Source organism: Nitrosomonas sp. Nm34 (assembly GCF_900113925.1).
GTDB lineage: Bacteria > Pseudomonadota > Gammaproteobacteria > Burkholderiales > Nitrosomonadaceae > Nitrosomonas.
The window spans coordinates 1-57,059 of record NZ_FORD01000021.1 but is presented as its reverse complement, the minus strand read 5'-3'; the positions used below and the strand labels follow the sequence as shown (position 1 = coordinate 57,059).

Here is a 57,059-nt window from a genome sequence, read left to right as displayed (position 1 = left end):
GCTTGTTATAAATCGATTCTTGAAGCAGAATCTTCTCCAGCTTCGACCAGTACTCATCATTGAGCATTATTCGGGGCATCGCAAACTCGTTTTGTGGGTGGTATGGGAACCCCAATATTACGAGTTTGTTTCTACCTATGAAATACTTATCTTAAAACGTCAACAGACCCTAACAATATATTAAATGATCATTCAGGGATGAAAATTTAAGCTGCTCATCGAACAAAAAGCGGTTACTGAGCTTCCTTGTCAAAATAAGCAGCCGCATCAAGAAGCGGTTGAGCATTACCGCCTTGTTGAGCAACAATAGCTGCCGATTCTCTAAGCCGCTCTGCCAGTGATTTCGCCTGCTGAGGGTAAAAAGAATTTTCCTCTCCCTGTTCCCGCCCCTCTCTTATCCCCTTCCCTTTTTTTAATTTATGCTCTTCCTCTTTCCGTATTTTATTTATTTGCTCTTCAGATTCATCTTTATTATGTCCCGGTGCCGCCTCAGATTTCCCCGGGTTATCAGGTTTTTGTCCTTCGGCTGCATGGACCGATATCGGTAACCCTGTACCTATCATCATAGCTATAGTAACAATCAGCAAAGCAAGGACAGTTCTCAATGAGTGGATATAGTGTTTCATTTGATTATCCTCTTAATGGTTAACCTTTTCTATAAAATCACCTAAATAACAATTGCTTACTGCGTCAGCGCACGATCTACTATGAACACTGCTGGTGTCGTGGTTACATCAACTGCCTGGATAAATTGACCACCATATAAATCCCCACCGGCAATCCCCGTAACCTCTAGATTCACCGCTTTGTCTGCCGATAAAGTGACTTGATTCGTAGCTCGATCCCACTTTGCTTGAATAACTGCAGTCTTAGCGTCAAGCTTATTTTTTGTCTTATCGCCAATTTGCCAGTATGGCAAATTCAAGACCGGTAAATTAGATAATTGCTCGTAGGCTGTGAAGACAGCGTTTAACCAGTCAAATATCAGCGTATTGCCGTATGCATAATTGGCTGCATTTGTTTGATGGAAAAAATGAGGCCATTTATTAAAGCTCAGCATATGGCGTACCGCGTTGTCAGCTTCAGCAGCGAGAATTTCTATATAATTCCGAGGAGTGCAGATCGCCCCGGGTATGGTGCAGGGATCCTGGCCGGCATTGACAAACCGATCGTGAAAAATATAATTATATTCATCAACCAATTGATCCGGGTTGATGACATTCACGAACACATTGGTTGGCCAGCGCGGCAGCATAATGCGATCCGTCGGCTTGCCATCATCGTATTGAGTAATGTACTGCTCAACGTTCTGTGCTCGCTGCGATGAGTCGGATGCCAGATATTGCACTTCTACATTAGCAGCAGCTTGTAGCAACAGTGGATTGGCGCCACCCCGATCAAACGCCACATCGTCATCCTGAACATTGGCCAATTCAGGATGCAGCAAAGGATCATCCGTGCACTTGCGATCTTTTAAGCCAGCGTGGTTGCCAGTTAGCAGAATCCGGTCGTTTTCAGCTTGCTCAGGAAGAGCTAAAAGTCCCCACACCGTCCGGTTCTTGGTAATTTCTGCCTCGATAGGTGCCACAGTAGTAAAAGTTTCATAATCACATGGGGCATTCGCCGGTACGGGCGGAGTATCCATGTCTGCATGCGTAAAAGTGTGGTTGATGTAACGGAACGCGTCTTTGTTGGCGACCACTGCCGCCACCAAATCTTCTGATAAGTTTGCAACCAGTGTCGCTGCTGTCGGATCAACCACGGCCTCGGATCCATTGAATGGGAAATCCAGCTTGAAAGCGCCAGCCGTTGGATGGTCAACCCGAAAATCAGCCTGCTTGCTCACAAGGTTACTAATATCGCCGCTATTCAAGCGATAGGTGTTCAACGGATTAGACGCCTTGAGGCTGGAATCCCACAGCTCATCCCCAAGGAATAAATCATCCAAATGGGCGGCCATATAAACGCGGCGTGCTCCTACGAACACCCCTTGCGTTGCCCAGTTGATAAACTCGTAAGCCAGTACTTTTGAATGAATGAGAAATGAGGCATTGGCGATGGTCGAGATCATCACCTCGCGCACCGGTGCTGTCTGGTTGGGCATCAGGTACTGAACGATCGATACCAGCGCTTCTCCATTGGTAGTTTGCAGCAGTGGCATAACACTCGGGATAGTGCCGTCACGTGGACCCACAGTATCATTTCGCGGGGCGGCGGCGAAGGCAAAATCAGTAATCGGCAATAAATTTGCCTGATTTACTGATTCAAATATTTCTTTTTGGTAGGTGGCAGGCATTGCCCACTGCGCAATATAGCTCGCTCCACTAGATGAAAACACCAGACCGTAATCCAGGTAAATGCCGAACGGCGCATTGGGGTCAGAGTAGGTAGCCGGCCAACCCGATAAGACGGCTTCACGGACCTTAAAGTCTTTTTCGTAATTGTGCAGAATGTCCCACTCTGCCGGCGTAAAGTTGGGAGTCAAGTCGGAGATCGTCAGGATAATGCCGTTGTAGCTACCCACACAACCCTCATCCAGGGAGCTGCAAGCTACGCCATTCAAAGAAGCAAGCATATCGGCAGTTAAATCCTGTGTGCTAGCATTCAATACGTCATAAGGCACACCTATTTCATCAAGAACAGGCTTGATGTAGCTGAACCCCAGATCCTGGGTTTCGTCTCCTGTTGAAATGACCAATACCTTCAAATTGACAGCATTATCGGCAAAGGCAGGCGGTACCATGAATAATGCTAACCACATTACTACTGAGACAAGCAGATTAATTCCTTTTTCATAGTTCTTTTTCATCAGCATTCTCCTCGCACTCTCAACTTTGCTCACATAAAAAATCTAACTTATGAAATTTTACAAGCCATATAGTTTCTGTAATTATTATTACCTTCCAAGATCATAAAAATAAACTATATTAAGTAGCGAGCATGATTCATGCCATATTATAGAATCAATCAATAATCATGAGGTTACAAACAAAGGGAAATATTGAAAAACATAGCGCCGGTTCGAAGTGTAAAATTCTTCGACAAAATTCTGTAAGTAGACTTCTCTCACTTACAATTCAGTTCACATAAACATTTTATGAAGTTTTTATAATCTATCTAGTTTTTATTATTTTTTATCCTCTCCAAAAATCACAAAGGCATAAACATCACTTAATATAACGCAGAATTCATGCCAAGTTATAATGTTAATGAATAATCATAATGTTATAAATGAATACAAACATAATACCGGGTTGGAATGTAAAATTATTCGACATATATTTATCATGCTTAAGAAAGAAAATTATATTATCGATCTGGTACAAAAAGATGCTCGCTGGACACCAAGTTAGTTTGAAGTAACAAGGTAAAAAGAAAGCACAAAAAATCAAAATTTAATGCATCGGTATAAGCAGCAGATGCGTCTTATGCTTTGTGTAAATGATATTGTAATAGGGGCATGCTCATAATGCGAGCAACCAAGTTGAGCAGGATGAACTGACCGGTCGAGCAGCGAATAAGAATACCCACACTCACTAAAGCCAAATTGAAAATAAATGCAGAAATGATGCTATAAAATTAAAAATATTGATTTGTTAAATATACCGACTAATCAAAATGTAAAATTCTTCGACAGAATCTTATTCAAAACTCAAATCAGCCTTAAGAAGTTACACTTCGAATTTAAATCCACGTATTATTAACTCGAAAGAAAACCACCTTTCGATATCACAAGAACAGTTATTAAGAGTTTGGCTATGATAGATAAAACTCGCGCTTGGCATCAACTAGTTGAGCAGATTGAATATAATTTTATGTATCAGTGATTTACCAGTATGTGTTGGACTGGACATAGACGAATCGGTTTACGAGCAAACGATCTTTACCCAGAATTTTAGTCATATGTTGAGTAACAAAATGGCCGGACATTTTGTTGCTGGAGCATGGAACCGCTATCATGTTAGAAACTTAGCAATGATCAACATTTCAGCATGGATTGCACACCACTGGCTGTAAGAGCATCGCATAAAAGTTTTGTGGGTACAAAAAATGGAAACAACCATCACTGGATGACAATATTCATAAAGAGTATATACTCAAAATATCTGCCGTAAATGTGCAGGTAAAGTTTAAAAAGTGAGAAATCTCAATTACTTGAATAAAAACTGCCCCAAAATGAGCGGTTTCAGCTTTTTTTGAAAAAATAGCTAAAGAGTAAACTAATATATACAATCATTAAAAAGATTCCAGACTGTAAACATCAATTTTTCAAAATCCTGTTAGAGCAATATCAATCCCTGATGTTCTCGCTAAGTATTGGTCTCTTGCATCCAATCAATACTACTCCACCGAATGGCATTAATTAGAATAAAAAATATTTTGTATTTGCCATTGATCCAACTTACAGAAATATTTGTAACATCTTGTATTTAAGTTTTTATTTAAAGATAATTCTTCCCGCTGTCTAATTTCATTTCCCAATCAAAAATGGTGCGAAGACGAGCCGCAGACAGAAGAAGAATACGGCAAGGTGAAGCCAACAAAATCAGTTTTGATTAAAAATGGAATAACACATCGAAAAGACCTTTTAATGGCAAACAAGCGAGGCATTCTCCAGCTTGGTTATAGGGAAAACAAATTTCCAGCTCCGGTTCTGTTGCTGTCCATCAAGCTTTCCATCTCTCCAATTAATATAGCATTTACGTTTTAAAGACGCTATGACTAACTCTAGCGGCATATGAGCATGTACATGTAAATTAGCGCCTTCCGCAGTCTTTTGCCACTTTCCGATCTCTCCGTTGCTATGTAAAAGATAGGTGGAAGAAGGAAGCTCAGAAGTTGTATTCAATAGAGCTTGCCCATGATTAGGTAAAAGATGCACATACCGTCCCTGCTTAATGTCCCGAACGCCTATTATTCCTTCAGAATTTTCCAAATCTGGCCATCCTAGCGATACCGGCAGACGTAAAGTACGTAATTTATTGAGTCCTCTGATATCCCACGTACCATCGATTCTGCGGGACAGAGTAATACTCCGAAATTCATTTACCTTCTGAGCATACTCACTCACCCAAATAGCTCTTGGTTCCTGTTTAATGCTCCAGTCATAAACGGATTGAAGCGCATTGATAGATGCTATCTTACTTCCCGAATAAAAGTGATAATGGATATGCAATGGTTTCAGGCGCAGCGGGCTATCAGTAAGCTGCATAGTTTCAATGACTCGATTAAATCCATAAAAAGGGCCTTGCCAGCTATTCGTAAAAACATGCTCACTTGCAATGGGAGCATATACCTGAAATTGATCGCCAATTGCATAGCCCAGAGGGGGCACACGTGTCATGGTTTTTTCATCTTTGCTTATAGTCGCACCACCGCCATTCATATTTTCCAATCCAAGCGAATGCGTCAGAGTTAAAGCTTCTTTATCTGCCAGCCCATCACCAGTCCAGAAAAAAACACGAACTTGCTTTTTCTCAGACGCCAGCTTTTTATTAATATAATTTACCGATCCAGCGATTTCCCGTTCCAAGCTAAACTTATAATCAGGAATGGAAAAGTTAAAATCATCACCTCTCGCATCAATATTGTTCTTTGGGAACCATGTTGAAGGATGACTATAAGAATGGCTAGCGATCTCAACATTATTTAGATCAAAAATGTTTCGCGCCACTTTCTCGACTTCAGTAAGCCTATCTGTAGAGTTACCGTTAGATGCTTCTCCTTCAATTATGGAAACCGTCGATGGCAATTTATATTTTTTTAAGAAATAATCCTGAATCACTTTTATTGTTAAGGGGGTTCCCGGTATCTCTGCTTTATTGCTGGATCCGTCACCATCAATTTGTACCAGTAATAAGCGTCTGCCATTCTCAGTGGTGACATCAGGAACAGGTATTTCTGGTAGGTCGAGAGCCTTGGTTAAAAATTTAAATGGGTCGATAATCCACCGCTGACGCCCCTCATAGCCAGTCTCAATTACATAAGGATGGAAGGCAACTCCGCCCCACTGTCCAGTAAATACAGCGACCCAAGATTGTTTATTTTGATCTATCAAACTTAGATGTGTATCAATATTTCCTGAAGCTTGCCAGATGGTAAACCCGCGTGTTTTTGGCTGAGGTTTCACTTCATAACCAATAATTTGATCGCTTCGTTCAATTTTGAGCGGCTCTTTTATTGCTGACTGACTTAATTTGACCTGAAAATGCTGCAAAAAAGTATGATTAGCTTTAAAACCTAGATTACCCAGAATAGCAATCTTTATGCCAGAATCTATTTGGCTTAATAGCCAATCTCTATAATTTATTGGCCCTCTTAAATTATCGTTGTTGAACCAGGTGACGATCCCAGCATATTGTCCTATCAGTGATTGAGTGGGTAATCCACTGTTTACATCTAAATAATCAATTGTATAACCCATATATTCTAGTGGCATGGCAAGTAATTTATGCACATCAGTTTGCTGCAATCCTTCTGGATACTCTTGCCCATCATAAAGCGCTAAAATTCGTCTGGAAAATATTTCCGACAATCCGACACCAAGAATATCAAGTCTTGGAGTGGCCACCCAAGGGGTAAAACCCAAGTCAGATATTCGTTTAGCAGTCTTGCGCGCCAATTCTCTCTGCTTTGGATCAACATAATCGATAACAATTATCTGTAATCCATATTGATCTCGTGTCTGCCTTAGCTTATCCAACAACCAATGACGATCTGCTTCTTTAACCTCGGTATAATCTTGTTTAGCTGGATCCCAACCTTCAAATAGTGATTCTGCAGCCAACGCGACAGCATATCGACCCACTTCCGGTAAAACCTCAAATCCACGGTTAAAAATAAGTTTAACCCCTGGGAAATGTTGATGAATACGGCTAATGAGGCTTGCCAATGCTTTTTCCTGAAGCACTCGACCATCAGCATCATGGACAGCACTTTGATAGCTATCCATTGTATCGAGAAAAAAGCCGCGATATCCTTCTTTCCACAGCTTACTTAAATATTTATTAATCAGATAGTCATGCCATCCTTGTTGGGTTAAGTCAATAATACGACTCCCCCATTTTTCATTACTTCCCAGAATCCAGGATTGCGGAATTTCTGAATACCAAGAGCGTGTCGGATGGATTTCTCCTATACTTATATAGGCAAATACGTTTGTTCCTTTAGCATGGAGATCATCCAGATTATCCATATTATCTGGCTCCACCACCACTTGCTTATAATGTGAAAGTAAATTTACCGGAACAGGCCGACCATAGAAAAATGCGATACTCTGGTTTGCATGCAGGGGCAAGCAGATACTTAATAAAATTATGCTATGAATAAGGAGTACAACTGCTCGATAGTTCAAGAAGATTAATTTCATATTTTCCTCTTTTCCATGAGATAAGCACGAAGCCAACTACCTTCAGCAAAACCGAGAAACTTGCCTCTTAGATGGGTTAAATTAATTTTTAATTTCCGATTTTATGATGGTGCGGGGAAAAATTTCCGATAATCCGACACCAAGAATATCGAGTCTTGGAGTGGCCACCCAAGGTGTAAAACCCAAGTAAGATATTCGTTTAGCAGTCTTGCGCGCCAATTCTCTCTGCTTTGGGTCAACATAATCGATAACAATTATCTGTAATCCATATTGATCTCGTATCTGCCTGAGCTTCTCCAGCAACCAGTGACGATCTGCTTCTTTAACTTCGGTATATTCTTGTTTAGCTGGGTCCCAGCCTTCGAATAGTGATTCTGCAGCCAGCGCGACAGCATATCGACCCACTTCCGGTAAAACCTCAAATCCACGGTTAAAAATAAGTTTAACCCCTGGGAAATGTTGATGAATACGGCTAATGAGGCTTGCCAATGCTTTTTCCTGAAGCACTCGACCATCAGCATCATGGACAGCACTTTGATAGCTATCCATTGTATCGAGAAAAAAGCCGCGATATCCTTCTTTCCACAGCTTACTTAAATATTTATTAATCAGATAGTCATGCCATCCTTGTTGGGTTAAGTCAATAATACGACTCCCCCATTTTTCATTACTTCCCAGAATCCAGGATTGCGGAATTTCTGAATACCAAGAGCGTGTCGGATGGATTTCTCCTATACTTATATAGGCAAATACGTTTGTTCCTTTAGCATGGAGATCATCCAGATTATCCATATTATCTGGCTCCACCACCACTTGCTTATAATGTGAAAGTAAATTCACCGGAACAGGCCGACCATAGAAAAATGCGATACTCTGGTTTACCTGTAGGGGCAAGCAGATGCTCAATAAAACCATGCTTGATTAAGTAATACAACTGCTCGATAGTTCAAGAAGATTAATTTCATTTTTTCTCTTTCCCACGAAATAAGCATTAAGCTGATGACCTTCAGCAAAATCGAAAAACTTACCTTTTAATGGTATTTATAATTAATTTTTTAATCTCCAGATTTATAATGTAGCATAAATGTCTCATACACTAACAGGTTAAGTCTTTTTGAGACGATGACCATTCCAACTACTGTTGTTAACGCAACGGATAAGGCAAATCCATAACCATAAAATACAGGGCCCAGATATTGGCTCAGAAACGTCAATATAATATTTGAGGCTAGAAATAAAAAACAGAGATAGAGTGCATCTTTACGATAATCAAAATAAAACAATAAATTGAGAACGGCCAGCAGTAATACTTGTATTCCGACCGCAATCAAATCAATATTTAACAATACTTTATAAAAAGGTGATATCCCTACCCATATTAGTAATTTATCTCCTAAAGCCAACAGGATAACGATAGTCATTCCCTGCACTTTAATGATTTCGAAAAATCCTCTTCGAATGGTTGCAACCATTTCTTCATAGATTTCTAAAATAAGCCTTAAGGAAGCACCGCCATTAATAGCACCATAAAACTTTGTATATTTTTCTACAAAATCTGTTTCTATTCGCAATAAAAATACGGCCATCCCGGGTATGATTGATAAATAAGCAAGAAATATTGGAAGATCATAAAGCTCCGATCCTCTTAAAGGAAAAATGATCGAAGTACTTGTTTGAGGATTGAACCAGAAAATAAACTTATCAGCCCAAATAGCTACGTTATAAAGTAAGCCAGTAATTGCCAAGCTTGGAAATATCTGGTTTCGTCGCAAAAAATCAAAAGCAATCAGTTTATTACTAGAATAGGAGTTAAAAACTACAACCATAAGCATAAATAATAAGATGCCTTGTCCTACAACAAACCCAGAAAGCAAGCCTTCCAGTCCAAACTTACCCAATTCTTTAGAAGCCCATACCGTTATCCCATAACCTAACAGAAATGCTAACAAAATTTCACGATATGCCTTGAGTCCCGATAAAATGATCACTACTATCCAGATAGTAGAAAGAATTATCAAACCACTTAACATTAATAAGCGATACAATACAGAACCAGCAAAGAAGTAAATTAAACACAAGCTTGCAAGTGTTCCGATTACAGTGATTACAAGACATATGGCACCAATCAGGTTTGGCAGAACTAGTTCCTCATGCTTTTCATATACCCTGTCAGCAATAAAACGCGTGATGATTAACTGTAATGGACCAGTCAGAATTAAAGATATCGCCATCAGATAAGTTACAGATATCTGGAACTGTCCTACAAAATAAGGGACAGAGGAGCTATCTGTGCTGATGAAACCAATTAATAGTATTCCAACGATCGATAATACCCATGGGCCAGAACCAATAATTCCGGCAAAACTATACGCTAACAGTACTCCAGATAGAGTATCTGCCCTCATCAGTTCACGTAATCTGAACCCAATGCCTGCCATTATTGTATCAATGCCTGATCATAAATTGTTTTATAGCCGTCTAACATTCTAGACTGCGTATAATAGCTCTCAACTCGTTGAATGCCAGCTCTTTGTGCTGAATACCACCGATTTTCATCGGTCAGCAGTGTAATAATTGCTTCTGCAATGGCTTCTGGATTAGCGATGGGAACTACTATTCCAGCGCATCCCAAAGCACGGTCTTCGTCGCTACTGCCTTCGATGATTTCCCGACAGCAACCCACATCAGTTGTCACAACTGGTAAACCGCTTGCATAGGCCTCAAGTAATACTAGTGGAAAAGCTTCACTGATTGATGACAATACCAACAATCCTAGACGAGGAAGCACATCGCTTATTTTTTGGAATCCTAAAAAATGTACGTTTTTTTCCAATTCCAGCTCCAGCACTAAATCCCTACATTCTTGTGCGTACTCTTTATCTTCATCATCTGGACCAATCAGCCAACCTTCAGCTTCAGGTAATTGAGTAACCACCGTACGCATGGCCCGAATAAAAGTTTTAATATCTTTTATAGGGACTATCCTTCCCAGCAACCCAATCACGAGAGGAATTTTTTCTGGTCGTTGCGCGCGTAGAGTAAGAAAACGCTCGATTTCCATTCCGTTTGGTATAACCTTTGTACGGTCGCGATCTGCACCATCAGTAATCTGCCGTTCTCTATTTTTCTCATAAAGACTAATAATAGGGTTCGATGCTTTATAAATAAGCCGTCCCAATGATTCAAAATATCTTAGCCATAATAGTTCCTGATATTGCATACCCATATGATAAGCATCACTTAATAAATCACGATGCTCCTTGATAAAAAGAGACTGCAAATCTATTTTTCTTTCTTTTGTGTAAATACCATGTTCCGTTAGTATTAACGGTCGGTGGGTTAAATAATGCAATAATACTCCTAACAAACCTGCAAAACCTGTAGACACAGTATGAAAAGTTCCTGTACTAAGCGCAAATTGGTGAGCAATGTTGGCAATCTTAAATAACGGAGCATGCATGGATTTAATGGCCCATATGTAATCTATGAATGAATTGTCTGCATTATTTTCATTATATTGCTTACAGATCTGCTCCCATGCCGCTACGCTATAAAAAAACTCCTCCACAGTAAAGCCAGACGGTTGTCCTAAAGAAACCAAAATTTTACTAACTAGTGCTTCATCGAAGCTTGAACAAGGATTGCGAAACCAATCGTGGAGCTTGCTTGAGCTCTGAATATACTCATCATTACCGTTACAGGCTTTTGGCTTAGAGAATGAAAAAGGGTCCCACAAGTAATGGCATTCCAGATGAACTACATTACTAGGTACGGCATATTTCGGATCGGTATAATCTTTTTCCTTCGATCCCAGAAAAACCAATGCAAATGTGTACTGCGGAAGTCCTTCTATTAATTGGTGTACCCAGCCTGAAACTCCTCCCCTAATAAAAGGATAAGTGCCCTCTAGCAAGAGAGTAATATCTGCATGCTTTTGTTTTTTTTGTATTAGTTTCTTTTCTGCCAAAATTGTACTACCGATGTTAATTGAGGATAAGCTGCTGGATAATCTATCTCTGCCATTAATTGCTTTACTTTGTGGTATTGATGTCTATGAAAAGCAATCTCTGCATAGTAAATCAGTAACTTTTTATGCTCCATTCCCAGACTCTCAGCTTTTTTAAATTGTTCATATGCACGCTCAAAATTTCCCAGCTTCAGCAAGATTTGTGCATACTGGAAGCATAATCCCACATCTTGGGGGTAATATTTAAGACCCAGTTCAATATATTTGCAGGCCATATTGAGCACATAATTTCGTGCTTCTCCTTGAGTTAGACCAAGATTTGCTAATTCCCAATAGTCATTTGCAATCTGACGATACAAGCGTTTATTTCTTGAGTTTTCTATTTTTTCAAGTTTTTGCTTCGAATGCTTAATTCGTTCGCTGATCCCATGCTCTTTTCTGTCCAATAAAGCGTAAGCAAGCAACCTGATATCATCAACTGGATCACTCAGTGCCATACGCAAAAGTGGAATGGCATCCTGATCCTTTATTTTTAATGAAGCATATATCGCCTTAAGTCTTTTATCAGGATTTCTGGACCGATACAAACTATGTAAGCTTGCAAAATTATCATCTATAGCCTGCGCCGGTATATCAGGAAGATTCCTGATTTTACTTAAGCTCACAACAAAATTGGTTTTTTGGGATTTAGGAGAATGACGAATGATGAATGGTATTGCCAAGGTTAATCCTACTAATCCTAACAGCGGCAAATAAAAAACAACCACAAAAAAGAAAATATTGATCTTCAACTGAGGTTGTTTTCGATTAGATGCCATTATTGTTGGAAAAATACAGGCAGCTATGATACTCGCAATAAAATGAAGAAAGAGAGATGTTATTAAAATTTGTTCAGATAAAGATTCATTTAGAATTAACTTAAAGCCGTATATTTCTAATCCTAATGCTAGAACAAGTAGAATTGAATTACACAGAATTAGAAATAATCGCATTCTTATTTCTTATCTTTGAATATCAAAATAAGCCGTTCTTTTCTTATAAAATTGATAAATTTCTGATACTAATTTTTTTAGTGAAGTTTTATTATTTAAGCTCCATATATTGAGACTAACTTCACTGTCATGATAGCCAGTGTCTTTAGTATTGGACTCATTGCAAACTTTTTTAGCTAATAATTCTGATAATCCAATACGGTTTAAGAACTCATTAGCACCATTTTCATCCGTATAAGGCAGTAGGATCAGATAAGTTTTATAATTTTGTTCTTCATTGAAAATCCAAATTTTATCGACCCCTCGCAAATTAGCTTGAAATCTAGTCAGATATTTATTTTGCACTTCTTCAGAGTCGATAATTGCGCCAATCAACATAGCAGATGTCTTTAAAAGTTTAATTTCATTTAAAACACGTCGCAATTTAAGTTCAACATCTTTTCCTTTATCATCTATATAACTATAGGCCTCTGCACGCCGCTTTACCAGATCACCGATACTTCCCCCTAGTACAGCAAATAAATCCATGGTACTTTCCTGCAATGCAAATAGCGGCATCTCATTCACAACAACCAATCCCCAGATTTTCTGATAAACGTCAATTAAAGGAATAGCGACAAGTGTTTCAGGAGTATCCATCGCATTTTCATTTTCTAATTTAATACTCGCAACAAGCCCTGTTTTTAGGGCTTCTTTTACTAAGGGATCTGAAATTAATAAAGGTGGTGCATGCCCTAAATAAGCCACAGGCTCAGGATTAATTTCTTTTCGCTCATCATCTGTTATCGCGTATATTGCAGCTATTTGCACACTCGCAAAGTCACTAAAAAGTTTAAGAATACTTGCACCGATACCCTTTAGAGGTTCACCTTCATTTTTCTCTAAAGATAAAATATGTCGCTCTAAATCATGCAAGAAAGAACGTAAACTTTTTGCCTGACTTGCCACATGTAACTCTAGCTGACGATGTGATCCTTTGAGAAGGTGATATTCGCGAGTAAACTTATCCATTCTCGCGTTAATATGATTATATTTGCTCTCTAAGTATTTTATTTTACGAATCCAACTTTCATGAAATTCAGCTGAAATTATTGTGACCAGCAATAAACCAACTATCATTTCTTTTGGAAAAAAAGGAACCTCTTGCCAATCAAATAAAAAGCCCATCGTAACTATCCCTACAAGCACTGTAGTAGCTACTATCCCATAAGCAAGCCCATGTCGAAGAGCGATTAATAAAGGAGCTAGAATCAACCAGGGAAAATGATAATTTACAAAAAAAGGATCTAAAGAATTAATGGCATAGCCGATTACAGGAAGTAATATCGTAATAATAAGGGACTCTATCCATTTAGTTATTTCTCCTTTTACTGGTAGTATCGACTTATTCAATTGTTGAATATAAAAATTATTAATTAAATTTAAAAATTAGATTTGATATAAAACCCTTTTGCTTACTGCTATCAGATCTCCAAAAAACCTGTCATACTTTAAAAGCATGACACCAGCAGATGATACATTTGACAATCTCAGCATATCTCTTCAAGAATTTAGCTCATCATATCGTCAATCGAGCTGATTCGACTTTTCAATTTCTACCACATTAGAAAATCTTCCAAATCTTCAAATAAAATTTCGGAATCCTGAATCCTAAGAATTAAGTAATTATTCTAATAGATAAACCGCCATGAGCTCTATCTCGGTATAAAATTGGTCAGCTTGACGATTCTAACTAGTAAAGCGCCGATGTATCTTGCCACAAAGACCACAGAACTGCCAACAGCAGAATTTTCTAAACAATAGCTGCACTGACTCCTCAATGACCCTAAAGATAAGCACATTAACTCGGCCAGCTATGACAAAATTTTGTCAATGGCAATAATCAGTCAGAAAAATTCATAAATCGTTAAAGATGTAGCCATGGATCAGCCTGCGGGAGTTTAATCATGGTCTCGCATTGACAAACTACCTAAAATCAGCTTTATGCAAAAGTTCGAACAATACCTCTAACTCATCAACATATAATGCTATACAGAACTGCAACGATAATGTCATCGCCATACTCTAATATGTAGAGCGAAGGAGATGACTTCACAAACATAAGAATCGAGTCTTCCAGCACAATCTATACGACTCACACAAGCATAAAGCCTTCAATTACACCACATCAATAGTATGATATTGGTATAGCTAGTTTAAAATAGTAATTATCAAATTCCTGAGGAAAGGGAAGGCCCTCAAAAAAATGTGATTACACACAAGGTTCTTTACTCAAGTAATGCTAAGGTCGGAGATCAAATGCTTGATTAATTTTTGTGCAGTGCCGCTTAGTGATTCCGTACTCCACCCAGATCGCGCGCCACTTGCAGACCAAATAACTTTGCCAGAAGAAAGCTCTATAATTCTGATGGTCAGACCAACCACTGGTTCACTGCCAACACCAAGCTTATATTGCCATTCATCAACGCTACCTGTAACGGCATAAGAAACATTCTCTTTGGTCGCAAGTGACACGGCCTTTTCCTGGCGTTTGCGGTCATTAAATTCGGCCCAGTCATTCTTATCATCATCATTTAGTTGATACATTTCTATATTTGGGATACCTCGAATTCTAAGCAAAGTAGACAGTATTTCTTCAACTTGTTCACCTGCGCGTGGTGTCTGCGAATAATTTTGAAAAGGTAAAATTAACCAACGTTCAGAAGAAGAAAGTGGAACACTTTTTTGTATATCGATTACCGAACATGCTATTAACAAATTAAGCGATATAATCAAAAAGAAAAATCTAAATTTTAGATGAGCAAATCGTAGAATTTTTTTGCTGCCAATCAACATAAACTTCTCCTTTTTCGGTTGTTAGTTTAATAATTCCTTTACTACTGTCCGGCTAATCGTAAATTCTTGGGAAATAAGATTTGGAAGGCTTGAAAATCATGTAAAAATATTTTGATCGAAATAAATTTTTAAACTCAAGATTTTAAGTCTGCATATATTAGCATCGTATAGCGCCAGTTGCTCAAACACATCGCTTGCTAATATATTTATTACATAGTAATAAATACTATCATTATTAATCAATCTAGAAATTAAGAGAAAGTACTAGACAAAAATTAATAAAAGAATTGTAAATAAGCAATTTAAACAAAATATGTTTAATGGTACTTCAATAAGCGTTTTATTGGAGTATTATTTATGTTGTATCCCTTGCTTCGCAAGTAACATTGATTATTTTAAGCACAAATTTTCAGGAAAATTTATTCTAAAAAACCAGATAAAAACTATGAATGAGATTTGAGGCACAGTTTTGCATCACTTACCTAGTTCTTATCATTAACAAGGTGAATTCCACTTTTTAAAAAGCAAGGCTCAAGTGGAGTTTTATAGCTGTAAACTACTAGCTGGGGAGCTAAGAATGTATTTACACTTGCACACTCTTTACCGTAACCTCAATGGCCATAAACCATCCCATAGCGTTTCTATTATTTCCTCTATTTGCCATTTGTACGGTCAGGTCACCATAGAATTAGTATACGGATTCCTTAAATATTGCATAATCTATGATCATTCTCAATTGCTGATTAAGTTCCCATTGCACAAACTAGGTTATAGCCCTGAAAGGAACAAATACGGCTTGGAATCCTGAGCACTACATACGTTAATCGTGTAGCTACATTCAATGTTATTGCAAGATTCTTAATTCTTAAAACAACTCTTTCAGTACAGCCAATGCTATAAAACTTTTAGCTTTTCAACAGATATGTGTGAAACTTTTTTTACGATAATGGATCAATAAAATGCAAAATGCATAATTTATTGTTTAATATTAATTTCTAAAATTTTCGGTAACCAGTTATGGCTGGCTAATTATATTAATTAATGAAAATAAATTGCGTAAGGTTTGTGAATATTACTGGTTTTAGTTATTGAGGCACATAATTTTAAAAAAATCTAAAAATTGTAATAGAGTCCTTGCTTAAGAAGTCAAACTTATGACATATAGAGACATTTTCGAAATCTTTTCGTTAATCCCAATTATGATTCCGTTATATGACATATCGTTTGTCAACCTCAGCATGGATGCATTATTACTTATCGTTATTGGAGCCATTTCCACAGCATCAATATACCCGGTTTTATCTCCGATTCTCTATTCGCTATATCTTGTTCAATTGCGGTTCTTAAGACTATGAATCAAAAATTGCCAGATAATTCTAAAAGAGCGATAGTTATATTTACCATCACATTAGCTATTATTTTCTCGCTTTTCTTTTATGTTTATAAAGAGGAGCGATTAAAAGAATTTCTGCAATTAGTCAAACCCGACAGTATTTCAGTACAATATTTAAAGCTTCTTTTGAATATCAATCCTGATAACGCTGGTCTACGTCTTGAACTTGCCCGCCACTATATTAATTTAGGAGAAGACGATAAGGCTCACTTAGAGTTAGAATCATTAAAAGGAGAAAATAGTCCTATAGCGTTAGAAGCCAAACTTTTAATGCTAGAAATTGATTTAAGGAAATATTTCTCATTAGTGGCAGAAGACCCAAATCGGAAAACAGAGCTAACTAAACTACAAAACATTATCACTGATATTAGTAAAAATCCGATCCCAGTAACTTTAATTTCTAAAGTTATTAAGCTTAGCCTGGAGCTTAATCAGCCAGTTATTGCTGCAAATTTGTATGACCAATGGTCCACCATGATTCTCAATCCTACCGAAAGAATTGAGAAATTAAATGAGTCAGCGAGATGGTATCTCGCATCTGGCTTACATTATAAAGTAGCAGAAGCATATCATAAATGCTATGAATTATCGGAAGATATAGTCGAAGCCAAAAAATTTGCGCTTCTAGCGCTTCAAGCATTACGAGCAGTTGGTGATAGCAACCTGGCTGCGGAATATTTTCGCACCTATCAGCAGAAGTTCCCAAAAGACCCAGCACTTCTTGATGAAATAATCACTCTTTATATGGCTAACAAGAATCCCCAAAATGCCTATGAATTGGGGATCTTGCGTTTGGCATTAGACCCTGACGATCCAGAGCAGATTAAAAAACAAATGGATCGTGCTCTTGCCGTTGGAGAAATTCAGCCAGCTCTGGACTTAGCTCAGCGGTTAACAGAAATTGATCCAGATGATGATGAAGCTTATGAAAGTCTAGCTCGTATTGCAGAATGGGCGGATAAACCGGGGTTAGCATTAAAAGCCTGGTTATGGTTAGCTAGAAATAGACAAGATGATGCAGCAATGATCAATTCAATTGATCTTTCAAAAGCGCTCTATTTTTTCAATATCACCATAGAAATGCTAGAGCAACGAGCAAGTATGCGCGAACTAACCGATGAAGAAATAGAAAATTTATTGTTTGCTTTTAATGAGGCAGGCAATATATCTGACCAAATTAATTTCTTGAAGTCCTATTTAAAGCGTTATCCGGAAAATATCCAGGTATGGGAAGCATTGGCTAAAGCACAAGAAAATGCGGGACAAATAGGCGAGGCCATAGCAACGTGGCAAACTATTGGATCACTATTCAATCGTCTATCAGATGCTGTGGCCCATCAAGCTAAATTATTGTGGAAGAATGGCCAATCTGAGAAGGCATTTTCGCTATTGTTATCAAATCAAGATAATGCATCAGATAAAGATTCTTATTACTGGCAGATTTTTGGCGAGCTTTCCTGGGCGTTAGAACGACCTGAGGATTCATTTTCAGCTTATAACATTCTTTGGAAAACGAAAAAAGCTAATACACTTGTTGCAGAACGATTAATTCAAAGATTACGAGATACAGGTAAAGCAGAAGAAGCTATTGCACTTGGTGAAGAAGCCTATGATCGTTTCAATGAACCTCGCTGGCTACTGCTTTCTATGGATATTGCTAATGAGGCCGGTTTGTCAGCTCAACTGAAGCAACTCTTACAAATAGCAATAAGTAATGAATCGAAATTCCAGGATTCAGAAATGTATTGGCTATTGCGTGCTCAGTTAGATATTCATGAGAACAATCCCAAAATAGCTATAAAGCACTATCAACAAGCATTGACAATTAATCCCGCTTCTGTTGTTGCCAAAGAAGGCATTTTATGGAGTCTTATTGAGCAAAATGACAGAAAATCACTTAGATCTTACCTTAAAAGGTGGCAATCAGAAGCGTTGGAAAATCCATTGTTATGGGGCAGTTATGGAGTAGCTTTAGCTAAAATTGGTCAGCACAAAAAAGCTTTGTCTTGGCTTGAGCGCAAGTCACAAATCAGCCCTGATGATTATCTGTGGCAGCTTACCTATGCAGATGTCTTGAGCCAGGCTGGGTATGCAGACAAAGCCTGGCACCTGCGGAAACATGTTTTGTTTAACTTAAGATCTCGTTTTAACAAAATTGACAATGAACCAGGCACAAGGATTAAGGATATTTTACGTACTGAATATTTAGCTTTAGTGCAGAAAATGGAAGGCGCAAATGCTGAAGTGTCTATTTTGAAAAAATTTCTTGAAAAAGGATACGATGATTCCCTTGTTCAAGAGCTTCTTGTTGCTGCATATTTGTCTCAGAAGAATTATTCTGCTGCTCGGCATTGGCTGCTACAAGAACATATTGCCAGGCAAGAAACACCAAGTTGGCAACGTCTTATCTTAGCTTTGGCGGAAAACAATCTTGCTGCTGCTGAGCATATTCTTGAAAAAGAAAGCGATAAGCTTACGAAAATCAGCAAAATGGAAGTGCTTAAACGTTTAGATAGAAATAAAGAGGCCTTAGCATTAACTTATGACCTTCTCGAGGAAAATAAAGACCAATCACCTGTGTTGCAATCATATCTTTTTCATACCAGAGATGAATTGGCGGTGAAATCAAGCAGGCAGATAATAGGCAATGTTGATTTTAGAAGTCTTGGTGCTATAGATTTTATCGAAGGTCGAGCGCGTTTTAATACTCCCCTATTAGAAGGGGTACTTGGCATGGAACTGAAGAATACGTATTTGAATTCTACAGATCCCAACATCAGGTTACCTGCTGATACTGAAGTTGATCTTAGTACAGAATATAAACATCCTTTTAAAGAAGGAATGCTCCAGTTCAATCTGGGTGGCAATCTCAGAGAAGATGCCTCTCTAGTTTATGGCGCAGCTAGAGTCAACAAAGATATAACCAATAAAGTGAAAACAAGCTTGCGTGTTGGAGTGAATGAAATACCGTTTGAAACAGGGCCATTACGAGCGCTTGGAGCAAAAGATATCCTTTTATTCAATGTTACAACGCAATTACCATCAAACTCATTTATGAGTTTGGATATTGATGGTCATCGTTATCTGACGAGAGAAAGAGGTACTCTCGGTACAGGCTATAAGTTGCAAGGAATTCTGGGAAAATCTCTACTTACGGGCATTCAAGATTGGCAAGTTAGATTACAAGGTACATGGGAAAGCAATGACTTAGTAGGAATACTCCCTTCTGAATTGAATGGGTTATTAGGAGCATCTGTAGCGAATGTGGAAACACTCATCACACAAAAATTCGGTACGATGGGTGCAGGAACGGCTTTTCGCTATGGAGGATCCGATCAAGGTGTATTGAGACGACCTTTTATTCTTGCAGATGCTTGGGCAGGATGGGTATGGCCCAATGATGTTTTTGGGTATAACGGCCGGCTAGCTATGGGGACTTCATTATTTGGCCGAGATACACTTAGTGTTGGAGCATTTTATAGTAATATTCAAGGGGGTAAGACTGATCAAGCTTTTAAGGGAGTTGGCCTTCAATACTCTATTCGCTTCTAAGCCTTGGTGAACTTGACTTAAAAATTGGACCGGCTCTTCATTCAATTCCCAGTTTTTTCTATAAAATTTCTGATCTGCTTAATCCATTTTGTAAGCTTGACAATGTTCTGATAAAGGAATTATTCCAAATAAATAGGATATTTTAAATATTTAAAACAAGACAATTATCTATCAATTCGATAGCATAGCTTTATAACATTATCCTTTATAGCCATTAGGGTTGTCACTTTGCCAGCGCCATGAATCTGCGCAGGCATCTTTAAGAGATTTTTGTGCTTGCCAGCCTAAGAGAGAGTGCGCTAGGCTTGGATCAGCATAACATGCTGCGATATCACCGGGCCGTCGGTCAGTAATTTTATAAGGTATTTTTACGCCACTTGCATGTTCGAATGCATTAACAAGCTCCAGCACGCTTGTGCCTTTGCCTGTACCAACATTGATTGCACGATACTCGTTCGGTGTAGCAGGTATATTTAGAGCTGCTACGTGTGCTTTCGCAAGGTCGGTTACATGAATATAGTCACGTACGCCTGTACCATCAGGGGTAGAATAGTCATTACCAAATACAGAAAGCTCCTTGAGTTTCCCGACTGCAACCTGACTGACATAGGGCATAAGGTTATTAGGTATATCGCTTGGATCTTCACCGATAGTTCCAGACTCGTGCGCACCTATTGGATTAAAATAGCGCAGTGCAGTAATTTGCCAATTATTATTGGTTATTGCAAGATCCATGAGCATAGTCTCAATAATAAGCTTTGTTTGACCATATGGGTTAGTAACTTTAGCGGGGAGTGTGGCAGATTCTTTGATCGGAACGATTACTGGGTCACCATAAACGGTGGCTGATGAGCTGAAAACCAATTGCCTGACCTCATGAGATTCCATAACCTCTAATAATGAGATTGTGGAAATAAGGTTATTATTGTAATACTTGAGTGGCACTCTCACCGACTCGCCCACCGCTTTAAGACCAGCAAAATGAATAACACCGTCAATTTGATGCTTTGAAAATATTTCTTCAAGTGCTTGCTTATTACGGACGTCTTTTTCGTAAAATGCAAGTTTTTTTCCAACAATTTTCTCGATTCGATTTATCGCTACTTTACTACTATTTAATAGATTATCAATGATAATGACATCGTGTTTATTGTTAAGCAGCTCTATGATAGTGTGGCTACCAATATAGCCAGCACCACCTGTTACAAGAATATTCATTTTGTATGCCTCAAAATTATTTTCGGTTGAATCTCATACTTGCCGAGAACGAATTATAGTGCCGGATAATCATGAATAACAAGCTATCTGTGAAACACAGATTTATTGTTTTAAACTAAGAATATTAAACATGATGCTCATGCCACCGTATTCAGTTTAATAACTCAAATTTTTGCTTACAATCGGCTGGCTCAAGTGTTTTAAAAAAGATGAATATGAGTAAAAATTCACTGTGCCTCACAAAAATTATGATATATCAATCCCATAGTCATATCTAAGCAGTAGGAAAGAAGGATTGCGGAAAAGGATTGATCATGTTCGATCTAGAAATGCTACAAGCAAGAGGATGCAGCGCTCATAGATAATTCAAATATTTTTCTGAATGACATATTTTAATTCACATTAAAAATTGAAGAAATGGAGCAATATAGCCATGTATTACCCGGAAAAGAATCATGGCAGGAAAATCAAGTGGAACAGATCAATCGGTATCGGCCCGAAAATTGTTGAAAACAGCTAAAACAGCGGCTGAATTGAGGACAGCCCAAGCAGTATTGTTCCCATCGGAATTGAGCATGTCGCAAGAGCAAACGGCGAAGGTCATTAGCCGTTCAGTCAGATGAACGTGTAGCCAGCGCACTCGTTACCATAGGATCGCTCTCGCTCGTGGCGAAGAGAAGGCGCCCCGAACGAAATGAGCGCTTCATAAGCGTGCTATTGCCACGCTTGAGCAGGAAGCCCAAATTCTAGGTAAGGTTTGGGAGGGGTCGGCGCAAGGCTGCGTGTTAGTTATTCTTTCGCTCAAAGAGAAACTCGAGGAACGGCTAGGTGAGCGCTTAGCCCTATCAACAATTTATCAAATGCTCTGGCACGCCATGGCTGGCGTAACCTTGTGCCAGATACTGATCACCCTCAGGGAAATGCCGCGTTGCGCGAGGATTGGAAAAAAAGAGCGACTAGATGAAATGATCGCTACGTAGGGTTATTATCGACCGCTACGCTCGATGTTTCAGGATGAAGCTCACTTTGATCCGCATTAGACAGGTGCTATTGTTGGTGCCTCCGCCCAGATCGACCGGTGGTAAGTGCTATGGTGACGAAGAGTATACTTATGCTTATGGGGCACAAAGCCATAGTCCATTAATGGGTACCGTGACAGCTTGGTATTGCTCATGTCGCAGCGATTACATGCAGATTTTCATCAATGAAGTTGCCAATCATTAGTCTGAGAATCTCTGCTAGTTATGCCTGCTATCATATTCACCTGAGCTGGTTCCGGAGGAGCATAATTGAGATAAGCTGTAAGAAAAATATGTACAAAACTGCGTGCTCGACAGTATTGATGCACATTATTACTGCGTTAATCAAAGTATAATTGGCTAATATTAGATTATTAATATAGTTTTTATTAAAAATGAACATTAGAGCTAATGGCAGATTCATGCATCATCTTTGTGATATATATATCGCCGTATAGCTTATTTTTAGAAAGGGAAATAAACAAAGAAAGCCATTGCAGATTTACGAGCCGAATACGACATAAAGGGTACTTTGATATATCCATCGTATTTCTTTACTCCCCTTCTTCTTTCAAAGAAGGGGAGTAACAGGTAGCATCATGCGCAAAAGTTGAAAAAAAACTAGGCTCTACTTACTCTACCTATGGTCATTCCAAGATGCCTCTATTTTCTAATGACCCCGATTTCTAAGTTTTTGAATGGCAGTAAGTTGTGCTGCAGCTTCAATTAATTCAGCTTGTGCACGCGCATATTCAATCTCAGATATTTTATTCTTCATAGCTTCTTCAGCTCTTCTCTTTGCTTCTAAAGCTTTAGCCTCGTCAAGATCATTACCACGTATGGCAGTATCAGCTAGTATTGTTACCACGTCTGGTTGGACTTCTAACATACCACCTGATACATAAACTGCTTCTTCGTCTTTTAAAGGGGCCTTAATTCTCACCATACCTGATCGAATGCGGGTAAGCATTGGCGTGTGATTAGGAAAAATGCCCACTTCGCCCATAAGTGCAGGTGCCGCAATAAACTCTGCGGGTCCAGAATATATTGATTCTTCAGCACTTACAATATCCAGATGAAATATTGTTCCCATTTGGTTTATATATTATATTTGCTTTATTTATTGAATCGTCTTGGCTTTCTCAATCGCTTCTTCGATCCCACCAACCATATAAAAGGCCTGCTCTGGCACATCATCATATTCACCATTAACAATTCCTTTAAATCCTTTGATTGTTTCTTTCAATGGTACATATTTGCCGGGTGAGCCAGTAAATACTTCCGCAACAAAGAATGGCTGGGATAAGAATCTCTGAATCTTTCTTGCCCTGCTTACAGTTAATTTATCTTCAGGTGAAAGTTCATCCATGCCAAGAATTGCAATAATATCGCGTAATTCCTTATAACGTTGTAAGGTTTGTTGTACCGCACGGGCAGTATTGTAATGATCCTCTCCAACAATCATTGGATCTAATTGTCGAGAAGTAGAGTCAAGTGGATCAACTGCAGGATAAATTCCCAGCGATGCGATATCACGCGATAATACGACTGTAGCATCAAGATGTCCGAAAGTAGTTGCTGGTGAAGGATCCGTTAAATCATCCGCGGGCACATAAACAGCTTGGATGGATGTAATAGAACCCGTTTTAGAAGACGTAATACGTTCTTGTAAACGTCCCATTTCTTCAGCAAGAGTAGGTTGATAGCCTACAGCAGAAGGCATCCGTCCCAGTAACGCAGATACTTCTGTTCCAGCAAGTGTGTAACGGTAGATGTTATCTACGAAAAACAAGACATCACGACCCTCATCACGGAATGATTCTGCCATGGTCAACCCAGTTAATGCTACACGCAAACGATTACCTGGCGGCTCATTCATCTGACCATAAACCAGAGCAACCTTATCCAATACCTTGGATTCCTTCATCTCATGGTAAAAATCATTACCTTCCCGAGTTCTTTCTCCAACACCCGCGAATACAGAGTAGCCACTATGCTCAATCGCAATATTACGGATCAACTCCATCATATTCACAGTTTTACCTACACCTGCCCCGCCAAACAAGCCAATTTTCCCGCCTTTAGCGAATGGACAGACTAAATCAATAACTTTAATACCCGTTTCTAATAATTCAGTTGAAGCTGTCAGCTCATCAAAAGCAGGCGCAGCACGATGAATGGGCATGCTTTTATCAGCACCTATATCTCCCATTTCATCAATAGGTCTACCCAGCACATCCATAATACGTCCAAGCGTTTTTGTACCAACCGGCACTGTGATCTGCTTTTCCGTATTTTCAACGGTCATTCCACGACGCAATCCTTCAGACGACCCGAGAGCAATTGTCCTTACAATCCCATCTCCTAGCTGTTGCTGTACTTCAAGTGTTAAGTCCGTACCTTTCATTATCAGTGCGTCATAAACATTAGGAACACTTTCCCTCTGAAATTCAACATCAATCACTGCACCGATACATTGAACAATTTTACCCTGGCTCATTATTGTTCCCTAAAAACTAAAATATTGATTAAACAGCGGCTGCACCGCCAACAATTTCAGATAATTCTTTTGTAATAGCCGCTTGACGAGACTTATTGTAAATCAGGGTCAATTCATTAATTAAATTACCTGCATTATCTGAAGCAGCTTTCATAGCAACCATTCTAGCAGATTGCTCCGATGCCATATTTTCCGTAACGGCCTGATAGATTAATGCTTCAACATATCTAACCATAATATCGTCTATTATTGGTTTCGCTTCAGGCTCGTACAAATAATCCCATAATTTCTTCTGCTCGGTATCCTGCTTCCCTGCACGCATGCGCTCGTCGGATAATGGCAATAATTGCTCCATCGTGGGCTCTTGCTTCATCGTATTCACAAAGCGATTGTAAAAAAGATAAACCCTGTCAAAACGATCCGCTGTATATCCATCAAGTACAATTTTTATAGCACCTATCAGTTTCTCGATATTTGCTATATCACCAAGACCTGTTATCTGCGAAATGATATTTGCTCCAATACGACTCATAAAGCCCAGGCCTTTGTTACCAATACAACAGACTTCAATTTGCTCGCCTTCAGTTTCCCACGTACGCATCTGATTAACCGCTTTACGCAGCACATTAGTATTTAGTCCGCCGCACAAACCTTTGTCTGAGGTCACTACAATAATACCAATACGTTTTACCGTATCACGTTGGATCAAAAAAGGATGCCGATATTCCGTACTCGCGCGACTCATATGAGCAGCGACATTGCGGATCTTTTCGCCATATGGTCGTGCTTTTCTCATGCGCTCCTGAGCTTTACGCATTTTTGACGCAGCAACCATTTCCATAGCACGAGTAATCTTCTGCGTATTCTTAACGCTTCGGATTTTATTGCGTATCTCCCTGCTTCCAGCCATCAGTTAATATGTCCCAGTTTTTTTAAATTCTTCGATTGCTGCAGATAACGCCTGCTCAGTCGCATCATCCAGATTTTTGGTTGTTTCAATCTTATCCATAATTTCAGCATGTTGATTACGCATATAGCTCCTCAAAGCTGCTTCAAATGCTAAACCTCGCTTGACTTCAACATCATCAAGGTATCCCTTATTCAACGCAAAAAGCGTCAATGCCATCTCTGACACACTCAAGGTAGCAAATTGCGACTGCTTCATCAGCTCGGTTGCCATTTTCCCGCGCTCAAGTTGCTTACGTGTTGCTTCATCCAGATCCGATGCAAACTGTGCAAAAGCAGCAAGTTCACGATATTGCGCTAATGCTAATCGTATACCGCCACCTAGTTTTTTAATTACTTTTGTTTGTGCCGCCCCGCCGACGCGCGATACAGAAATACCGGCATTGATAGCAGGACGAATTCCAGCATTAAATAGATCTGTTTCTAGAAATATCTGCCCATCAGTAATGGAGATAACATTGGTGGGCACAAATGCAGTCACGTCACCTGCTTGCGTTTCAATGATTGGTAACGCTGTTAACGATCCTGTTTTTCCCTTAACCGCTCCCTTTGTATATTTTTCGACATAATCAGCACTTACCCTTGCTGCACGTTCCAACAAGCGAGAATGTAGATAAAACACGTCTCCTGGATAAGCTTCCCGACCGGGAGGTCGACGGAGCAATAACGATATTTGACGATATGCCCAAGCCTGTTTAGTCAAATCATCATATACGATGAGCGCATCTTGCCCTCTATCTCTAAAATATTCGCCCATCGTGCAACCTGAATAGGGTGCTATAAATTGCATCGCGGCGGATTCAGAAGCTGATGCTACAACGACAATGGTATATTCCATTGCGCCATGCTCCTCAAGTTTACGCACAACGTTTGCAATTGATGAAGCTTTTTGCCCAATTGCCACATAGATACAAATCATATTCTCACCTTTCTGATTAATGATTGCATCTATTGCTACAGCCGTTTTCCCGGTCTGGCGATCCCCAATGATCAATTCGCGCTGGCCTCGGCCAACTGGCACCATGGCATCAACAGCCTTAAGCCCAGTTTGAACTGGTTGATCAACAGATTGTCGCCAAATAACGCCTGGTGCAATTTTCTCTATAGGCTCTGTTCCCTTAGCTGCGATAGGTCCTTTTCCATCTATGGGTTGTCCTAATGCGTTAACTACCCGTCCTAACAAACCTTCACCAACTGGTACTTCTAATATCCGTCCTGTACATTTGACAGTATCGCCTTCAGTGAGGTGTTCATAAGCACCCAGAATAACCGCACCGACTGAATCTCTTTCTAAATTCAATGCCAAACCAAAGGTATTGCCGGGAAACTCAAGCATTTCCCCTTGCATCACATCTGAAAGTCCGTGAATTCGAACAATGCCATCAGTTAATGATACGATGGTGCCTTGAGTACGAACCTCAGTCGATATAGAAAGTCCTTCAATCCTACTTTTAATCAGCTCACTGATTTCTGATGGGTTTAACTGCATTTTAATAACTCCTAGCTTTTGAGGGCAACAGACATGGTCTCGAGTTTACCGCGTACGGAGCTATCAATAACTTCATCGCCAATTACTATCTTTACTCCGCCTATTAACTCTGGATCTATGTTTACTTTTGCTTTAATTTTACATTTAAATTTATTTTCAAGCACCGACACTAATTTCTCTAGTTGGCTATCTGAAATAGCGTACGCAGAAATAATATTTGCCTCCAGTATTTCTTCAAACTGAGCTTTTAATTGTTCATACAGAGCACTCAATTGAGGAAGCACATCTAATCGATTATTTTCAATCAATAAATTAACTAAATTTCTTCCATCACTATCGAGCTTATTTTCACAAACCTCCAAAATTATTTCAGCTAACTTGTTGGCTGGTACGCCTGGATCTGAAATAAGAGTTCGTATCTGCTCTATCGTTGTCACCTCTGTAAGCGCATTGAGCATATCCGACCAAGACGATAATGCATTCTTTTCCTTTGCTAATTTAAATACGGCCTCAGCATAAGGTCTAGCAATTGTTATTTCCTCAGCCATTACTTTAACTCTTCTTGAATTGATGCAAGCAGATCAGCATGGACTTTGGCATTCACCTCACGCCGCAATATTTTCGTTGCCCCTGCTAATGCTAAATTGGCAATTTGCTGGCGTAAAGCTTCTTTTGCTCCAAATATTTCATGCTCAATTTCAGCTTTAGCGGCTGTCAATATCCGCTCTCCTTCGATCCTTGCATTATCCTTGGCTTCTTCAACAATCTCCGCTGCTCGCTTCTCAGCTTGTGTAATAATTTCTGTGGCGCGCTGCTTAGCTTCTTTTAACGCTTCCGAAGATCTTTGACTTGCAAGCTCCAGCTCTTTTTTACCACGCTCGCCGGCAGCTAAACCATCGGCAATTTGCTTTTGACGCTCTTCAATTGCACGCAACAAAGGTGGCCAGACAAATTTGACCGTAAACCATATGAATATCGAAAAGGCTAGTGCTTGAGAGATGAGAGTGAAATTAATATTCATAGCCAGCTTCGTGTAAGTTTTATTAATTACAAATAAATATTATTGAATTACTGCTAATAAGGGATTACCAAAAGCAAATAGCATGGCCAAGCCAACGGCAATAATGAATGATGCGTCAGTCAATCCTAATAATAAGAAAACTTTACCTTGTAAAGTAGGAATCATTTCTGGTTGGCGGGCAGCACCCTCCAGAAAGCGACTACACATAACGCCCACCCCGATACATGCTCCTGCTGCACCCAACCCAATCATCAAGCCAATTCCTATTCCTGTGTAAGCTTGAATCATTGCGAGAAATTGCAAATTTTCCATTGTTTTTTTCCTTCCTTTAAAAAATTTATGTTAAGAAACTTATATTTATATTTAATGTGACTCATGCGCCATTGATAAATAAACCACAGCGAGCATCATAAAAATGAATGCTTGGAGTGTTACTATCAGAATATGAAAAATCAACCATCCCACGCCCAGAATCACGCTAAAAAAGGAGCCAGTAACGCCAGTAGCTGCCCACATCCCCAGAAGGAGGAAAATGATCTCTCCTGCGTAGATATTCCCAAAGAGCCGCAGAGAATGAGACAGTGGCTTTGATACATACTCAATCATGTTGAACAATAAATTCAGCGGCCAAAGTATTGGATTTTTTCCAAATGGCGTACAAAACAGCTCATACGTCCATCCACCTACTCCCTTGACTTGAACGTTAAAGAATATCATTAAGAACCATATGGAAAGCGCCAATGCAAACGTGGTATTCACATCGGTAGTTGGAACAGTGCGCCAATTATGCAGCCCAAATACATGCTCATAAACCCATGCCATAATATCAATCGGTAACAAATCCATTGTATTAAGCAACAATACCCATACGAAAATAGTCAAGGCTGCTGGCGCGACAAATTTATGCCTGTCACCATGAAATGTATTTTTTACTTGTGTATCGATAAATTCCACAAGTAGCTCTACAAAAGCCTGTCGTTTAGTAGGTACACCAGGTGTAGCTCTACGGACGATTAGCCACAAAAAACCCATTCCCAGCATGCCGAGAATGATAGACATCAGCAATGTATCCACATGCAGTGTCCAAAACGGCTCTTCTCCCAGAGATACAGTTAAGTTAGTAAGATGATGGTTTATGTATGAGGTTGGAGTAAGCTCAAGATCTGATGCCATTATTAATTTATCTGCTATTTAATTTTGTTATTTACTATTTTTAGTATTATCAGGCACAAATAAAGCCATACTAAAGATGATGACTGTTATGATAAATACCCCGATAAATGCACTAGCATTAACTTCTTTATACACTGCAAACACTGTCCAAAGCAGAACTATTATAACGATTATTTTTATTGCTTCTGCTCTGAGAGCAGTACGTATTGCCCCGCCAGCTGTATAACCCTTATGATGAGAAATTATGAATGCATAAACTGTAGAAGAAACCACATTGACCATTCCACCAAGAAATCCTGAAATAGCCCCATGTAACCCCAATACTCCCCAAAATACTAGCGCAATAAATACTGTAAATAATACTTGCCAGCGTATCACCACGTGCAGTGGCTTATTCCGTATCCAAGGCATAATTGTTCTCGCTTAGAACCGAAAATTTCCAGCTACACGCATATATAAAAGTACGAGATTTTAACTCGCTTAAGCTTATCAGTCAACGCGGACTGATCCAAAAAATATAAAAAATGCGGGCATCATAGGATGATTACAAATTGATTTGTGAAAGAGATCATGTGTTTTATTTTATAGAGACTGAAGAATTTGCTTTGGAAGCAAAATTCCTCTATACATCTAGATTGGTTACTCGCAATGCATTTTTTTCTATGAATTCTCTACGCGGCTCTACGACATCTCCCATGAGGGTGGTGAAAATTTCATCCGTAAGAATACTATCTTCAATTTGTGCACGTAACAAGCAACGGTTAACAGGATCCATAGTGGTTTCCCATAATTGTTCCGGGTTCATTTCTCCCAATCCTTTATAACGCTGAATATTGACTCCTTTTTTTGCTTCTTCCAATAACCAATCGAGCACTTCCTTAAATTCTTTGACAGACTGCTTTTCCTCACCACGCTTGATGATTGCATTTTCTCCTATTAAACCATCAAGGACTTGTGCTGTTTTTTGAATTTGCAAGAAATCAGAGCCTTGTACAAAATCTTGATCCAGATAACTAATCTGAACATTACCGTGGTATACATGAATGATCTTTAGACGGTAATGTTCAGATACATCATTAAATTCAGCTGTCACTTCAATATTATGAAGTAATGAAGCTAGGCTAGCTGCACTATTCAATGCCGCTATCTCATTACTTAAATCGATATTAGGATGCTTAAGCAAAGCGTATAAAACATCTCTGTCAATAAATCTGCTCATACGCTCGATAACGGCTTCTGCTAACAAATATTCACGAGCAATATTTGCCAGAGTTTCACCGGTAAGAGGTGGTTTATTTTCATGAGCATAAAGTTCAGCTTTGGTCAGAGCTACACCAAGCATATATTGTTTTAGTTCATAATTATCCTTGACATAACGCTCCTCTTTACCATTTTTAATTTTGTAAAGCGGTGGCTGAGCGATGTAAATATGTCCACGCTCGATCAATTCAGGCATTTGCCGATAAAAGAATGTCAACAAAAGCGTGCGAATATGTGAGCCATCGACATCTGCATCAGTCATGATGATGATGCGATGGTAGCGTAGTTTATCAGGATTAAACTCATCTTTACCAATGCCTGTTCCCAGCGCAGTGATGAGTGAAATAATTTCCTGGGAAGAAATCAATTTATCAAAGCGAGATTTTTCCACATTCAGTATTTTTCCCTTGAGCGGCATGATTGCTTGAAATTTTCGATCCCGCCCCTGTTTAGCAGATCCCCCAGCTGAATCACCTTCTACCAGATAAAGTTCACATAATGCTGGATCTTTTTCTTGGCAATCAGCAAGTTTTCCTGGCAGCCCCATACTGTCCAATACGCCTTTGCGACGAGTTAATTCACGTGCCTTTCTAGCTGCTTCACGTGCTTTAGCTGCATCAATGATTTTGTTGCAGACCATTTTTGCATCACTTGGATGCTCTAGTAAAAATTCTGAAAGCTTTTGTGTCACAATTTCTTCCACTACAGGACGAACTTCGGATGACACAAGCTTTTCTTTTGTTTGGGATGAAAATTTAGGCTCAAACAGCTTAACCGATAAAACACAGGTCAATCCCTCACGCATATCATCACCTGTTGTATCCACCTTAGCTTTTTTAGCTAATTCATTTTTTTCGATATAGCTATTAAGCGTGCGCGTCATTGCAGCTCGCAATCCAGTCAAGTGAGTACCCCCATCTTTTTGCGGAATGTTATTGGTAAAACACAAAACTTGTTCTGTGTAACTATCATTCCACTGCATCGAAACTTCTACCGCTATATTATCTTTCATGCCATTAGCGTAAAAGATGGCAGGATGCAATACTGTCTTTGTTCGATTGATATATTCAACAAAATTGCGAATACCGCCTGCGAAAGCAAATACTTCTTCTTTGTCATTACGCTGATCAATCAGCTTAATTTTGATACCATTATTCAGAAAAGAAAGCTCACGTAATCGCTTTGCAAAGATGTCAAAATGAAAAGTTATATCTCCAAAAATTTCCTTACTCGCCAAAAAGTGTACTTCGGTTCCATGCTTTTCAGTTTCCCCAATCACACTCAACGGTGAAAGCGACACACCTTCTTGAAATTCAATATAATGAATTTTTCCATCCCGTCGAATGGTTAAGTGCAACCACTCTGACAGAGCGTTTACTACGGATACACCGACTCCATGCAATCCTCCAGATACTTTGTAAGAATTATCATCAAACTTTCCACCGGCATGTAATTCGGTCATAACAATTTCAGCAGCTGATCGTTTCAGCTCATCGTCTTGCTTTATTCCAGTAGGAATGCCACGGCCATTGTCGTGCACACTAATAGAATTGTCAGGGTGGATAATCACGGAAATTTCGTCACAGTGGCCAGCCAAAGCCTCGTCAATAGCATTATCGACTACTTCAAATACCATATGATGCAGCCCGGTGCCATCACTGGTATCGCCGATATACATACCAGGACGTTTTCGAACAGCATCAAGTCCTTTTAGAATTTTAATGCTATCTGAATTATATTCAGGAGATTTACTGATTTTTTTTTCGTTCAGGTTCATTATGCTTGCATTTTTATTAATACTTGTTAAAAAAATATTTTGCCTACCTAAGTAATTTGGGAATTCTTTTCTTTTTTACAATCGCATCGGCATCACAACATATTTAAAATGATCATTCTTTGGAATAGTTATTAAAGTACTACTATTAGCATTTTCAAAAGCACATTGAACGCTATCACTATTGAGATTATTTAATACATCTAATAAGTAATTAATATTAAAACTGATATCGATAGTATCTTGCTGATAGTCAATTTCGAGATCTTCTTGGGCTTCCTCTTGCTCACTATTTTTACAAACAATACTTAATATGCCATTTGAAATCACTAGCCTTACGCCGCGAAACTTCTCATTCGCATTGGATAGAATGGCCACTCGCTGCAACCCTTGCAAAAAACTTTGGCGGTTTATACTGAATTGCTTGGTATTATTCACGGGAATCGCACGGTTGAAGTCTGGAAATTTTCCTTCGATGACTTTAGAAGTTAATACAATGTCTGAAAAAGCAAAGCGTATCTTTTTTGGAAAGACTTCTATAATAACGGGTTCTTCAGTTTCATTAAGTAATTTTGAAAGTTCCTGCACAGTTTTCCTGGGAATAATAGTTTCTTTTCTTTCCCATTCATCTTCCAGTTCAATTGAAGCATAGCTAAGACGATGACTATCCGTAGCTATAACTTTTAGATATTTACCTTCGATTAAAAGCAATAATCCATTCAGATAATAGCGAATATCCTGCTGTGCCACAGCATACTGTACTAAGTGAAGAAGATTCTTTAAATTTTGTTGCGAGAGCGTAAGCGTGATCTCTGGCATCTCTTCCTTTGGCATTCTCGGAAAGTCATCTGCAGGAAGTATTTGCAAGCTGAAACGACTTTTAATCGCGTTAATCTGTAGTCGATTATCAATTTTTGCCAGAGTAACTTCTGTATCGGAAGAAAAAGTACGTAATATCTCCAGCATTTTTTTTGATGAGACGGTAAGAGCAGAAAATTCCTGTGAGGTTACTGTTTCAGAAATTTGTAAATACGTTTCAATTTCTATTTCAAGATCAGTGGTTACAAAAATGATTTTCCCGTTCTCTTGCTTAATAAGCACGTTGGAAAGTATTGGTAGAGTATGACGCCGCTCAACAATGCCATTAACAATTTGCAAAGGCTTTAGTAAAAAATCCCGGCTAGCTTTTATTAAATTCATATTATTTAAACTTTAATAAGAGTATATAAATATAATTCAATTCCGGTATATCTATAAAAATATAATAAATATCAAATCCTTAAATATAATTTCAGGCTTGTATAAAATAAAAGTTTTAATTGAATAATTTGTGGATAAATTTGAGAAATTAATTTTCTTTCAAATTATCCTCAAACTATTCAGATTTTATATACAAATTATCCACATCAACCCCGTAGAATATGTAATAAAGCATTATAATCCCGGCTTACGATGGGATCAGATGAGCGTAATTCTGCAATTTTTCGGTGAGCATGCAAGACAGTTGTGTGATCTCGCCCCCCAAATGCTTCCCCAATATCAGGTAAACTTAATTGCGTGAGTTCTTTGGCAATAGCCATAGCGACCTGCCTGGGTCTTGCCACGATGCGCGTACGTTTTTTAGAGTACATCTCAGCCACTTTAATTTTGTAGTAATCAGCGACAGTTTTTTGAATATTTTCGATGGAGATTTGCCGGTTCTGGACAGCTAACAAATCCTTCAACGCTTCTTTTGCTAACTCCAAGGAAAGGGGATGGCCTGTAAAACGAGAATAAGCCAGTATCCGCTTCAGCGCGCCTTCCAATTCACGAACATTGGAACGGATATGCTTCGCAACAAAAAAAGCAACATTCTCATCTAGAACGATTTTTTCTATCAATGCCTTTTTTAAGAGAATAGCGACCCGCATTTCTAGCTCTGGCGGCTCAACCGCAACTGTTAATCCCCAACCAAATCTTGATACCAGACGCTCTTCTAAGCCCGATATTTCTTTGGGATAACTATCGCAAGTAATAATGACTTGTTTATGCGCTTCAACAAGGGTATTGAAAGCATAGAAAAATTCTTCTTGAGTACGATTCTTGCCTCCAAAAAACTGAACATCATCAACAAGTAACACATCTAGTGAGTGATAATACAATTTGAATTTATCAAATGACTTGTGTTGATAAGCACTGACTACATCAGAAACATATTTTTCAGCATGAACATAGCGTATTTTAGCTTCATGATTGTTTTCAAAAACATAATTACCAATAGCTTGAATTAGATGCGTTTTGCCTAAACCAACTCCACCATAAATGAATAAAGGGTTGTAAGCGATCCCGGGACGTTCGGCAACTTGAATTGCACCAGCCCGAGCGAGTTGATTGGCTTTTCCAGTAACGAAGCTATCAAAAGTAAAATTGGGATTTAGATGGCTAGCGTTTCTTTTTTTGGGTACAGGTTTAGTAATTAATGATTGAACAGGAGAATTGTTGTTTACATGATGTGAGCTTTCATCATTAGAAATTTTTGTATCAAATGTATTTCCAAGTATCAATTGAAAGTGAATTTTCTTAGAAAAATGTTGTTGAGCCATTACCTCAATATGAGGTATAAAATTGTCTTTAACCCATTGTAAGACGAATCGATTCGGTGCAATTAATATAGGCTGATCATTACAATTTTCAGAGATATCTAATTGTAATGGTTTAATCCAGGTATTAAATTGTTGGGCATTTAGCTCTTTCTTGAAATGCTTAAGACAAGAGTACCAGAAAGTTTCTATTGCCTGCATAAGTGGAAATTCTAGTTAATCTGAAATTTATCTTATACTGCTATTTTTACATAGTGTATTCTACACTGATGTTTGAATATGCGTGGGAATCTCATTTCCAAAAACTCTAAAAGTGCTTGATCATTAGAACAAAATTTGCACTTTTAAAGAGGAGAATTGATACCAAATTTTGAGAGGTCGTCGTTTTGTAGTCGACAATAGTATAATAGATAGCTTTGGATTTAATATTCTTCTTGAAGAAATAAGTTTACTTTTTCTATGTTGGCGCCGTGTTTATCAAACTGAAACTATTTCTCAATCGTTCCTGCCAGTGTTTATAGCGGAAGCACAAAATTCTGAATAAAAAAAACGTATAAGGAATTGTGGATGAATTTGGATATCAGCCAAATACCAGTGTCCCTACAGCCCGCCGTCTATACACATGATCTTGGTAAATGTTATCAGCTTTACGCACAACCTAAAGATCGTCTAAAACAGTTTTTATGGCGTGGTAGACGCCGATATTACCGGGAATTATGGGCCTTACAGAAAATCAATTTAGAAATAATGCCTGGTGAAGTAATAGGAATTATTGGACGCAACGGCTCAGGTAAGTCAACCTTATTACAACTCATTTGTGGCACATTGACGCCTACCTGTGGCAAAGTAGAGGTAAATGGTCACTTGGCAGCCTTACTGGAGTTAGGAGCTGGATTTAATCCAGATTTTACTGGGCGTGAAAATATCTGGTTAAATGCTGCCATTCTGGGTCTAACTCAAGAAGAGATCGCAGATCGAATTGAGTATATTATTGACTTTTCAGAAATTCGGGATTTTATTGATCAACCAGTCAAAACTTATTCTAGTGGAATGTATGTCCGGCTGGCATTTTCGGTAGCAATAAGCATTGATCCTGATATTTTGATTATTGATGAAGCATTATCAGTAGGCGATGGTTCATTTGCACGAAAATCTTTTAATCGCATCATGCAATTAAAGGAAAGGGGCAAGACTATCTTATTTTGCTCTCATTCTCTTTTCCAGATTGAGTCAATGTGTTCCCGAGCGCTTTGGATCAATCAGGGTCAGTTGATGGCAGAAGGGGATGTAAAGCAGGTGGTATCTGCTTATCAGACGTTTTTAGACAGAAGTGTACTAGCTACAGCTGAGCAAGCTACTGCACCTTGTGAGGATGTCATGCCGGTGGATACACCCCCTGCTGGCGGGTATGTAAGTGGACATGCGCGTTTAGATAAAGTAGATGTGGAGATCGAGGGAAAAAGCTCTCGTGACGCTATTGTCAAAAGTGGTCAATCCACGGTTAGAGTGAAAGTATCATTTGTTTCTGATCCCGCGATTCCCTGTCCGACTGTTGCGGTTACACTACATGCCATGGATGGACGTATGCTTACAAGCGCCGCTACCTGGGAAGATCAGGTTATACTGGAGCGTACTCCCAAGGGGACCGGGCAGATTAGTGCTGTTTTTGAGTGTTTGCCCTTACTCAAGGGGGAGTATTTGGTCAGTGTCTTTCTACTTTGCGAGCAGGGCATACACCTCTATGATTCAGCAAGCGGGGTATCTACACTGCGCGTGCAGCAGGAAGGAAGATTGCAAGGTTATTTTGCTGTGCCGCATATCTGGAGAATTGATGATGGAAAATAGGGAGTTCCAGCTTGATCAATTGTCCTGTTTAGATCCAAACAGAGCCCTTCCTTTTTTTAACCATAATAATGATGGCTGTATAAACTCTCATACGGCTTCTCCCTATAAGGATTTAGCTTTTCCACTTAATGTGTATGCGCATGCTTTGTTACTCCAAGAGGGTCGAGTAAATTATTTGCATTACGGGTTGTTTCAGGAAAATCAAACTGATCTTGAAGCAGCACAGCAATATTCAACTGATCTGCTTTTGAATCGCTTACCTGCTGCGCCCTGCCGCATTCTGGAAGTGGGGATAGGTTTGGGAACAACATTTTCTGTACTCATTCAGAAGGGATACCAGGTCTACGGCATTACGCCGGATGCCCAACAAATCGCATTGATACATAAACGCTTGGGCTCCCAAGTTATGGTGGCTTGCCAACGTTTGGAGGACTTTGAAGCGGCACAAGATAGTTTTGATGTTATCCTGTTTCAGGAGTCTGCCCAATATATCGAGCCATTAGTCATTTTTAATAAAGGATTGGATCTAGTAACTGAAGGTGGGAGCTTGCTTATAGTTGACGAATTTGCTTTGCGTCGAGACGAGGTTGGTGTGGAAGGTCTGCATTTGCTGAGTGATATGCTGGCATTAGCCAATCGCTTGGGGTTTGAATTGGTTGAACAGCTGGATTTGTCGACTATGGCTGCACCTACACTGGATTATTTGCTCCAAGTGACGACGCGCCAGCGGCAGCGGTTGATGAATGACCTTTCCATGAATGCTGAGTGTCTTGAGCAACTGGAAGAATCCAACCGGCTATATCAAGAAAAATATGCGTGTGGACGATTTGGTTATGCATTACTGCATTTCAGAAAAAAACAGCCGCCGCGGTGGCGGTTACGTTTGCTCGAAAAAAATCAGGTCCCTGATATGCTAGCCTTATTCAAGCAAACTTTTGGTCATAGTATGACCCCTTCTATGTGGCATTGGAAATATGGTGCAGGGCGAGGCCGTGCAATCGGGGTATGGCATGGGGATCAATTGATTGCTCATTATGGCGGTATGGGACGCAATATTTTGTATTTTGGTCAGCCGCAAGCAGCTGTACAGATTGGTGATGTTATGGTCGATTCAGCAGAACGCGGTATTTTGACAAAAAAAGGACCCTTTTTCCTGATGGCAGCAACGTTTCTGGAACGCTATATAGGCTATGGTAAGCCTTATTTGCTAGGATTTGGCTTTCCCAACGAGCGGGCCATGAAAGTAGCCGAGCGACAAGGATTGTATGCTGAAACGGCGCATATGAGCGAGATCGAGTGGCAGCCACTAGCCAGAGCACCGCAGTGGTTAACGCGATTACATGTTGTGGATAGTTCAAATATCAATCATGTCTGGATTGCTACGGCGATTGCTCAATGTTGGCGAAGTATGGCTGCGGATTTGGAGGAAGCATTAGTCGGCGTGCGCGATTGGACATACTTACGCGATCGCTATCTCAGTCATCCTCACCAGCATTATCAGGTTGTATTAGTAATCAATCGATTTGGCAGGAAAGTACGCGGAGTGTTAGTGTTGCGACATACTGCAGAAGGTTGTGAAATCACCGATCTCGTTTCACCATTAAAGGAAATTCCATTACTAATAACACATGCAAGAAGGATAGCGGGGATGAGCGGTCATCATCGGTTAAGCTGCCAAATTACCGAAAATTTTGCTTCGTATTTTGTTGCGACAGGGGGCATTAAGCAAGCATTACCTATCTGTATTCCAGCCAATGCGTGGAGTGCCGGTCCAGTGGTAGAGACACTACGTAATCGCTGGTGGTTGATGAGCGGGGATATGGATTTCAGGTAAAAGCAGTTTGGCTGTTTTTCATCATTTTGAGTATTTATTCATTGAGCGAGAAGAAGTAATTGGAAAATTTGCTTATTCCCTATCAAGCGACAACCTGCATTTCCTCTAAAAGCGCGTTAGTATTGGCGCCCCATCCTGATGATGAAGTTTTTGGCTGCGGCGGTGCGATTATGCGCCATGTTGCGCACCATGAACCTGTTCATGTCATCATCGTAACGGATGGTGCCCACGGCGTCAGTCAAAATGAAAGATCCGCCTATATCCAGCTCCGGCAAAACGAAAGCATTGCTGCCGCCGCCATCCTAAAGTATGGAAAGCCTGTTTTCTGGCAGTATCCTGACCGCGAACTATTCTATGGCGAAAAACTGATCTCAGATATTTCATCAGCGATTCGCGATACTGAAGCCGATCTTATATATGCTCCCTCGGTCTACGAAGTACACCCTGATCATCGGGCACTTGGCATGGCAGCGCTGGAAGCTGTTCGCCGAAGCGGCCGTCCGATACAACTGGCGCTATATGAAATCGGTCAACCGATACGGCCCAATCTGCTGCTCGATATCAGCGATTTGGCTGCACGCAAAATGGAAGCCATGCACTGTTTTACCTCACAAAATGCCAAACAGCGCTATGACCTGCATATTGCCGCACTCAACTGCTATCGCACTTACACTTTACCTGCCGAAGTTACCGCAGCTGAGGCCTATATTCTGACCAGCACAGAAGAGCTGGCAGGCGATCCCTTAAAGCTTTACCAGTCTGAACATACACGTCAGCAAAAAGCAGGATTGGTCCTGGACACACACGATATACCTCTGGTCAGTGTCATTATCCGCAGCATGGATCGCGACACCTTATCTGATACCTTGGATTCGGTCGCGTTGCAGACTTATCCCAATATCGAGGTTGTTTTAGTCAATGCGAAAGGAGACGGACATCGCGCGTTAGATAAATGGTGCGGGCGTTTTCCACTGCGCTTTTCAAATAATACCGAATCACTTCACCGCAGTCAGGCCGCAAACCTGGGATTGGAAACTGCAAAAGGAAAATATCTGATCTTTCTGGATGATGATGATTTATTTTATCCGGAACATATCGCGGATCTGGTAGCTGCTCTGCAAGCGCACAACACTTTTCGCAGCGTATACGCCGGCGTACGCGTCGAATATTATGTTAACGGACAGTTTGAAACATCGGCCGTATTCAGTGAGCCGTTTGACCAGCGCAGACTCTGGGGCAGAAATTTTATTCCGATACATGCCATGCTGTTTGAGCGCGCATTGGTTGCCGAAGGCTGCAGGTTTGACGAACAGCTCGAATTCTTTGAAGACTGGGATTTCTGGCTGCAGCTGGCGCAACATACGTCGTTATTGCACGTCGATAAAATTGGTGCGGTTTACAGGAATTTCGGTCATTCCGGCTTGGGGCTCGAGCAGGACAAAAATACTATAAGAGCATTGAGAGGAAAATGTTTCGAGAAATGGATGACCCGGTTCAGCGGAGAGCAACTGGATGATTTGATTGAATACCGGGAGGAAGTCATCACGGGCCTGCACAATGATTTAGCCGGAATGCACGGTCAACTCACCGAGATGCAAGACAGACTGGCCTCCAGTGAGCGCCAGAGCGAGCGCCAGATCAATGCGCTGGAGTGTCAGATCAATGCGCTGGAGCGTGAGATTACTGCGCTGTTAAAACAACAAAACGACTTGGAGCAGGAAGCGCTGAAAGGCCATGCACGTGAAGCTGCTTTGCACAAAACGGTTAACGATCTGACCCAGTCGACTTCGTGGAAAATTACCGCACCCCTGCGTTTTCTCTCCCGCATCATCCGCGGACAACATCATGAAGCGCTGGATGGCCTGCGCCGCCGCCTGATGCCCTGCCTAAGAGCGGTTTACTGGCGGCTTCCCGCTTCATGGCGTAATACAGCATTAACCCTGGCATATCGGACCGCAGGTCCTTTCTTTGCGAATACAAACCATTATGAAGCTTGGCGTTTAAATTCAAAATATCCTTTTCATCACCTTTCCACAGCGGCCACGGGTTTTCTGGCAAGCATGGTGAATTTACCCGATTTTGCGCCACTGGCAACTCAACCTGACGGACGCATCGCTATTCATGCGCATATTTTTTATCCCGACCTGGCTGCTGAATTTGCAAAATTTTTCCGCAATATGCCGTTTTCATATGACCTGTTTGTTTCCACGCCCAACGAAACCACCAGCAATATATGCAAACAGCACTTTACCGGTTTACCGCGCATGGAACAGCTGATTATCTCGGTCGTTCCCAATCGGGGGCGCGATATCGCGCCGATGTTCTGCGCATTCGGTGATTCCTTGAAAACTTATGATTTTATTGCGCATATTCACAGCAAGAAATCACTATACAATAATGGTGCCACCAACGGGTGGCGGGAATATCTGTTAACAAATTTATTCGGCAGTGAGCAGCAGATCGGCAGAATCTTCACACTGCTTGACGGCGAACACAAAACCGGACTGGTTTATCCACAAAATTTCGCAGGACTGCCCTATTCTGCATACACCTGGTTATCCAATCAACCCATGGGTCGTGTTTGGTGTAATAAGCTCGGCATCACTACCTTTCCCACGGGTTATTTTGATTTTCCTGCCGGGTCAATGTTCTGGGCTCGAACAGAAGCGCTGCGGCCATTATTCGAAGCAGGTATCACGATTCAAGATTTCCCTGAAGAAGCGGGGCAGACTGATGCAACCCTGGCTCACTGTCTGGAACGATTGCTGGTCCTGGTCACCCGCAAATCAGGATTTAATGCCGCCGTTCTCAGGGACATCCCATCAAACAGCTGGTCTCGCTGGCGTTTTGAACAGTACCTCGCGCGCAATCCGGAAAATCTGCAGGCCATGCTGGCGGATCCTTCTGTGCAGGTGGTCGTTTTTGATATTTTTGACACACTGCTGACCCGGCCGCTGCTCTACCCTGAAAAAATTAAATCCATTATTGCACACCGTGCCGGTGGAGAAGCGGGAAAACGCTATCTTGAATTACGCGCAGAAGCAGAGTCCCGGGCACGCCAGAAAGCCGGAAAAGACATCGGTCTGGACGCGATTTTCGACGAATTATCGGTTTTGTCCGGTTTACCGGCCAACACTATCACCAGGCTGCGCCAGCTGGAGGAATCGATTGAAACGGAGACTGTGGCGCCCAGACCGGAAGTGGTCGCGTTACTGCATCTGGCTATTACTCTGAACAAACGCGTAGTACTAGCCAGCGACATGTATCTACCTAAAGCAACTATCGAGGCTATTCTCAGGAAAAACGGCATAACCGGCTGGCATCGGCTGTATGTGTCTTCCGATCTCGGTCTACGAAAAGATACGGGGGAATTGTACCGCCATTTGCTGTCTGAAGAACAGGTCACTCCGGATGCAGTCATGATCGTTGGGGATAATGAACATTCTGATATACAAATTCCCGGCAACATGAAAATGAAATTACTTCATGTGCTGCGACCTGTCGAATTGGCACGAGCAACCCCCCGCCTCGGTCCTCTGGTTGAAAAATCTATTTACCAGGATGATCTGAACGTACAGCTCACAATGGGATCCCTGGTTCAGGAAAACTTTCAATCCCTGTCTTTTCCGTATTTCGATCCATCGGATCTTGTTCCTGCATCACCCTGGTCCATAGGATATTCCGTGGCTGGACCGCTGATTCTGTCCTTTGTCCAGTGGCTCAAAGAAAAAGCAGCAGCAGATGGCATTCAGCATTTATTTTTTCTGTCACGCGAAGGCCAGATTTTAAAAACGGTTTACGACCGGTGGGTATCTCATGATGCCTATGCCACACCATCCGATTATCTGGTGCTATCCCGCCGCACAGTCGCGGTCCCGATGATTTCGAATCTTGACGATATTTTCGAAATAGCACGCGTTCAGTTTTCGCCCAATCTGCTTTCCATCTTTATACAAGAGCGCTTTGGCATCACTTTATCACCAGAGGTGTACGATGAATTTGCATATCGCAAGTTATGGCCGAAAAACAAATTGGTATCTGTGGAGGATCGGAATATTGATCATCTGATCCCGCTTCTTCAGGCACTTGAAGAAAGAATTCTTGCCCAGGCGCAGGAAGAACGTCCTGGACTGCTAGCCTATCTGGATAAACTGGGATTCAATACGATCGATTCACCGGCAATCATTGATATCGGTTATGCTGCCACAATTCAGGGTCGCCTGAATCGCCTCATGAATAAAACGATTCACGGTTACTATATGATCACCGAAGAACGCGCACAGAAAGTAGCCGCACAACACGACGGCATTACGCAGGGCTGTTTTGGCCATTTTGTCAATGCCTTTAATGACCCACCGCTGATCTTCAAAAACAGCTTTTCCATGGAAAAATTACTCAGCTCGGATGATGCACAAATTGTTCGCTATCGCCTCGAAAACACGGGTAACGCTCTTCCCGAATTTCGAGAATTGACTGAAGCGGAACGCCGAACCAGGGCAACACGCGCTGAAATTCAACGCGGCATTCTGGATTTTGTAGATTGCAGCATAGCAGTCCGGGATAAGTTAATCAGTGATTTTATTGTGCCGCCTGGTACTGCAAAAAGCTTGTTCGAAGCATTTGTCGAATACCCTTCCGAATCTGAGCGGAAAATTCTGGGAAAACTGACACTGGACGACTATTATTGTGGCCGGGGTCTGGTCAGTTAGTTTATGATCAATAAATAATCTATTCCATAAAATACACAGATGGTCAAACCTCTCATATCCATTATCGTCGTCAACTATAATTCCGGTGATATGCTCTCTAAAGTCATGAACGCCTTATCAGAGCAGACCTACCAGAATTTTGAAGCCATTGTGATCGATAACCATAGCACAGATAGCTCCTGGCTGGCGGCTAAGGATACCACTTTCCCATGCCATCTTATCCGCCTTGACAAGAATATTGGTTTTGCAGCTGCTAATAATCTGGCCGCAACAAGTTATATTCAAGGCAATTGGTTATTTCTGCTGAATCCTGATGCCTATCCTGAACCGGATTGCCTGGAAATAATCACAAAAAATATTGTTGCGACACCTGAGATTGACTGCTTTGCATGCACCCTGATCAAGGCAGAACAGCCGTCACTGCTTGACGGCATAGGTGATACCTATCATATATCTGGGTTGCACTGGCGCAGCGGGCATAATGCACCTTGTACAATCACACCCATAAAACCAGTGGAGGTTTTTTCAGCATGCGCTGCCGCCGCCGTTTATCGCACCAAAACTTTCCTTCAACTTGGAGGTTTTGATGAATCATATTTTGCTTACTCAGAAGATGTTGATCTTGGTTTTCGATTACGTCTTTCGGGCGGGACATGCATTTTATTGCCTGATGCCAAAGTAAATCATGTGGGTTCGGGAATAACCGGTCGATCAAGCGCTTTTTCAATCTATTATGGACACCGTAATCTTACCTGGACTTTTATTAAAAACATGCCCATAGCTTTGATGGTTCTATTTTTACCGGTTCATCTGATCATGACGCTCTATGTTGGTTTTGTATTCGCGCTATCCGGCCGCTTCCATCCCTATGTACGCGCCAAATGGGATGCATTCAGCCAACTAGCTCCTCACTTGATTAAACGGAGAAAAATTCAGCATCAGCGTGTCTGTTCGTCACTCGAACTATTACGCCTGATGTGCTGGCTATCCCGCGATCGTTATTAATACATGATTACGCTGCAAAAAGACTCTTCCAATCAATGCGATGATGCGAGGCTGCCAGTTTCGGTCATTATTGTGAATTATAATGCGGGTTCATTTCTCACAGCCTGCGTTTCAGCCATTGCAGGAGAAGTTGAAGAAATAGTGATTGTTGATAATGCATCAACCGATGCCAGCATTACAACATTAGCGGAAAGATTTCCAGCACAGTCACGTATTAAGCTGATACAAAATAATGCTAATCTGGGCTTTGCTGCTGCCTGCAATATTGGCTTTAAGGCCTCAACAGCACCTTACATCCTGTTTCTCAATCCGGATTGCGAACCTCAAAAACAGTCGCTGCAACGCATGCTTTCCGTACTTGAATCAGACCCTGGCTTTGGTATGGTTGGAGGCCAGCTTATCAATCCAGATGGTACGGAACAAGGTGGCGCACGCCGCGACATCCCCACCCCCTGGCGTGCTTTTGTGCGCGCTTCCGGCTTGTATCGCCTGGAAAATTTCTGGCCGAAATTATTTCCCGACTTTCATCTGCACAAAAAGCCGCTGCCTGACAAACTGGTGGAAGTGGAAGCCACATCAGGTGCTATGATGCTTGTTAGGCGCGAAGCACTAGAAGCTGTCGACGGATGGGACGAAGGTTATTTTCTGCATTGCGAAGATCTCGACTTGTGCATGCGTTTCCGGCAAAAAGGCTGGAAGATACTGTTTGTTTCCGATGTACAGGTATTGCACTATAAGGGCGTATGCAGCCAGCCCCGCCCGATTTTTGTTGCTTGGCATAAACACAGAGGGATGATGCTTTTTTACCGAAAATTTTTTCATGATCAATATCCCAGAGTTTTGATGTGGCTGATCTTTGTAGGGGTATGGATGCGTTTTGCAGCAGTCGTAACCTTTCACTTGATCGGCTATCTTGGTAGTTTAGCGAGATTGCGTCGTGGCTGATCAATACATGGGGGTATTTGGCGCGACCAGTTCTGTTGGGCAGTGCGTATTGTCGTTGTTAAAGCAACATGGCTGGCAGGCAGCGGCATTTTCCCGCCACCAGGTTGAAGCTGAAATTATGCAACACAATCCGACGGTAACTTGGTACCAGCTTAATCATGAGTCCATAATAAAAAAGATGGGACAATCTGGGTCAAAAGGTAAAATAATTACTTCGTGGCTGTATCTGGCGCCGATCTGGACATTACCGACTTATTTTGATTTTCTGATAGCATATGGGGCACGGAGAATTGTGGTATTGTCTTCAACAAGTCTCTTTACCAAAGATAATTCTTCTGATAAAAGAGAAAAGGAAATAGCACAACATCTCGCTGAAGGAGAAACAAATTTACGTGTATGGGCTGAAAAGTACGGGATAGAATGGATTATTCTGCGTCCGACACTTATTTACGGACAAGGTCGCGATAAAAATGTCTCCGAAATAGCCCGATTTATTCGCCGCTTTAAATTCTTCCCGTTACTTGGCAATGCACATGGTTTGCGCCAGCCGGTTCATGTAGAAGATGTTGCTGCTGCCTGCTTTGCTGCTTTTTTAGCAAGTAAAGTAGTCAATCAAGCCTATAATATCAGCGGGGGGGAGAAACTTACTTATCGTGAAATGATCAAACGAGTTTTCGCAGCATTGGACCAGCCTCCTTATTTACTAACGATACCTCACTGGATTTATCAGTTAGCAGTAAGTATTTTGCAAAAATTACCGCGTTATCGTCATTGGACAGTAGCAATGGCTGAACGAATGAATCGTGATTTGGTTTTTGAGTGCGTAGAGGCAGCACGTGATTTTGGCTATACTCCTCGGCCGTTCATGCTGGCGAAAGAGGATTTACCTTAATGGCTGATATAAAAAACATTCTTTTACGAGAGAGAGATATCGTAAATTACCCTATCATTGCTCTGCTAAAAAATAATAGTAAATTTGCTTTTTAGTCAAGCTAAGAAATATTCCAAAATGTATTCCTTTTTTTATAACAGAGCAGCTGATTTTTCTGGCATATTGTTAGTCCTAGAAATTTTGGCACTCATTGATCTATTTTAGATGAAAGCAAAAAATACGCCTTATAACGAACTTGCCGAGGTATTAATCAGCTTTAAGCGCACATTTCGTACCGTTGGTGTTTTCAGTGCAGTAATTAATTTGCTGATGCTGATGCAGCCTTTATATATGTTGCAACTTTATGACAGCGTATTGACAAGCCACAACGAAATGACATTGTTGATGCTAACATTGATCATGCTGGGCGCTTTTATATTCATGGGTGCGTTGGAGTATATTCGCAGCTTGGTTCTGATACGAGTAGGGGCACAGTTTGATATGAAATTGAACAAACGTGTCTATACCGCAGCTTTTGAGCAAAGTTTACGCCAAGGGAATAGTAATGCGGGTCAGTCCTTACAAGATTTAACCAATTTACGCCAATTTCTGACAGGCCAGGCCTTATTTGCTTTTTTTGATGCGCCCTGGTTTCCAATCTATCTGCTGGTCATTTTTCTGTTTCACCCCTGGTTGGGTGTGCTTGCTCTGTTCGGCACGGCTGTGTTAGTGTTGCTCGCCTATATTAACGAGCAAGTATCACGAAAACCCCTCGCGGAAGCCAGCACTATGGCAGTAGCATCGACCTCATTGGCCACCAATAATTTGCGTAATGCAGAGGTAATTGAAGCCATGGGCATGCTGCCCAACTTGCAGGCGCGCTGGTACAAACTGCATGGTAAATTTCTGAATTTACAGGCAGAAGCAAGTGAAAAATCAGGCTTAGTCAGTGCCTTAACTAAAACGGCTTCGGTTACATTACAATCACTGATGCTGGGAGCAGGTGCGCTGTTGGTCCTGGATAACAGCATTTCTGCCGGCATGATGATTGCTGGCTCGATTTTAATGGGAAAGGCAATTGCTCCGGTACAGCTACTGATCGGTGTCTGGCGACAATTCGGGAGTACGCGTAATGCCTATGAACGGCTGACAAAATTACTCGAAGAGAATCCTCTCCGTCAGCCTGGTATGTCATTGCCCCAACCAGCTGGTGTAGTTTCGGTTGAAAATGTTATGGCGGCTCCGCCAAATTCAAAAATTCCTGTTATCAAAGGGTTAGCATTTAGTATTGCCGCTGGGGAGGTATTGGGTGTTATTGGTCCAAGCGGCTCAGGTAAGTCAACTCTTGCGCGATTGCTGGTGGGAGTATGGCCTGCAGCAGCAGGTAAAGTGCGACTCGATGGCGCAGATGTATATCAGTGGAATAAGGATGAACTGGGGCCCCATATTGGTTATTTGCCGCAGGATATAGAATTATTTGCTGGCACCATTAGTGAAAATATTGCGCGTTTCGGTGAGATCGAATCTGAGAAAGTGATCCTGGCAGCTAAGCGAGCAGGAGTCCATGAAATGATCCTGAGCATGCCTAAGGGATATGACACCTTACTGGGTGATGGTGGAAGCGGCCTTTCAGGTGGACAGAAGCAGCGTATTGGCTTGGCGCGCTCGATGTATGGTGATCCATCACTGATTGTGCTGGATGAACCTAATTCAAATCTGGATGATGTCGGTGAGCAAGCATTATTGGCAGCGATTGTCGACTTACGTAAACGTGGTAAAACAATCGTTCTAATCACTCATCGGACGAGTATTATTGCTGCCACTACCAAGCTACTGTTATTACGCGATGGTGTGCGCCAGATGTTTGGGCCAACTGACCAGATTCTGGCCGAATTGGGCAAACAGCAACAGGCACAAAAAGCGCTGTTAGCGCAACGACAGGCTAAGGAGCAAGATAGTAAAAGTGCTCAGACTGCTTAATATAGAGTAAATGCATGAGCGATGAGTCTGGTTTAACTTTGATCATAATCATACATGGCTGGTAAGCAGTGAAATAATGAACCCTCAAGAAAATTTGAAAACATTCTCAAATGACGTGACTGTGCAGGAAATAGAGAGATATGAAGCTCATTAGTCAGAAAGATAAAGAAGTGACTGACTCTGCAGTAATAGATATGGCAAACCCAGTCAAGACGGATGAAGCAAGCCATGCTCGTCTTGGTTGGTGGATCGTGCTGGTTGGGGTGGGCGGTTTTTTACTTTGGGCAACATTTGCACCTTTAGATAAAGGGGTACCGCTATCTGGCTCGGTTATGGTAGCTACGAATCGTAAAGCAGTTCAACATCAGACTGGCGGTATCGTGGATGATATTCTGGTAAAAGAAGGGGATGTCGTCAAGGCTGGGCAGGTACTCGTAAAAATGAATGATGTGCAGGTTAAAGCACAGGCAGAAGTAACGCGCGCCCAGCTCATCTCCGCCAGAGCAGTCGAAGCGCGGCTGATTGCCGAGCGTGATAATAAAGCTGAAATCGAGTTTCCACCCTTTCTGCTTTCTGCAACAGGTGATCCTCGTGTAAGCAGTAACATTGCCTTGCAGAAGCAGTTATTTACTTCGCGGCAATCTGCGCTGAAGCACGAATTGGCCGCACTGGATGAAAATATCGCGGGCTTGAGTGTCCAATTGCGCAATCTGGAATCTTCGCGTGCAAGTAAACAACAACAGTTGAAGTTTCTGAAAGAGCAGCTTGAGAATATGCGAGAACTAGCGCAGGATGGCTATGTCCCACGCAATCGTGTACTTGAGCTAGAGGGTACACATGCGCAATTAATGAGTGATATTTTTGCTGATACCGGTAATATCGGTCGCACTCAGCGTCAAATTTCAGAATTCAATCTCCACCGAATCCAGCGTCTGGAGGAGTATCAAAAAGAGGTTCGACAGCAATTGACAGATATTCAACGAGAAGCTGAATCGCTTGATAGTCGCCTCTTAGCACAAGATTTTGAATTGGCTAACGTGTTAGTAAAAGCCCCAGTGGATGGTGTGGTTGTAGGAATCAATATCTTCACGCGTGGAGGAGTGGTCGCTCCAGGGTTTAATATGATGGATATTGTCCCGACAGAAGATTTGCTAGTCATCGAAGGGCAAGTACCCGTTCATCTTATTGACAAAGTGCATGCGGGTCTTGACGTGGACTTCATATTTACTGCCTTTAATCAAAATAAAATTCCACGCATACCTGGGTTTGTGACGCATGTATCAGCAGATCGTTTAACCGAAGAAAAAACGGGTAATCCTTATTATCAATTAAAAGCCAAGGTCAAACCAGAAGGAATGAAACTGCTTGCTGAATTTCAAATACGGGCTGGGATGCCTGTAGAAATTTTTGTAAAAACCGGGGAACGTTCGCTGATGAATTACATGTTGAAACCTTTTCTCGATCGAATTCATAAAACGCTTGTGGAAGATTAGCCGTGCCGCTGCGTGTGTTTAAGCCATCTTTATTATCAATTGTTGCGCTTACCTTAGCGTGGCAGGTAGGGAGCGTTCAGGCAATGGGTTTATTAGAGGCTTATGAGGCAGCCTTGATGAATGACCCGACCTTTCGTTCAGCAATCCATGAAAATGAAGCTGGTCAGCAATCAATCGCGCTTGGACGATCTGGGTTGTTGCCGACCTTGTCTATTACTCATTTACAGTCCTGGAGCCGAGGAACGCAAAGTACAGCTAATGCGCCTACATCTTCTCTGAATTTTGATAGTCAGGTCACTACGCTAACGTTGCGACAACCGCTTTTTAATATGGAAGCAGTAGCTGGCTACGATCAAGGTTATGCGCGTGCAAATTCAAGCGAGGCTAAATTAATCAGTCAGAGTCATCAACTTATCGTCCGGTTGATGGAAGCCTATGCCAATACGCTGCTTGCTCAAGATCGACTGAATCTAGCCAAAGCAGAACATAATGCGCTAGAAGAGTTAAAACATGTCAATGAGAATATGCTGAGGCGAGGCGAAGGTACTCAGACAGATTTGATTGAGACGAAATCCAGACATGCTTTATCACAGGCGAAAGTGATTGAAGCACAAGATGAACTGGAAGTTGCGCGACTGGCTTTGGAGGCAATAATAGGCAAACAAGCGGTGCAGCTTGATTCATTAGCAGGTAATTTTAAAGTACAGCCAATTTACCCGGCTGATTTTGAGAGCTGGCGTGAGCTAGCTATGGAGCGAAATGCTGAGTTAGTTAGCCAACGGCATCTCGTGACATCCAATCAACTTGAGGTAAAGAAAAGTCGTGCTGGCCATGCACCTCGCGTTGACTTGGTTGCAAGCCTGAACAGACAGAATGCGGCATCGTTTCTTTTCCCTAATCGGGATGCACAATTTGGGACGGTAGGTGTAGAAGTCAATTTACCGTTGTATGCAGGTGGGCGAGTGGTTGCGACTACTAATCAGGCACAAGCAAACAAAGCGCGCGCAGAGGCTGATCTGGATGCATTGAGTGATAGGGTTCTTGTGGAATTGCGTAGGCAATATCAGTTGCTGCAAAGTAGTATTCGGCGAATAGAATCACTAGATTTAGCTGTTGATTCAGCGCTTTTACTAGTACAAGCCACCGAGAAAAGCATCAAGGGAGGCGTACGCATCAATCTTGATTTGTTGAATGCGCAAAGCCAGCTTTTTTCCGCACAGATAGATTTGGCAGAAGCCCGGTATAATTATCTGCTTGCTTATCTAAGATTGCGTCTAGCGGCAGGCACGCTGATACTGGAAGATCTAGAAAAGGTTGCAACCTATTTTGTTGCAAAAAATTGATCACCATCATTTTTTGCTTGCCTCAGAAATTTAGGTTGAGCTGTTTATTAAGTGTTATGAATGGTCAGTAGCGCTATTTCGTACCCGATTAGCGTGAGGTAACCAAACAATATCAAGTAGAGCAAATGCCTGACTTGGAGTTTCGCAATCAGCTGGTGGTTATGATGAATAATAAGAAAGATCAGCGCCAATGAAGTAAGTGCGAGCTTGAAGTGAACAAACTTTTCTATGCTGTCTTCCATCAATATTGCTATGAAGATGTTAAGCTCTGTTCCTCCCCTAGCTAGAATATTAAGCGTTAGTAAGGCATCCATCGCACTTAGTAAAACAATTGCAATTGTGCATAACACAAGATGGGGCGCATATGAATCAACATAAGCGGCCCCTGCACCTGAGCGTCGCTTATAAATACGTCTTCCTTTCTTGATCCCCACGTGATAAAGGCAGAAAAAAGGGATGTTAGCTCGACGATCCCGCGACCGCTGATCAATTATTGTCTTCATGTTAATCAAAAAGTATGCACTCTCAACAACAAGCACAAAATTATGCTCCGCTGCAAATGGTTAAAATGGTAGCAAAATAATCATGAATAGAGATTATTTGTGTAATGTTGAGCTAGTTCAAGTGTACTGATGTACAGGTATTACAAAAAGTTAGCGTTATCAGTCAAGTCTTTATGGTGTTTATCATGAAAATAAAGTTGACATCAATGCCCATAACAGGTTGTAATATGCGGTTCTATTGAGTAAGTAATTATCCAATTAATTAATAACCTATAAAACACAATGAAACGTACATACCAACCATCTGTTATTCGCAGGAAACGTACACACGGTTTCCTTGTACGCATGAGAACCCGCGGTGGCGCAGCGGTCATTCGTGCGCGTAGAGCCAAAGGCCGAACTCGCTTGAGTGTCTAGAAGACAATTCATAAAAAGATGCGCACACCTTTATCGAATGGATAGGTGAGGAATTATTCTTTCTCTAAGAAACGACGATTGCATAAAGCAACGGAGTTTCAGGCTGTTATTCGTTTTAGGTGCACGGTTAGTGGTGAATTTCTCCAATTCTGTGTAAAACCGAACAATTTGGATCATCCACGGCTAGGACTGATCGTTGCAAAGAAGCTGGAGCGACATGCAATCAAGCGGAATCGTTTAAAACGATTGCTGCGGGAGGTATTTCGTAGGAACCAGCAAGAGTTGGACAAAATGGACTGTGTTTTTCGGCTACAGCGCTCATTAACTCAGATTGACTCTGTTCGTATCTGGCAGGAAGCTGAAATGCTAATACATAAACTTAGGACAAAACAATGTTACGGTTGATGATAGGTCTTATCAAGCTATATCAATATTGCATCAGTCCTTTTTTTCCACCTTCCTGTCGCTTTAGCCCAACTTGTTCAAATTATGCAAGCGAGGCGCTGACAAAATATGGGCTTATCAAAGGAATGAGATTGAGCATAAGTCGTATTTTACGTTGTCATCCGTGGAATCATGGTGGTTATGATCCTGTTCCCTAAAAACTTTAAAAAAGATTATCGCTATAACTAGTTTGACTAGATTAAGATGGAAACAAAAAAAATTGTATTGATCATCATTTTTAGCACATCGTTGCTATTTCTTTGGGATGCATGGGTAAAGGAGCGGGATAGACTGGATAAATTGGCAGCTGGTCCAGCAGCCAGTACAGTTATCACTGAAAATGCACAGTCTCAGCAGAGCCATGATGCGCTACCTGTTCCGGGCGATACACTCGCTTCTTCTCAATCAGATACTGCACAGGTACCAGGAGCTGAAGAGGCACCATCAGCTGTGACACCACGTTTATTGGCAACAGGCGAGCAAGTTAAAGTTGTTACTGATATGGTGATAGCAGAGATTGATACTGTTGGAGGAGATCTTCGCCGTCTGGAATTACTCAAACATCTATCCCGTGAAAATAAAGAAATTCCTTATGCATTGCTGCAAAGTCAAGGCTCCCGTATTAGCGTGGCACAATCAGGCCTGATTGGAGATGGTCTGCCCAATCATAAGACGGAATACAAGCTAGATTCCGATACGCATAATTACAGCTTAGCGGCTGATCAAGACAAGGTTGTCGTTCGCCTTATTGCTCAAGAAGTAAACGGCATACAAGTTGCTAAGATCTACACTTTCCATCGTGGTAGCTATGTCATCGATGTTCAATTTGAAGTGAAAAATCTGGGAGAAGCGACTATACGACCATTTGCTTATTTCCAGATATTGCGGGATAACGCGCCACCCGCAGGCGAGACAATGATGATTCCTACTTATCTGGGCGCTGCTATTTATACCGAGGATGGGAAGTTTCAAAAAATTCAATTTTCTGATTTAGATAAAAATAAAGCAGATTACCCACAAAATGCAGATAATGGCTGGATCGCTATGCTGGAGCATTATTTCGTTTCAGCCTGGCTGCCAGAACAAAAAACACCTCGAGAGTATTTTGCAAAACGGATAAGTGATAACTTATACACGGCTGGTGTAATCGCACCGGTTGGTACCATTGCACCCGGTCAAACAACTAGCATAACGATGCCACTGTATGAGGGGCCACAGGAACAGGACAAATTGGCAGAATTGGCACCCGGTTTGGAGCTGACAGTTGATTATGGTTGGCTTACAGTGATTGCTGTACCATTATTCTGGCTACTTTCGTTTTACCATGAATGGGTTGGTAACTGGGGGGTTGCTATCATCCTTCTGACAATGACGGTCAAGATTTTATTTTTCCCGTTGTCAGCGGCAGGTTATCGGTCCATGGCTAAACTGCGTTTAGTGACACCGAAGCTACAACGTATCCAGGAACAATACAAGGGCGATCGCCAACAAATGCACCAGGCAATGATGCAGCTTTACCAAGAAGAAAAAATTAATCCGATGGGTGGGTGTCTTCCTATCTTGGTACAAATTCCGGTGTTTATTGCTCTGTTCTGGACGTTGCTTGCCGCTGTTGAACTACGCTATGCACCGTTCGCATTGTGGATTACGGATTTGTCTTCACCTGACCCTTACTACGTGTTACCGGTGTTGATGGGGATCTCAATGTTTATTCAATTTAAATTGAATCCCAAGCCGACTGATCCAATACAGGCTAAAGTCATGCAGATCATGCCGCTCATGTTTAGTGTATTTTTCTTCTTCTTCCCGGCTGGTCTCGTATTATATTCATTAGTAAACAATGTGCTATCAATCGCCCAACAGTGGCAGATAACACGAATGTATGGACAACCTGCTGCACCAGCAGTAGACAAAAAGAAAGTAAGAGAAAAAAGAAAATCTTAAAAAGTTGTTCTATAGAAGTGAGCGTATTATGTATTATGTTGCATAAGCGCTCACTCTATCTTTAGAAAAGCTTCGTTATTACAAACATTAATAGCAAGTCATATTTATTTCCTTAAACAGTAAGGTTTAAAGCCTTACCTAGAAGAATCATATGCTTAGCAATGACATCATTGCTGCCATTGCCACGCCGCCTGGAAGAGGAGGCATTGGTGTGATACGTATTTCCGGCAGAAATTTGCAATCTCTTGCTAAAGCCATTCTTGATTCAATTCCTCATCCCCGTAATGCGCATTTAAGTTATTTTCTTGATGAGAATGGCCATATGATCGACCAAGGTATCGCCATTTATTATCCATCTCCGCATTCTTATACCGGTGAAGATGTACTTGAATTACAAGGTCATGGTGGTCCGGCTGTTATCAATTTACTCTTGTCGCGTTGCCTTCAATTGGGTGCCAGATTAGCTGAACCAGGCGAATTTACACTACGTGCCTTTCTTAACAATAAGCTTGATCTAGTCCAAGCTGAAAGCATAGGGGATCTAATTGACGCGACTACGGCAGATGCCGCACGCTGCGCCATGCGCTCCTTGCAAGGAGAGTTTTCTGCCACTATTCAAACATTGGTGCGAGCATTAATCGATTTGCGCATGCTGGTCGAAGCCACGCTCGATTTTCCAGAAGAAGAAATCGATTCCCTGGAATCGGCCCATGCAGCAACGCGATTGCAGGATATTCGTGGAAAACTGGAACGCGTTCTAATTTCATCCCGCCAAGGCAGTCTGCTACAAGAAGGAGTAAAGGTCGTGCTGGTTGGGCAGCCTAATGTCGGTAAATCTAGCCTGATGAACCGGTTGTCCGGGGATGAAGTGGCCATTGTGACAGAAATACCTGGCACAACGCGCGATACCATTCAACAATTGATTCAGATTGAAGGCATACCGGTGCATATTATCGATACCGCTGGATTGAGAGAAACTACGGATATTGTTGAGAAAAGTGGCATCGCTCGTACTCATGCTGCGATCAAGAAAGCAGACCTGACACTATTGCTGATCGATAGCCGTTATGGCCTGACAGATGCAGATCAGCAAATATTGCAAAGCTTGCCGGTCGGCTTGCCGCTACTCACGGTCTTTAATAAAATCGATTTATTAAATGAAAGTGCTCGAATCGAGAAGGAGCCAGGCAAACCTATTGTTCATCTCTCAGCTAAAACAGGCGCTGGCCTAGAATCATTACGCATGAAAATGCTTGAGATAATCGGTTGGCAATCCAATATCGCAGGTGAAGGCATATTCTTGGCACGACAACGGCATCTCCAAGCGCTGAATAAAGCTAAAACACATCTTGATAATGCAATCCCATGGGTGGAAAACGGAAGAGAATTAGAGTTATTGGCGGAAGAATTACGGTTGGCACAAACCGCATTGTCATCAATTACAGGAGAATTTACTGCTGATGATTTATTGGGTGAGATTTTTTCACGATTTTGCATTGGAAAATAATTACTCTTCCGATCGATTCCAACTTATTCCACAAAACTACTGATATACCATCCTATAGTTAGTGCCAGCCCGAAAACCCTCTTCTCCGATAAGAAACATGGGGTTGCACCTAATTTAAGAAATGAAGATTTCTGAGGAATTGAGTTAAAGTGACATTATTAGGTGGTTTTGGCGCATTTTCAAGCAAAACAATTTCAAACTTCGATGGCGGATTCAAATCAGCGAAAATATTGTCCTCAAAGACAAACAGTTCATGATTTTCATTTTTTTGCTCATCCTGTTTATTCTAATTCTCAATAGAAATATTAATTATAGGGTTATGTAATCTCTTGTAATTAATTCTTTTATATAAAAAATTATTAACTTTTTTATTCGGAAGTGGAATTAGATGTGAATGACGAAAATAGCGTCATCCATATTGATCGCGTTTTCTGCCGTCGATAGTAAACACGAATGGTATTCTGCAGAATACGCTGAAACAACAGTGGCAATTCCTCAGGCGAATTTGTCTGCATACTTCTCGGTCAGTTTCATCATTGAATCTTGCACAATGTCCAATGCCGCATGTTCGTCCTGTACAGCAAACAACGCCTGCTTATACGCACGCAGTTCAACCTTGCTCTAAAAATCAGAAAACTCTCGACGAGTAGCCAGAATGGTTTACTTTAATGCAGAATTCGAATCATTTCCTGGGGACACGAAAAGCTGCAAAAATTTCTGATTCTATTGAGAAGTGAAGAGGCAAGCTCAGGGCAGGCCTAAATTAACAAAGGTAAAAGAATAACTTGCAAGCTCACTTTAGAGAAACGCCTTTCTGGTAGAGCCTGCGGCTCAATTTTACCATCGGGTGGCTACCTCTCCAGATCATGCTTTTCGCCCATGCCAGCATGGTTGCGGTATCCACCCGTTGGGCTCCATCCCAATGCTGTTCCCAAATTTCCCAACCTCGTTCGATGGGATTGTACTTGCTGTGGTATGGCGGATAGTACAGCAGTTGGATAATTTTGCCGGTCGCACCAGCGAACTCCACCATGCGCTTGAGGAACCGGGTGCGCACCCCCGCTGCTTTGCGGGCCATTGTCCACTTTGAGTTGGATATGCGTCATCACGGC

General features: G+C 41.2%; 42 protein-coding genes and 1 pseudogene. 18 read left to right on the top strand and 25 right to left on the bottom strand.

From position 1 onward, the window contains the following. Positions 1–184: hypothetical protein (locus BM283_RS19450; RefSeq protein ID WP_217646497.1), on the top strand; the 184-nt coding region annotated here is incomplete at its 5' end. A 49-nt stretch (positions 185–233) separates the two neighbouring features. Here BM283_RS19450 and BM283_RS10010 read toward each other — a convergent pair. From BM283_RS10010 to BM283_RS09970, 9 genes are all read right to left on the bottom strand, one after another. Next, the gene (locus BM283_RS10010) at positions 234–626 is read right to left on the bottom strand and encodes a hypothetical protein (RefSeq protein ID WP_090692599.1); all 393 of its coding nucleotides are present in this window, start codon (positions 624–626) and stop codon (positions 234–236) included. Positions 627–682: 56 nt separating this feature from the next. Continuing rightward, positions 683–2,809: an Agd3-related carbohydrate deacetylase gene (locus tag BM283_RS10005; RefSeq protein WP_090692595.1), complete on the bottom strand. Its 2,127-nt coding sequence runs from the start codon at positions 2,807–2,809 to the stop codon at positions 683–685. 1,779 nt (positions 2,810–4,588) lie between these two features. After that, positions 4,589–7,369: a bifunctional glycoside hydrolase/polysaccharide deacetylase family protein gene (locus BM283_RS10000; protein ID WP_090692594.1), complete on the bottom strand. Its 2,781-nt coding sequence runs from the start codon at positions 7,367–7,369 to the stop codon at positions 4,589–4,591. An 81-nt stretch (positions 7,370–7,450) separates the two neighbouring features. Continuing rightward, the gene (locus tag BM283_RS09995) at positions 7,451–8,275 is read right to left on the bottom strand and encodes an endo alpha-1,4 polygalactosaminidase (RefSeq protein WP_175492095.1); all 825 of its coding nucleotides are present in this window, start codon (positions 8,273–8,275) and stop codon (positions 7,451–7,453) included. A 149-nt stretch (positions 8,276–8,424) separates the two neighbouring features. Next, on the bottom strand, positions 8,425–9,807 hold the full coding sequence (gene pelG / locus BM283_RS09990; RefSeq protein WP_090692589.1) for an exopolysaccharide Pel transporter PelG: 1,383 nt from the start codon (positions 9,805–9,807) through the stop codon (positions 8,425–8,427). Further along, on the bottom strand, positions 9,807–11,336 hold the full coding sequence (gene pelF, locus BM283_RS09985) for a GT4 family glycosyltransferase PelF (protein ID WP_254776319.1): 1,530 nt from the start codon (positions 11,334–11,336) through the stop codon (positions 9,807–9,809). The genes pelG and pelF overlap by 1 nt, the downstream gene beginning before the upstream one ends. Further along, on the bottom strand, positions 11,318–12,328 hold the full coding sequence (locus tag BM283_RS09980; RefSeq protein WP_139225243.1) for a tetratricopeptide repeat protein: 1,011 nt from the start codon (positions 12,326–12,328) through the stop codon (positions 11,318–11,320). The genes pelF and BM283_RS09980 overlap by 19 nt, the downstream gene beginning before the upstream one ends. 9 nt (positions 12,329–12,337) lie before the next feature. Next, positions 12,338–13,720 (bottom strand): hypothetical protein, encoded by a 1,383-nt coding sequence (locus tag BM283_RS09975; protein ID WP_139225242.1) that lies wholly within the window; start codon positions 13,718–13,720, stop codon positions 12,338–12,340. 879 nt (positions 13,721–14,599) lie between these two features. After that, positions 14,600–15,163, bottom strand: coding sequence for a hypothetical protein (locus BM283_RS09970; protein WP_090692582.1), 564 nt, complete (start codon positions 15,161–15,163; stop codon positions 14,600–14,602). A 1,351-nt stretch (positions 15,164–16,514) separates the two neighbouring features. Here BM283_RS09970 and BM283_RS09965 point away from each other — a divergent pair. Continuing rightward, on the top strand, positions 16,515–20,108 hold the full coding sequence (locus BM283_RS09965; protein ID WP_090692580.1) for a tetratricopeptide repeat protein: 3,594 nt from the start codon (positions 16,515–16,517) through the stop codon (positions 20,106–20,108). 198 nt (positions 20,109–20,306) lie between these two features. Here BM283_RS09965 and galE read toward each other — a convergent pair whose 3' ends face one another. Then, positions 20,307–21,326, bottom strand: a complete 1,020-nt coding sequence (gene galE, locus BM283_RS09960; protein ID WP_090692577.1) for a UDP-glucose 4-epimerase GalE — start codon at positions 21,324–21,326, stop codon at positions 20,307–20,309. A 455-nt stretch (positions 21,327–21,781) separates the two neighbouring features. Between galE and BM283_RS19445 the strand changes: the two genes are divergently transcribed. Both BM283_RS19445 and BM283_RS19440 read left to right on the top strand, forming a co-directional pair. After that, entirely contained in the window at positions 21,782–21,949 is a 168-nt protein-coding gene (locus BM283_RS19445; RefSeq protein WP_217646496.1) for a hypothetical protein, read from the top strand. A gap of 159 nt (positions 21,950–22,108) precedes the next feature. Beyond that, positions 22,109–22,306 (top strand): hypothetical protein, encoded by a 198-nt coding sequence (locus BM283_RS19440; RefSeq protein WP_217646495.1) that lies wholly within the window; start codon positions 22,109–22,111, stop codon positions 22,304–22,306. A 709-nt stretch (positions 22,307–23,015) separates the two neighbouring features. Here BM283_RS19440 and BM283_RS09945 read toward each other — a convergent pair. From BM283_RS09945 to dnaA, 12 genes are all read right to left on the bottom strand, one after another. Further along, on the bottom strand, positions 23,016–23,438 hold the full coding sequence (locus BM283_RS09945; protein WP_046848900.1) for a F0F1 ATP synthase subunit epsilon: 423 nt from the start codon (positions 23,436–23,438) through the stop codon (positions 23,016–23,018). Positions 23,439–23,465: 27 nt separating this feature from the next. After that, positions 23,466–24,845, bottom strand: a complete 1,380-nt coding sequence (atpD, locus tag BM283_RS09940) for a F0F1 ATP synthase subunit beta (protein WP_046848901.1) — start codon at positions 24,843–24,845, stop codon at positions 23,466–23,468. A 28-nt stretch (positions 24,846–24,873) separates the two neighbouring features. Then, the gene (gene atpG / locus BM283_RS09935; RefSeq protein WP_046848902.1) at positions 24,874–25,755 is read right to left on the bottom strand and encodes a F0F1 ATP synthase subunit gamma; all 882 of its coding nucleotides are present in this window, start codon (positions 25,753–25,755) and stop codon (positions 24,874–24,876) included. Between the two features lie 3 nt (positions 25,756–25,758). Next, a complete protein-coding gene (atpA, locus tag BM283_RS09930) occupies positions 25,759–27,300 on the bottom strand; it encodes a F0F1 ATP synthase subunit alpha (RefSeq protein ID WP_090692573.1) in 1,542 nt (513 codons plus the stop codon). 11 nt (positions 27,301–27,311) lie between these two features. Then, complete coding sequence (locus tag BM283_RS09925) at positions 27,312–27,848, bottom strand: F0F1 ATP synthase subunit delta (protein ID WP_046848904.1); 537 nt, start codon at positions 27,846–27,848, stop codon at positions 27,312–27,314. Then, on the bottom strand, positions 27,848–28,321 hold the full coding sequence (locus BM283_RS09920) for a F0F1 ATP synthase subunit B (RefSeq protein WP_090692571.1): 474 nt from the start codon (positions 28,319–28,321) through the stop codon (positions 27,848–27,850). The genes BM283_RS09925 and BM283_RS09920 overlap by 1 nt, the downstream gene beginning before the upstream one ends. A gap of 39 nt (positions 28,322–28,360) precedes the next feature. Next, positions 28,361–28,633, bottom strand: coding sequence for a F0F1 ATP synthase subunit C (gene atpE / locus BM283_RS09915; RefSeq protein ID WP_046848906.1), 273 nt, complete (start codon positions 28,631–28,633; stop codon positions 28,361–28,363). Between the two features lie 51 nt (positions 28,634–28,684). Next, positions 28,685–29,494 carry a F0F1 ATP synthase subunit A gene (atpB, locus tag BM283_RS09910; protein ID WP_090692568.1) on the bottom strand — a complete coding sequence of 270 codons (810 nt, stop codon included), beginning with the start codon at positions 29,492–29,494 and terminating at the stop codon, positions 28,685–28,687. A 27-nt stretch (positions 29,495–29,521) separates the two neighbouring features. Then, positions 29,522–29,905 (bottom strand): ATP synthase subunit I, encoded by a 384-nt coding sequence (locus BM283_RS09905; RefSeq protein ID WP_046848908.1) that lies wholly within the window; start codon positions 29,903–29,905, stop codon positions 29,522–29,524. 211 nt (positions 29,906–30,116) lie between these two features. Next, positions 30,117–32,531: a DNA topoisomerase (ATP-hydrolyzing) subunit B gene (gene gyrB / locus BM283_RS09900; protein WP_090692566.1), complete on the bottom strand. Its 2,415-nt coding sequence runs from the start codon at positions 32,529–32,531 to the stop codon at positions 30,117–30,119. A gap of 75 nt (positions 32,532–32,606) precedes the next feature. Then, positions 32,607–33,728, bottom strand: a complete 1,122-nt coding sequence (dnaN, locus tag BM283_RS09895) for a DNA polymerase III subunit beta (protein ID WP_090692563.1) — start codon at positions 33,726–33,728, stop codon at positions 32,607–32,609. Positions 33,729–33,934: 206 nt separating this feature from the next. Beyond that, positions 33,935–35,308 (bottom strand): chromosomal replication initiator protein DnaA, encoded by a 1,374-nt coding sequence (gene dnaA, locus BM283_RS09890; RefSeq protein ID WP_090692560.1) that lies wholly within the window; start codon positions 35,306–35,308, stop codon positions 33,935–33,937. Positions 35,309–35,674: 366 nt separating this feature from the next. On the opposite strand from dnaA, the gene BM283_RS09885 reads away from it, so the two are divergent. The 9 genes from BM283_RS09885 to BM283_RS09845 all read left to right on the top strand — a co-directional run bounded on the left by BM283_RS09885 (position 35,675) and on the right by BM283_RS09845 (position 51,132). Further along, the gene (locus BM283_RS09885) at positions 35,675–36,952 is read left to right on the top strand and encodes an ABC transporter ATP-binding protein (protein WP_090692558.1); all 1,278 of its coding nucleotides are present in this window, start codon (positions 35,675–35,677) and stop codon (positions 36,950–36,952) included. Further along, complete coding sequence (locus BM283_RS09880) at positions 36,939–38,786, top strand: GNAT family N-acetyltransferase (RefSeq protein WP_254776318.1); 1,848 nt, start codon at positions 36,939–36,941, stop codon at positions 38,784–38,786. Before BM283_RS09885 ends, BM283_RS09880 begins: the two co-directional genes overlap by 14 nt. 59 nt (positions 38,787–38,845) lie before the next feature. Then, positions 38,846–43,495, top strand: a complete 4,650-nt coding sequence (locus BM283_RS09875) for a rhamnan synthesis F family protein (protein WP_090692555.1) — start codon at positions 38,846–38,848, stop codon at positions 43,493–43,495. Between the two features lie 39 nt (positions 43,496–43,534). Beyond that, the gene (locus BM283_RS09870; protein WP_090692554.1) at positions 43,535–44,500 is read left to right on the top strand and encodes a glycosyltransferase family 2 protein; all 966 of its coding nucleotides are present in this window, start codon (positions 43,535–43,537) and stop codon (positions 44,498–44,500) included. Positions 44,501–44,503: 3 nt separating this feature from the next. Beyond that, positions 44,504–45,445: a glycosyltransferase family 2 protein gene (locus BM283_RS09865; RefSeq protein WP_175492093.1), complete on the top strand. Its 942-nt coding sequence runs from the start codon at positions 44,504–44,506 to the stop codon at positions 45,443–45,445. Beyond that, a complete protein-coding gene (locus BM283_RS09860) occupies positions 45,438–46,337 on the top strand; it encodes an NAD-dependent epimerase/dehydratase family protein (RefSeq protein WP_090692551.1) in 900 nt (299 codons plus the stop codon). The genes BM283_RS09865 and BM283_RS09860 overlap by 8 nt, the downstream gene beginning before the upstream one ends. Before the next feature lie 204 nt (positions 46,338–46,541). Next, positions 46,542–48,296: a type I secretion system permease/ATPase gene (locus BM283_RS09855; protein ID WP_090692549.1), complete on the top strand. Its 1,755-nt coding sequence runs from the start codon at positions 46,542–46,544 to the stop codon at positions 48,294–48,296. A gap of 140 nt (positions 48,297–48,436) precedes the next feature. Further along, a complete protein-coding gene (locus tag BM283_RS09850; RefSeq protein ID WP_090692547.1) occupies positions 48,437–49,789 on the top strand; it encodes an HlyD family type I secretion periplasmic adaptor subunit in 1,353 nt (450 codons plus the stop codon). A gap of 2 nt (positions 49,790–49,791) precedes the next feature. Then, on the top strand, positions 49,792–51,132 hold the full coding sequence (locus tag BM283_RS09845) for a TolC family outer membrane protein (protein WP_254776316.1): 1,341 nt from the start codon (positions 49,792–49,794) through the stop codon (positions 51,130–51,132). 47 nt (positions 51,133–51,179) lie between these two features. Here BM283_RS09845 and BM283_RS09840 read toward each other — a convergent pair whose 3' ends face one another. Continuing rightward, positions 51,180–51,635, bottom strand: coding sequence for a DUF5658 family protein (locus tag BM283_RS09840; protein ID WP_254776315.1), 456 nt, complete (start codon positions 51,633–51,635; stop codon positions 51,180–51,182). A gap of 282 nt (positions 51,636–51,917) precedes the next feature. Between BM283_RS09840 and rpmH the strand changes: the two genes are divergently transcribed. The 5 genes from rpmH to mnmE all read left to right on the top strand — a co-directional run bounded on the left by rpmH (position 51,918) and on the right by mnmE (position 55,947). Beyond that, positions 51,918–52,052, top strand: coding sequence for a 50S ribosomal protein L34 (gene rpmH / locus BM283_RS09835; protein ID WP_090692545.1), 135 nt, complete (start codon positions 51,918–51,920; stop codon positions 52,050–52,052). 45 nt (positions 52,053–52,097) lie between these two features. After that, the gene (gene rnpA / locus BM283_RS09830; RefSeq protein ID WP_090692542.1) at positions 52,098–52,457 is read left to right on the top strand and encodes a ribonuclease P protein component; all 360 of its coding nucleotides are present in this window, start codon (positions 52,098–52,100) and stop codon (positions 52,455–52,457) included. Then, positions 52,445–52,654, top strand: coding sequence for a membrane protein insertion efficiency factor YidD (gene yidD / locus BM283_RS09825; protein WP_090692540.1), 210 nt, complete (start codon positions 52,445–52,447; stop codon positions 52,652–52,654). Before rnpA ends, yidD begins: the two co-directional genes overlap by 13 nt. A gap of 46 nt (positions 52,655–52,700) precedes the next feature. Continuing rightward, complete coding sequence (gene yidC / locus BM283_RS09820) at positions 52,701–54,440, top strand: membrane protein insertase YidC (RefSeq protein WP_090692537.1); 1,740 nt, start codon at positions 52,701–52,703, stop codon at positions 54,438–54,440. A 151-nt stretch (positions 54,441–54,591) separates the two neighbouring features. Continuing rightward, the gene (gene mnmE / locus BM283_RS09815; RefSeq protein WP_090692535.1) at positions 54,592–55,947 is read left to right on the top strand and encodes a tRNA uridine-5-carboxymethylaminomethyl(34) synthesis GTPase MnmE; all 1,356 of its coding nucleotides are present in this window, start codon (positions 54,592–54,594) and stop codon (positions 55,945–55,947) included. Positions 55,948–56,333: 386 nt separating this feature from the next. On the opposite strand, the pseudogene BM283_RS19985 reads toward mnmE, so the two are convergent. Together BM283_RS19985 and BM283_RS09805 are read right to left on the bottom strand one after the other, a co-directional pair. Continuing rightward, positions 56,334–56,556: pseudogene (locus BM283_RS19985) on the bottom strand (RNA polymerase sigma factor); the annotation flags it as partial. A gap of 184 nt (positions 56,557–56,740) precedes the next feature. Continuing rightward, complete coding sequence (locus BM283_RS09805; RefSeq protein ID WP_368086426.1) at positions 56,741–56,980, bottom strand: ISAzo13-like element transposase-related protein; 240 nt, start codon at positions 56,978–56,980, stop codon at positions 56,741–56,743. Between the last annotated feature and the right edge of the window lie 79 nt (positions 56,981–57,059).

Excerpts from the sequence above, each read along its gene's own strand:
- BM283_RS10010 (WP_090692599.1), bottom strand. The coding sequence starts at position 626 with ATGAAACACTATATCCACTCATTGAGAACTGTCCTTGCTTTGCTGATT.
- BM283_RS10005 (WP_090692595.1), bottom strand. The coding sequence starts at position 2,809 with ATGAAAAAGAACTATGAAAAAGGAATTAATCTGCTTGTCTCAGTAGTA.
- BM283_RS10000 (WP_090692594.1), bottom strand. The coding sequence starts at position 7,369 with ATGAAATTAATCTTCTTGAACTATCGAGCAGTTGTACTCCTTATTCAT.
- pelG (WP_090692589.1), bottom strand. The coding sequence starts at position 9,807 with ATGGCAGGCATTGGGTTCAGATTACGTGAACTGATGAGGGCAGATACT.
- BM283_RS09980 (WP_139225243.1), bottom strand. The coding sequence starts at position 12,328 with ATGCGATTATTTCTAATTCTGTGTAATTCAATTCTACTTGTTCTAGCA.
- BM283_RS09970 (WP_090692582.1), bottom strand. The coding sequence starts at position 15,163 with ATGTTGATTGGCAGCAAAAAAATTCTACGATTTGCTCATCTAAAATTT.
- BM283_RS09965 (WP_090692580.1), top strand. The coding sequence starts at position 16,515 with ATGAATCAAAAATTGCCAGATAATTCTAAAAGAGCGATAGTTATATTT.
- galE (WP_090692577.1), bottom strand. The coding sequence starts at position 21,326 with ATGAATATTCTTGTAACAGGTGGTGCTGGCTATATTGGTAGCCACACT.
- BM283_RS19445 (WP_217646496.1), top strand. The coding sequence starts at position 21,782 with ATGGCAGGAAAATCAAGTGGAACAGATCAATCGGTATCGGCCCGAAAA.
- BM283_RS09945 (WP_046848900.1), bottom strand. The coding sequence starts at position 23,438 with ATGGGAACAATATTTCATCTGGATATTGTAAGTGCTGAAGAATCAATA.
- atpD (WP_046848901.1), bottom strand. The coding sequence starts at position 24,845 with ATGAGCCAGGGTAAAATTGTTCAATGTATCGGTGCAGTGATTGATGTT.
- atpG (WP_046848902.1), bottom strand. The coding sequence starts at position 25,755 with ATGGCTGGAAGCAGGGAGATACGCAATAAAATCCGAAGCGTTAAGAAT.
- atpA (WP_090692573.1), bottom strand. The coding sequence starts at position 27,300 with ATGCAGTTAAACCCATCAGAAATCAGTGAGCTGATTAAAAGTAGGATT.
- BM283_RS09925 (WP_046848904.1), bottom strand. The coding sequence starts at position 27,848 with ATGGCTGAGGAAATAACAATTGCTAGACCTTATGCTGAGGCCGTATTT.
- BM283_RS09920 (WP_090692571.1), bottom strand. The coding sequence starts at position 28,321 with ATGAATATTAATTTCACTCTCATCTCTCAAGCACTAGCCTTTTCGATA.
- atpE (WP_046848906.1), bottom strand. The coding sequence starts at position 28,633 with ATGGAAAATTTGCAATTTCTCGCAATGATTCAAGCTTACACAGGAATA.
- atpB (WP_090692568.1), bottom strand. The coding sequence starts at position 29,494 with ATGGCATCAGATCTTGAGCTTACTCCAACCTCATACATAAACCATCAT.
- BM283_RS09905 (WP_046848908.1), bottom strand. The coding sequence starts at position 29,905 with ATGCCTTGGATACGGAATAAGCCACTGCACGTGGTGATACGCTGGCAA.
- gyrB (WP_090692566.1), bottom strand. The coding sequence starts at position 32,531 with ATGAACCTGAACGAAAAAAAAATCAGTAAATCTCCTGAATATAATTCA.
- dnaN (WP_090692563.1), bottom strand. The coding sequence starts at position 33,728 with ATGAATTTAATAAAAGCTAGCCGGGATTTTTTACTAAAGCCTTTGCAA.
- dnaA (WP_090692560.1), bottom strand. The coding sequence starts at position 35,308 with ATGCAGGCAATAGAAACTTTCTGGTACTCTTGTCTTAAGCATTTCAAG.
- BM283_RS09885 (WP_090692558.1), top strand. The coding sequence starts at position 35,675 with ATGAATTTGGATATCAGCCAAATACCAGTGTCCCTACAGCCCGCCGTC.
- BM283_RS09880 (WP_254776318.1), top strand. The coding sequence starts at position 36,939 with ATGATGGAAAATAGGGAGTTCCAGCTTGATCAATTGTCCTGTTTAGAT.
- BM283_RS09870 (WP_090692554.1), top strand. The coding sequence starts at position 43,535 with ATGGTCAAACCTCTCATATCCATTATCGTCGTCAACTATAATTCCGGT.
- BM283_RS09865 (WP_175492093.1), top strand. The coding sequence starts at position 44,504 with ATGATTACGCTGCAAAAAGACTCTTCCAATCAATGCGATGATGCGAGG.
- BM283_RS09855 (WP_090692549.1), top strand. The coding sequence starts at position 46,542 with ATGAAAGCAAAAAATACGCCTTATAACGAACTTGCCGAGGTATTAATC.
- BM283_RS09850 (WP_090692547.1), top strand. The coding sequence starts at position 48,437 with ATGAAGCTCATTAGTCAGAAAGATAAAGAAGTGACTGACTCTGCAGTA.
- BM283_RS09840 (WP_254776315.1), bottom strand. The coding sequence starts at position 51,635 with ATGAAGACAATAATTGATCAGCGGTCGCGGGATCGTCGAGCTAACATC.
- rpmH (WP_090692545.1), top strand. The coding sequence starts at position 51,918 with ATGAAACGTACATACCAACCATCTGTTATTCGCAGGAAACGTACACAC.
- yidD (WP_090692540.1), top strand. The coding sequence starts at position 52,445 with ATGTTACGGTTGATGATAGGTCTTATCAAGCTATATCAATATTGCATC.
- yidC (WP_090692537.1), top strand. The coding sequence starts at position 52,701 with ATGGAAACAAAAAAAATTGTATTGATCATCATTTTTAGCACATCGTTG.
- mnmE (WP_090692535.1), top strand. The coding sequence starts at position 54,592 with ATGCTTAGCAATGACATCATTGCTGCCATTGCCACGCCGCCTGGAAGA.
- BM283_RS09805 (WP_368086426.1), bottom strand. The coding sequence starts at position 56,980 with ATGGTGGAGTTCGCTGGTGCGACCGGCAAAATTATCCAACTGCTGTAC.